This window comes from Dermabacter sp. HSID17554 (assembly GCF_003989295.1).
Lineage (GTDB): Bacteria > Actinomycetota > Actinomycetes > Actinomycetales > Dermabacteraceae > Dermabacter > Dermabacter vaginalis.
Genome location: NZ_RBLW01000001.1, coordinates 230,687 through 288,357, shown reverse-complemented (window position 1 = coordinate 288,357; position 57,671 = coordinate 230,687). Strand labels below are relative to the sequence as shown.

The following is a 57,671-nucleotide window of genomic DNA, read 5'->3' as shown; positions in this document are numbered from 1 at the left end:
GTGGATACCGACACGGGCCTTCGCGAGTACCCCGAGATCTTCGAGGAGTACTTCGGAACGGTCATCCCCGCGGGTGACAACAAGTTTGCGGCCCTCAACACCGCCGTATGGTCGGGCGGCTCGTTCGTGTACGTCCCTAAGGGCGTCCACGTGGAAATTCCGCTCCAGGCCTACTTCCGTATCAACACGGAGAACATGGGCCAGTTTGAGCGCACGCTCATCATCGCCGACGAAGGCTCGTACGTGCATTACGTCGAGGGCTGCACGGCTCCGATTTACAAGTCGGATTCGCTGCACTCGGCCGTCGTCGAGATCGTCGTGAAGAAGGATGCCCGCGTGCGTTACACGACCATCCAGAACTGGTCGAACAACGTCTACAACCTCGTCACGAAGCGCACGACCGTTGAAGAGGGCGGCACGATGGAATGGGTCGATGGCAACATCGGCTCGAAGGTCACCATGAAGTACCCCGCGGTGTGGCTCCAGGGTGAGCACGCGCGCGGCGAGACCCTCTCGATTGCGTTCGCGGGCGAAGGCCAGCACCAGGACACCGGCTCCAAGATGGTGCACATGGCCCCCCACACCTCGAGCTCGATCGTCTCGAAGTCGGTCTCGCGCGGTGGCGGTCGCTCGTCCTACCGCGGTCTCGTTCAGGTCAATGACGGCGCGCACCACGCGGCTTCCAACGTGCTGTGTGACGCCCTCCTCGTCGACCAGATTTCTCGCACCGATACCTACCCGTACGTCGACGTTCGCGTGGACGACGTGCAGATGGGCCACGAGGCCACCGTCTCCAAGGTGAGCGAAGAGCAGCTGTTCTACCTCATGAGCCGCGGTCTCGAGGAGACCGAGGCCATGGCCATGATCGTGCGCGGCTTCATCGAGCCGATTGCGCGTGAGCTCCCCATGGAGTACGCGCTCGAGCTCAACCGCCTCATTGAACTGCAGATGGAAGGAGCCGTGGGTTAATGACCACGACGGATCATTCGAAAGCACAGCTCGAATCCGAAGGCGTCGCTCTTCCCGGTGAGCGCAGCGGCCTCCTCTCGCGCGCGACCCGTCACGCCGCATTCGGAATCGACAACCACGAGATTCCGACAGGCCGTGAGGAAGAGTGGCGCTTTGCAAGCCTCCGCCAGCTCGCCCCGCTTTTCGAGGCGCGCGAGACTCACGTGGAAGAAAGCGTCGTGAGCTACGAGGTCGAGGCCCCAGAGGGCATCGTCGTCGACTCGCTCGGGAAAAAGGAAGCCCCCCGCCACACGGCGATCCTCCCCGAGGACCGGATCGCCGCGGCAGCCGCCGAGCTCACCGCGAACGCGCTCTACCTCAAGGCTCCCTCGAACGCCGAGATCAGTGAGCCGGCGCGCGTCGAGATCGGGGGACACGATGCCTCGGTTGCGAGCCACGGCGAGATCGTGTTGCACACCGAAGCAAACGCCCGCGCGACCTACGTCGTCAACCACACGGGCTCGGCGCTCTATGCCCAGAATGTCGAGATGATTCTCGACGAGGGCTCCGAGATGACCGTGATCGCCATCCAGGACTGGACCGATGACGCCGTACACGTTTCGACCCACGTCGCCAAGATCGGCAAGGACGCGCGCCTCAAGCACATCGTCGTGACGCTCGGCGGCAAGGCGGTGCGCGTCAACTCGACCGCGACCTTCGCGGGCCCCGGCGGCGAAGTTGAACAGGACGGCCTGTACTTTTCCGACGAAGGCCAGCACCTCGAACACCGCCTTTTTGTGGATCACGCCGCGCCAAACTGCACCTCGAACGTGCTCTATAAGGGCGCACTCCAGGGCCGCGGCGCGCGCAGTGTCTGGGTGGGCGATGTGCTCATCCGCAAGGAGGCCGAAGGCACCGAGACCTACGAAATGAACCGCAACCTTGTGCTCACCGAAGGGGCGCGCGCCGATTCGGTGCCGAACCTCGAGATCGAGACTGGCGAAATTGAAGGCGCAGGACACGCCGCCGCGACGGGTCGATTCGACGATGAGCAGTTGTTCTACCTCATGGCACGCGGCATCTCCGAAATCGAGGCTCGCCGTCTCGTTGTGCGCGGTTTCTTCCAGGAGCTCATCCAGAGGATCGAGGTTCCTGAGGTGCGTGAGTACCTCACGGAGCAGATCGAGGTCGAGCTGCAGCGGAGCATGAACTAAATGTCCATGACACACACGGTTGCACACCTCGAAGACCTTGCCCCTGGAACGGTCATGGGCATAGAGGTCGAAGGGGTCGAGATTGCTCTGGCGCGCGATACAGATGGAACTGTCCACGCGCTTGGCGATCTGTGCACCCACCGCAGTGTCAACCTCTCCGATGGCGACGTCGAAGACGGCGCCCTTGAGTGCTGGAAGCACGGCAGTCAGTTCGACCTTCGCACCGGCGTGCCGCGCCAGCTTCCCGCACATGTTGCAACACCCGTTTATCCCGTCACGATCGACCAGGCGAGCGGCGCGATCAGCGTCTCGCTCGACCCCATCGAACTTTCCTGACTCGAAAGGAACATCATGTCCGTTCTTGAAATCAAGGACCTCCACGCAACCGTGGAAACTCCCGAAGGTACGAAAGAGATCCTGAAGGGCGTGAACCTCACGCTCCGCTCGGGGGAGACCCACGCCATCATGGGGCCGAACGGCTCCGGTAAGTCCACGCTCGCGTACTCACTCGCGGGTCACCCGAAGTACGAGATCACCTCCGGCGAGGTTCTCCTCGACGGGGAAGACGTTCTTGAGATGAGCGTTGACGAACGCGCGAAGGCCGGGCTTTTCCTCGCGATGCAGTACCCGGTCGAGGTTCCCGGCGTGACCGTCTCAAACTTCCTGCGCACCGCGAAGACCGCCGTTGCCGGCGAGGCTCCGAAGCTTCGCGAGTGGGTCAAGGATGTGAACTCCGCAATGGAGAAGCTTCGCATAGACCCGCAGTTCGCGCAGCGTAACGTGAACGAAGGCTTCTCGGGCGGCGAGAAGAAGCGCCACGAGATTCTCCAGATGGAGCTCCTTCGCCCGAAGATCGCGATCCTTGACGAGACCGACTCCGGCCTCGACGTCGACGCGCTTCGCGTCGTCTCGGAAGGCGTGAACCGCGTCAAGGAGGAGAGCGACCTCGGCGTCATGCTCATCACGCACTACACGCGTATCCTCAAGTACATCAAGCCCGATTTCGTGCACGTGTTCGTGAACGGCCGCGTCGCGGAAGAGGGCGGCCCCGAGCTCGCTGAGCGTCTCGAGGCCGAGGGCTACGACCGCTTCCTTACGGCCTGAGCGCCGCACGACTGCGACTACCTGAAAGGACGGCTTAGCAATGTCCGAATCCAAGGATGTGACCGCTGAGGACGTCACCGAAGCTCTCAAGGATGTCATCGATCCCGAACTCGGGATCAATGTTGTGGACCTTGGCCTCGTGTACGGGGTCACGGTCGAGAACGGTAACGCCGTGATCGACATGACGCTCACGAGCGCCGCATGCCCGCTTCAGGACGTGCTCGAGGACCAAACCTTCGCCGCACTCGACCCAATTACGGAGACGCACCGCATTAACTGGGTGTGGATGCCGCCGTGGGGCATGGAGCGCATCACCGAGGACGGCAAGGATCAGCTTCGCGCGATCGGTTTCAATATCTAAAAATGTTGCGGCAGCGCCGCGACTCAAAAGAAGGGTGGCCAGCTCGTGTGGAGCTGGCCACCCTTTCTGGGTGCGGGAGGCGTCGGAACCTACCGCGCTGGGCTTTCGGCGCGGGGTGCTGCGGCGAGGGCCTCATCTTCAGCTCGCTCGCGATCTCCCTTGCCCATCCAGTCTTTGCCGTCGATCATGCGGGCAACGAGCATCGAGGAAGAATTGTCGCCAACGGCGTTGATCGTCGTTGCGGGAGCATCGATGATGGTGCCGATGATCGAAATGACGGGCAGGGCCGTGGTGGGAAAGCCGTAGAGCGTGATGATCATGAGCTCACCAACGAATCCCCCCGAGGGGATACCGCTCATGACCATGCCGCTCAAGAGGGCGATGCCCACGGCGATGAGCATGTTCTCGACCGTGAAGAGATCTCGCTGGAAGAGCGTGAAGAGAAACGAAATTTTAAGGATCGCGGAAAGCACGGAGCCTTCCATGTGGATCGTCGCGCCGATAGGAATGATCGTTTCGCGAATATCGCGAGGAACGCCGGTGCGCTGCGCAGCCTTGAGGTTGGCCGGAAGGCAGGCAACGGAGGAACCGGTGCCGAGCGCGATGGCGGTGGGCTCGAGGATGTTGCTCCAAAAGCGCTTGATGCCCTTGGTCCCACCAGCGATGTAAGCGTATAGCGTGAAGGCCACGCAGAAATACACGATTGTGACGGGGAAGTAGATGACGAATGCGCGCACATACCCGCCCACGAGCTGCGGGCCGAGCTCACCGATGAGAGCGGCGAAATAGGCACCAAGGCCAATCGGCGCGTAGTACATCACGAGCGAGACGAGCTTCAAGAACACGGCACTCGCTGACTTGAGGAACTCGCGGAAAGGGTCACCAGCCTTGCCAATTCCGCTCGTCGCGAAGCCCACGAGCACGGCAAAGATGATGAGCGCGAGCATGTTGGAGGGGGAGAGGAGCTCACCGAATTCGCTCACGGTGAGGGTCTGCACGATCTGGTCGCCGATCGATTCCGGTTTTTCCATCGCGCCGGGATCCGTAAGCGTGATGTTGAGCGGCTCGCTTGAGCGGAACAGCCACAGCACGGTGAGCATGATGATGGCCGCGAGGATGCCGGTGGAGATAAACACGAGCATCATCGAACCCATGATTTTCCCGAGGCGCTTTGCTGATTCCATGGCGGCAACCGATGAGGCAATGGAGAAAAATACGAGCGGCACCACGAGCGTGAACATCATGTTCACGAACACCACCCCGAAGGGTTTCACCACGGCGGCATCGGGGCCGAAGACGAGTCCGGCGATTGCGCCGAGGATCACGCACGTGAGAATAATGAGGGGGAATCGATAATTTCGCAGCATGCGTGCATTATCCCAGCTTTGGCCCGCTACAAGCGGAATTGAGGGCGTGGTGGGCTGGGATGTTCCGCACAGCCCGCCCCCCGACCTTTGACGCGCGAGCCGAACGCTAACTTAGCATGGTGCGTGCATCGCGGCTTTCACGTCCGTGACTCTCGGCGACCTCCGTGTGCAGCAGTTCTCCGCGGTACGTCGAAAAGCCGGAGAGGAGCCCAGCGTGGCCCGCAATGCCGGCGATTCCACGGTTCGCGAGAGCACGGACATACGGGAGGCTCGCCCCTGCGAGGGCAACGCTCGCGGTACGGGCCACGGCGCCCGGCATATTCGCGACACAGTACACGGTGGCGTTTCCCACGCGGAAGGTTGGATCATCGTGGGTCGTGGGCGAAGAAACCTCGGTGCAGCCACCCTGGTCGATGGCAACGTCAATGACGATCGAGCCGGGGCGCATCGCCTCGATCGTTTCTCGTTTGAGGAGTTTCGGGGCCGCACGGCCAGGTAGGAGAACCGAGCCCACCACAACATCGGCATCGCGAGCGAAGGTATCGATCGCTTGCGCGTTGGAGAACCCCGTCGAAATACGTGTGCCGTGGATGCGGTCGAGATCGGCGAGGCGAGAGGAATTGATGTCGAGCACGGTCACGCTCGCGCCCATGCCTGCGGCCACAAGCGCGGCCTGTTCGCCGACGATCCCTCCTCCCACAACGAGGACCTTGGCTCTCGCCGTTCCGGGCGCACCACCCATGAGCACGCCGGTTCCGCCAAAGGGCGACATGAGTTGGTGTGCGGCGACCTGTGCGGCGAGCCGACCCGCGATGATGCTCATGGGGGCGAGCAGAGGCAGGGAGCCGTCGGATCCGCGCACCATTTCGTACGCAAGCGCCGGTGTTTTGGCCTCGAGCAGGGCATCCGTGAGTGGGCGCGAGGCCGCGAGGTGCAGGTACGTGAACAGGAGCTGATCCTCGCGGAGGAAGCCGTACTCGCTCTCGAGCGGTTCCTTCACCTTGAGGAGCAACTCGGCCTCTTCCCACACCTCCTTTGCCGTGGTCGCGATACGGGCGCCTGCTTGCTCGTAGTCCCGGTTCGTAAAGCCGGCGTTTACGCCCGCATCCTTTTCCACGATGACCTCGTGGCCTGAGCGGATCAATTCTTCAACGCCAGCGTGGTGCATGGACACGCGGTATTCGTTGTTCTTAATTTCCCTGACGATGCCGATCTTCATGGCGCTTCATCACCTGTTCCGCAGCGCGCCGTCGCGCCGCCAATTGTCTCCACCCATCGTGACGCACGAGGGCCCCTCGTTCAAGGGATACGAGGAAAGGTCTGAAGCTCCGGAGGGCGCGTGTGGAATCCGCTACCCGGTGAGGCAGAGTCCGACGGTTGCACGGCCTTCAGCGCACGCGCCTGATTAGACTTGTGCGCGGCCCACAACGGCCAAGCCCTACCACCATCTGTTTGCAAAGGACACCATGATCACGGTCCATGACCTCGAGATTCGCGTGGGTGCACGCATGCTGATGAGCGGCGTGAACTTTCAGGTGGCGAAAGGCGACCGTGTAGGTCTCGTGGGGCGCAACGGCGCGGGCAAGACGACGCTCACGCGTACCCTCGCGGGCGAACGTGAGGCTGCGGCTGGATCGATCGATATTCGCGGGCAGATCGGCTTCTTGCCTCAAGACACGACTGAGGGGGATCCAAAGCAAAAGGTGCTTGCGCGCATTCTCGAGGCCCGCAACCTCGCGCGCATTTTCGAAAAACTCGCGCAGAGTGAGCATGACATGGCCGACATGAGCCTCAGCGAACGCAAGCGTGAGAAGGCCATGGATCGTTACGTGCGGTTCAACAACGAGCTCGAGGCCCAGGGTGGTTATGCCGCCGAGGCGGAGGCCAAGCAACTCGCGGCCAACCTTGGGGTCGATAACCGGCTCCTCGAGGCGGAGCTTGGCACCCTCTCAGGCGGGCAGCGTCGCCGCGTTGAACTCGCGCGCATTCTGTTTTCACAAGCAGAGACACTCGTTCTTGATGAGCCCACGAACCATCTCGATGCCGATTCGATCGTGTGGCTTCGCGAGTTTCTCATGCAGTACCCGGGCGGCATGATCATCATTTCGCACGACATTCAGCTCGTCGAGCACGTGGTCAATAAGGTGTTCTACCTTGATGCAAACCGCCAGGTCATCGACGTGTACAACATGGGCTGGAAGAATTATCTGCGTCAGCGTGAGGACGACGAGAAGCGCCGTAAGCGCGAACGTGCGAACGCCGAGAAGAAAGCCGCGACCCTCCAGGCGCAAGGCGAGAAGATGCGCGCGAAAGCGACGAAGGCCGTTGCCGCTCAGCAGATGTTGCGTCGAGCTGAAAAACTCCTCGATTCCCTCGAGGAAGAACGCCAGGTTGAGCGAGTAGCGAAGCTCCGGTTCCCGAAGCCTGCTCCGAGCGGAAAGACGCCACTGAGCGCCGAAGGGCTTTCGAAGAGCTACGGGAGCCTCGAGATTTTCACCGACGTGAACCTCGCGATCGATCGTGGCTCGCGCGTTGTTGTCCTCGGCCTCAACGGTGCGGGGAAAACCACGCTTTTGCGTCTGCTCGCGGGCGTCGAAACACCAGACACGGGTGAGGTAGTCGCCGGGCACGGGCTGAAGCTCGGTTATTTCGCGCAGGAGCACGACACACTCGAGCTTGAGCGCACCGTTCTCGACAATATGCAGCGCGCCGCGGGCGATCTTCCCGAGGTTGAGGTCCGGAAGATCCTCGGCTCCTTCCTCTTTCAGGGAGATGACGTGCATAAGCCCGCCGGGGTGCTTTCCGGTGGTGAAAAGACCCGCCTCGCACTCGCGACCCTGGTGGTCTCGAGCGCGAACGTCTTGCTCCTCGACGAGCCCACGAACAACCTCGACCCCGCGAGCCGCGAAGAAATCCTCGGCGCTCTCAGTGCCTTCGAGGGAGCGATCGTGCTTGTGAGTCACGATCCCGGCGCTGTCGCCGCGCTCAACCCCGAGCGCGTGCTCATGATGCCCGATGCGGTCGAGGACCTCTGGAACGCCGAATACGAAGAACTGATCGCGCTCGCGTGAGAAGGATCAAGGGGAATCCGGCAACCGTCGGAAAATTCTGCGCCCGAAGGGCGCTAAAATTAAGGATTGTGTGCGCCCTCGAAGGGGCGCGTGCGCAACAGCAACCTCGAACGGAGAATCATGGCAAGCACTAACGACCTCAAGAACGGAATGGTTCTGAAGATCGACAACAACCTCTGGAGCGTTGTCGAATTCCAGCACGTCAAGCCCGGTAAGGGGCCGGCGTTCGTGCGCACCAAGCTTAAGAACGTTCTCTCCGGCAAGACCGTGGACAAGACCTTCAACGCGGGCGTCAAGGTTGAGACGGCGACGATCGACCGCCGCGACATGCAGTACTCGTACAAGGATGGCGACCTCTTCGTGTTCATGGACACGACGACCTGGGAGCAGGTCAACGTGACCGCCGAGGTCGTTGGTGAAGCCGCGGATTACATGCTCGAAGGGCAGGATGCGGTCGTCGCGTTCTACGAGGGCACCGTGCTTTTCGTTGAGCTTCCCGCCTCGGTTGTTCTTGAGATCACCCACACCGAGCCGGGCCTCCAGGGCGACCGCAGCTCGGGTGGGACGAAGCCCGCGACCCTTGAAACCGGACTCGAAATTCAGGTGCCGCTCTTCCTGGAGCAGAACACCAAGGTCAAGGTTGATACCCGCACGGGCGACTACCTCGGGCGCGCCTGAGATGCCGTTCGATCCGCTGGATCTGCCGCTCCCGGGGCGCGAGGGCGACGAGGTCGAACTCGTCAAGACCCTCCCGTCTCGGGCGGGGAAGTTTGGGGCCAAGACCAGGGCGCGTGTGCGCGCGATCGACGTGCTCTTTGAAGCCGACGCTCGCCAGGTCGGCGTCGAGGACCTCGCTGAGCAGCGCACGCTTACCTCGACTGCGCAGACGCCGCTGCCGGAAGCCGCAAAGCAATTGGCGCTCCTGTATGCCGCGCACGCCGCCGATGTCGACGACACGATCGCCTCTCATTCGGAAGCCTGGACGCTTGAACGCATGCCGGCTGTTGACCGTGCGATCCTGCGCATGGGGGCCGCTGAGATCCTTCACGGTGTCGGCGTTGATTCGCCCGTGCTGCTCAAGGAATACACGAGCGTTGCCTCCGAACTGTCCACCGAGGATTCGGCCTCGTTCGTCAACGCGCTTCTTCAACGCGTGGCCGACGCGAAGGATCTGCTCGGATAAGGAAGGGAGCCCTCCATGGCCGAGGATCTGCGCACGGAAGTGTTCAAGGCCGGCGATATTCGCCGCGCCCTCACTCGTATCGGCTATGAGATCGTCGAAGGCGAAAAAGGCGCCGATGATTTCGTGCTCATGGGAATCCACAGCCGTGGTGTGCCACTTGCTCGCCGCATTGCCGAGGCTATTGCGCGGGCCGGCAACACCGAACGCAATCCCGAGGACATCGTTGGAGAGCTTGACATTACGCGCTTTCGCGACGATCGCACATCGCACCCCGCGCGTGCCGAGCGCGATACTCGGCTCCCAGCCGGCGGTATCGAAGGGCGTACGGTCGTGCTCGTTGACGATGTTCTCTATTCGGGGCGTACCGTGCGTGCGGCACTCGATGCGTTGAGCGACCTCGGGCGTCCGGCTGCCGTGCGGCTCGCCATTCTCGTTGATCGTGGCCACCGGGAGCTCCCGATTCGCGCAGATTTCGTGGGAAAGAACCTCCCTACGTCGAGACGTGAGCGCGTAAGCGTGCTGCTCGAGGAAGTCGATGGCGTGGACTCCATCGTTCTTGAAAAACCAGTGATTGCCTGATTGGGGCGATGGCGGGCCCGAGAATTATCGGCGATTGGGCTGCTCAAGGTGGCATTTAGGTCATGGAATTGCAATAATTCAGCGTTCTTCAAGACTTTATCAACTTGGTGGGTAACTCTATACGTAGCTCCGAGCCGGGTGGTCTGCCAGTTAAGTGCAGTCCGCTAGGTGGGGGCACTCGAAGGTTTGCTGGGTGTTTCTTATGGAACCCCACGAGAATGGGTGAAAACCCACCGATAGATTGAAGAGGTAAACACGTGGCTCTCCCCACTTTGACCCCCGAAGCGCGCAAAGCCGCTCTCGAGAAGGCCGCACAGCTCCGCCAGGAGCGTGCACAGGTGAAGAACCGCCTCAAGAATTCGACCGGCAACCGCGGCGAGGAAATTGCGAAGCTTCTCGAAGAAGCAAAGACGAGCGAAGCCGTCGCGAGGCTCAAAGTTTCCGCGATGCTCGAATCGCTCCCGGGCATCGGCAAGGTGAAGGCCGCCCAGATCATGGAGGAGATCGGCATTTCCCCTTCTCGTAAGATGCGGGGCCTTGGCCGCCACCAGGCGGAAAAGCTCATCCAGCACTTCGCAGAGTGATGCCCTCCGATCCGGCCGGGGTGAAGCGCGCTCGGGTCGTTGTGGTAGCTGGCCCCACCGCCGTGGGTAAGGGGACCGTGACGCGTAGACTTCTCGAGCGCTACCCCGACGTGTACCTGTCGGTATCGGCAACCACGCGAAGTCCACGCCCCGGTGAAGCTGATGGGGTTCACTACTTCTTTTGGAGCCCTGAGAAGTTCGACGACGCGATCGAGCGGGGCGACATGCTCGAATGGGCGCTCGTGCACGGCCAAAATCGCTATGGCACCCCCAGAAGCGCGGTCGAAGAGGCGTGCGCCCAAGGGCGGCCCGTGATCCTCGAGATTGACCTTGATGGCGCCCGCCAAGTGCGCCGAACGATGCCCGATGCGCGCTTCGTGTTTCTCGCCCCACCGAGCTGGGACGTCCTCGTGGAGCGTCTCGTGGGACGCGGCACGGAAGCTCCGGAGGAGCAGCAGCGCCGACTCGAAACCGCACGTGTCGAAATGGCGGCGGAGAATGAATTCGACGTGACGATCGTGAACGACGACCTCGATGAGGCTGTCGATGCACTCGCCCGTGAGGCCGGGCTCGGCGTCGCGTGAATGACATCACCGCTTGCCGCTGCCGCTAGGGGCCTGTTTCGGGTAAACTGAGTCCTTGCGCGCTCGTCATGGACGAGTGCCGACATCTGACTTCACACTAGGAAGGGACGTTTCGTGCCTGGAACCGTAGCCCAGCCCGAAGGCATCACCAACCCACCGATCGATCGTCTGCTCGAGACCGTCGATTCGAAGTACGCCCTCGTGCTCTACTCGGCGAAGCGTGCGCGTCAGATCAACGCTTACTACTCGCAGGTCGAAGATGGCCTCCTCGAGCACGTCGGTCCGCTCGTGGACACTGAGCCTCAGGAGAAGCCGCTTTCGATCGCACTTCGCGAGATCGACGAAGGTCTGCTTGAGGCGAAGGAGATCGATGAAAACGCTCCGAAGCCTCCCGCGCGCGAACCTCTCACGCTCGGGGATGACGCCCCCGAGGTACCGATCGATTTTAACCTCTAAGCACGAGGTTTTGACGATGCCCGCATCGCCTTCCTCGATGCCGCCGCGTCCTCTTGAGGGCCTTGGCGTCATCGTAGGAGTGTGTGCGGGCATCGCTGCATATAAGGCGGCGCATGTGGTGCGCGCTCTCACCGAGCTCGGCGCCGACGTGCGCGTAGTTCCCACGAAAAATTCGCTCGAGTTTGTGGGGGCGGCCACGTGGGAAGCGCTCAGCCACAATCCCGTGCGCACCTCGGTTTTCGAGGATGTGGATTCGGTGGCGCACGTGAGGCTCGGCCAGGAGGCCGACGCTATTCTCGTCGTCCCTGCGACGGCGGATTTTATGGCGAGTGTGCGCATGGGCAGAGCGGATGACCTCCTCTCGGCGTCGCTTCTCGTCACGCGGGCCCCGGTGATTCTCGCTCCCGCGATGCATACCGAAATGTGGGAACACCCCGCGACTCGCGACAACGTTGATGTGCTCCGTTCTCGTGGTGTGCACGTGATCGAGCCCGCGAGTGGTCGCCTTACGGGTGCCGATACCGGTGTGGGGCGTCTTCCCGAGCCCGAGGCGATCGTGCAGTTCACCCAATCGGTTCTCGCGGCGGGGGAGCGTGAGCGCGATCTTGAAGGTTCGCACATCGTGATTACCGCCGGTGGTACGAGCGAGGCACTCGATCCGGTTCGAGTGCTCACCAATCGTTCGAGCGGCAAGCAAGGTGCTGCGCTCGCGCGTGCCGCGTGTGTGCGTGGGGCTCGTGTGACGCTTGTCCTCGCAGGTTCGAATATCGTGCCGCCCGCGGGGGTTGAGGTCGTGCGAGCCGTGAGCGCGGCGGACCTGGCCTCGGCCGTGCGCGAGCTCGAAGGAAAAGCTGACGCACTCATCATGGCCGCCGCCGTCTCCGACTTCACCCCGGAGACTTCAGGCAGCAAAATCAAGAAGCGTGAGGGCGAATCGGGGCTCACGCTGCACCTGACGGAAACCGAAGACATCCTGCGTGGCCTGACGGAGCGGCGAGTCCCAGGTCGCCGGCCGCGTGCAATCTGCGGCTTCGCAGCCGAGACCGGAGATGAGCACTCGAGCGCCCTCGCGCACGCGAAACGCAAGGCTCAAGCGAAAGGCGCGGACCTCCTTGCCTTTAACGACGTGAGTAAAAACGGTTTCGGATCCGATCACAACGAACTCACGTTTCTCGGCTCCAGCGGTGAGATTCTCGGCGCGGCGTCAGGGTCGAAAGACGAGGTCTCTCACGAGATGCTCGATCACGTTGCTGCGCTCCTCACTCGTGAGCACGGCTAGCCGTGTGGTGCGCCCTCATTCTCTCCACTAGATATCGTCGAAAAGGCAGTACATGACTCTCAGCGACCTGCGGTATTTCACCTCCGAATCCGTTACGGAGGGACACCCGGATAAAATTTGCGATCAAATTTCCGATGCGATTCTCGACGACATGATTGCCCAGGACGTTCAGTCACGCGTCGCGGTTGAGACGCTTGTGACGACGGGCCTCGTGCACGTCGCCGGTGAGGTGCGAACCGAGGGCTACAGCGACGTGAACTCGATTGTTCGTGAGGTCATTCGTTCGATCGGTTATGACTCTTCTGAGAAGGGCTTCGACGCAGATTCTTGCGGGATTGAAGTCTCGATCGGTGCGCAATCTGCCGATATCGCCCTGGGCGTGGATCACTCTGAAGAGTTTAAGGGCGGAAGCGTTGAGCAGGGTTTCCAGCTCGGGGCCGGTGACCAGGGGCTGATGTTCGGCTACGCGTGTACCGATACGAAGGACCTCATGCCGCTTCCCATCTATGCGGCCCACAAGCTCGCCCAGAACCTCTCGAACGCACGCCGCGACGGCGTGCTGCCGTACCTGCGCCCCGACGGAAAATCTCAGGTGACCATAGGTTATGACGATGATTTCGTCGCGCGCAGCGTCAACGCTGTCGTGGTCTCGAGCCAGCACGCGGAGGACGTCGATGTTTCCGGGCAACTCACCGAGGCCATCTCTCGCGTGGTGATCCAGCCTGTCCTCGACGAACTCGCGGAGTTGGGCCTCGCAATCGACGATGTCAAGCGCCACATCAATCCCACCGGTCGCTTCGTTGTGGGCGGGCCCAAAGGCGATGCGGGCCTCACGGGCCGTAAGATCATCGTCGATACCTACGGCGGTATGGCGCGCCACGGCGGCGGCGCTTTCTCGGGTAAGGACCCCTCGAAGGTCGACCGCAGCGCAGCGTACGCTCTTCGATGGGTGGCCAAGAACGTCGTCGCAGCGGGTCTCGCCGATCGCTGCGAGATCCAGGTGGCCTACGCGATCGGTCGAGCAGCCCCCGTGGGACTCTATGTGGAAACCTTCGGAACCGGGAAGGTGCCCGAACACCAGCTTGCACGCGCGATCGAAAAGGTCTTCGATCTTCGCCCTCAGGCGATCGTTGAGGAGCTCAATCTTTTGCGCCCGATCTACCGGAAGACCTCGGTTTTCGGTCACTTTGGCCGGCCTCTTCCCGAGTTCGAGTGGGAGAAGACGAACAGAGCCGAAGAACTTACGCGAGCGCTCTAGCTGGCTGAGCCCACGAAGTTTTCGGGGGCGACGAGGAAAGGAGAGCGCATGTCCAAGCGCGTTATTTACCCCGAAAAGGTGCGCGGCCTCGAGGGGGCAAAGCTCGGCGAAATATGGCCGGATCGCGAGACCTTTCTCGAGCTCGCTCGCTCGCAGCGCATCGTTCCCGTCGTGATTCGGCTCCTCGCCGATCAAGACACACCGATTTCCCTCTACCGGAAGCTCACGGCTCCCTCGGGCCCAGCGGGCAGTTTCTTGCTCGAATCTGCCGGCCAGGGCCAGGACTCGCGTTGGTCGATCATCGGAGTCAAGGCTCGTGCTTCCCTCACCGAAAAGGACGGCGAAGCACGTTGGTACGGGGACGTCCCCGCGAGTGTTCCCACCTCGGGCGATCCCCTTGAGGCGCTCAGGGCCACGGCAACGGCGTTTAAATCCGCGCGCTTCGACCACCTACCGCCGTTCACCGGCGGACTCGTGGGTTTTGTGAGCTACGACGCGGTGCGCAGGATCGAAAAGCTCCCGCATCAGCCCATTGACGAGATTGGCACGCCAGAACTATGCATGCTCCTCGCTGAGGACGTTGCCGTCTTTGACCACACCGATAGCACGGTCCTTCTCGTCGCGAACGCTCTCAACCTCAACGGCCACCAAAGCGGTGCGGAGGAGGCCTACGACGCGGCACTCGTACGGATCAAGGCGATGCGAGAAGCGCTTCGGGCGAGGATCGAGACGACCCCCGTCGTCTACTCGAGCGTGGAGTCGCCGTTGAGTACGGCGCGGACAAGCCAAACAGAATTCGAAAAATCGGTCGAAACTGCGATCGAGAACATTATCGATGGCGAAATTTTTCAAGTCGTCCCCTCGCAGCGTCACACGCAGGTCACGAACGCCGACCCCCTCGAGGTGTATCGCGTTCTTCGCAGGCTCAATCCCTCGCCGTATATGTTCCTCGTGCGAGCGCATGACGGCGATGGGAAGCCGATCGACATTGTGGGGGCGAGCCCGGAGACTCTCGTCACGGTGCGAGACCGTCAGGCAAGCACGCACCCGATCGCGGGCTCACGCCCGCGCGGAGTGGATGCCGAGGATGATGAGCGCCTCAAGAATGAGCTGCTGGCCGATCCCAAAGATCGCTCTGAACACCTCATGCTCGTGGATCTCGGCCGAAACGACCTGCACAAGGTGTGCCAAGCGGGAAGCGTGATTGTGCGCGACTTCATGAATGTCGTGAAGTACTCGCACGTCATGCACATGATTTCGTCGGTGACGGGCACGCTCAAGGACGGCATGACCGCTTTCGATGCGCTCACCGCGACCTTCCCCGCGGGCACACTCACGGGGGCGCCGAAACCGCGGGCGATGCAGATTATTGACGAACTCGAACCCGTCTCACGAGGGATCTACGGCGGCACCGTAGGCTACCTCGACTTCGCGGGTGATCTTGACATGGCCATCGCCATTCGCACGACAGTGATGAAGGACGGCCGCGCACACGTTCAAGCTGGCGGCGGCGTTGTCGCGGATTCATCCCCCACGATGGAGCACCGGGAGTCGCTTTCCAAAGCGGCGGCCGCCGAACGGGCCGTGGCGAGTGCCGAAACTCTCAGGAGTCAGTGATGGCACGGCAAACGTCGGCATCGACCGGTTTCCGCACCCCGCTCCTGCTCGTGCTTGTTGTGGCCGGGGGAGTGGCCGCTATACTCACGCAACCGACGTGGGTCGAGGGAGAAGCCGTGGGGCTCGCGGGCAACATTGCCGAACTCAGCATCGCGGGCGCGAAGGCGTCACCGCTCTCGCTTGCGTGCGCGCTCGTGGCTCTTGCAGCCGCGGGCGCCCTCAGCCTCTCTCGGCGCGGCTTGGCTCTCGCGTGCGCGTTTGTGTCTTTGCTTGCGGGGATCGGCATTGCAGTGAGCGGCGTACTGGTGTTGCTTGACCCGGCTCGTGCTGCCTCAAGTGCCGCACTCGAGGCCACGGGAAGTGTGAATGCGCCCGTCGACGTATCGGCGTCATGGCCCGTAGTGGCAACGATTGTGTGCGGGGTGCTCGTGACGATTGCGGGCGGACTACTCGTGGCGCGCACGCGCGTGGCGGGTGGCGGCGGGGCAACCCGAACCCGCTATACCCGACACGCACCGACTGATGAGGCAGGAAGTGCGAAGCTGAGTGAGCGCACGGACGCAGAGGCCTGGGACATGCTAAGCCTTGGTGAGGATCCGAGCGATGCGCGTTTTGAGAGATGAGTGGGCGCGCAATCCCCCGCGGAAACGTGGCACAATGATTCTCGCGGACTGACGCGAAAATTCGCCAAGAAGCCTCAGAGTCAATTTTTACCGGAGTTAAGAATGCCGAAGACCTATCTCGTTCCCCCCGCCCCGCCGCAGAATGAAGGCAAAACCGTTGCCGCATGGACCTTCTCGGCTCTCGTTCTGCTCGGTGCGATCCTCTTCGCGCTTGGTATGGTCACTGGCCAGAGCGTCCTTCTTCTCGTCGGAATTGGGGCGGTGGTGCTCGCCATCGTGGTCGGGTCCATTCTCCGCACCGCGGGATTCGGTCAAAAGGTCAAGCGCTAACCCGAATTTTTACCGCCCTGCGCGAAGGAGAGTCTTTTCGTGCAGGGCATTTTGCTACCAACGACGGGTTCGAGCACTCGAGGAGGGTCCCACGTGAGCATTCTGGACGAGATCATCACGGGGGTGCGTGAGGATCTTGAGCGGCGTAAGTCCGACGTCTGCCCAGCCGATATTGAGCACCTCGCGCGCGAGGCGGCTCCCGCGATCGATGTGGTCGAACGTCTACGCTCGCATGCGACACTTGGGCTTTTCGCCGAAGTGAAGCGCTCGTCCCCGTCAAAAGGTGCGCTCGCCGACATTCCTCACCCCGCGCTGCTCGCTGAAGCTTATGAAAGTGGTGGGGCGACGGCGATTAGTGTTCTCACGGAGGAGCGCCGCTTTGCCGGATCCCTCGCGGACCTTGACGCAGTGCGCTCACGCGTGGAGATTCCCGTGCTGCGCAAGGACTTCATGGTCGAGGATTACCAGATCTTCGAGGCGCGCGCCCACGGGGCAGACATCGTGTTGCTGATTGTCGCGGCCCTGAGCGACCTCCAGCTTCAGCATCTTTACGCCCTTGCACGCTCCCTCGACATGCGTGTGCTCGTCGAAGCGCATACGCCGGAGGAAGTCGACCGGGCGCTCGCAAGTGAGGCCGAACTTATCGGGGTGAACGCTCGCAACCTTAAGACTCTTGAGGTTGATCTGGACTACGCGTGCTCTCTGCTGGGCGAAATCCCCGAGGAGCGCCTCGCCGTGGGAGAATCGGCGGTCGCAACGCTCGCCGACGTGGAAGCCTATGCCCGCGCGGGCGCAGACGCGGTCCTCGTGGGAGAAGCGCTCGTGCGCCACGCAGAGCCCACCAAAGCCGCGCGCGACTTTCGTAGTGTCAAGCGACAAGGACGCGCACGAAGTTGACACGTGCGGAGGAGAATAGGAGGAGTGACATTGACCGACACTTTTACCCCTGAGGACGGACCGTTTTTCGGTGAGTTCGGCGGGAGGTTTCTCCCCGAGGCCCTCATTCCCGCGCTCGATGAACTCACGAAGGCGTGGCACGCGTCCGACGATGATCCGGCCTTCACTCGTGAGCTCGACAGACTTCATCGCGAGTACACGGGGCGACCGTCGCTCCTCACTGAGGTCCCGCGCTTTTCCGCCCTCGCGGGCGGTGCGCGGATTTTCCTCAAGCGTGAAGATCTCAACCACACGGGCAGTCACAAAATCAACAATGTGCTCGCGCAGGCCCTTCTCGCCAAGCGCATGGGCAAGACCCGCGTGATCGCCGAAACAGGTGCTGGCCAGCACGGCGTCGCTACCGCCACGGCCGCAGCGCTCCTCGGTCTCGCATGCCGCATTTACATGGGCGAAGTCGACACGGAACGCCAGGCCCTCAATGTTGCCCGCATGAGACTTCTCGGCGCGGAAGTGATCCCCGTGACCCACGGTTCACGAACCCTCAAGGATGCGATCAACGAAGCCTTCCGCGATTGGGTCACGAATGTTCACACAACGCACTACCTTCTTGGAACGGTCACGGGGCCGCATCCGTACCCCACGATGGTGCGGCAGTTCCACTCGATGATCGGGCGCGAGGCACGCGAACAGGTCATCGCCCAGGCGGGTTGCCTTCCCGACGCGATCGTCGCGTGCGTGGGCGGAGGCTCGAACGCGATGGGGCTCTTCCACGCGTTCCTCGAAGATTCTTCGGTGCGGATCGTTGGCTGTGAGGCCGGAGGGTCGGGCATCGAGTCGGGCAAGCATTCCGCGACGATCGGGGCAGGCACCCCCGGTGTCTTACACGGGGCACGCTCATACGTGATGCAAGATGAAGATGGCCAAACCATCGAATCCCACTCCGTGAGTGCAGGCCTCGACTACCCGAGCGTTGGCCCAGAGCATGCTTACCTCGCCGACACGGGCCGTGCGGAATACCGCGCAATTACCGATACCGACGCCATGGAAGCCTTCGCCTTGCTCTCCATGACGGAAGGCATCATGCCCGCGCTTGAATCCGCGCACGCCCTTGCCGGAGCTCTCGCCCTCGGCCGTGAACTCGGCAAAGACGCGGTGATCGTCGCGAACCTTTCGGGCCGCGGCGATAAGGATGTCACGACGGCATCAACCTGGTTCGGACTCATCGGGGACGAGAAGCAGGCAGATCTTGAAGAGATCAAAGATCGGATTCGCGCGGTGCTTGCGAGCGAGGAAGAGAACTGACATGAGACATCTTTCAGCAGAGGTTATTGACCGTGCCAAGGGGGAGGGGCGCGCTGCACTCGTCGCATATATTCCCGTGGGCTTCCCAAGCTTTGCGGGGAGTGTGGAGGCAGTACGCGCCCTCGTAGGCGCGGGAGTCGACGCAATCGAGTTCGGGATCCCCTACACGGATCCCGTGATGGATGGCCCAGTGATCCAAGAGGCCGCGGATCTCGCGCTTTCCCAAGGCACGCGCCCCGCCGATGTGATGCGGGCACTCGACGCCCTGAGCGACCTCGATGCGGCGCTCCTCGTCATGAGCTACTACAATCCGATCCTCAAATACGGGCCCGACGCCTTTGCACGCGACCTCGCTGCTGCAGGTGGCGCCGGTGTGATCACCCCGGATCTCACGCCCGACTCGGGCCGAGAGTGGATCGAAGCGTCGCGCACGCACGATGTCGAACGGATCTTCCTCGCCGCGCCGAGCTCTCCCGAAGAACGGTTGCGGCTCGTGACTGAATCAAGCACTGGTTTTGTGTACGCCGCGTCCACCATGGGGGTCACGGGGCCTCGCGCACACGTGGGCGATGCCGCGAAGACTCTCGTCGAGCGCACGCGCGCCGTGGGCGCCGAGCGGGTGTGCGTGGGGCTCGGTGTTTCGAACGGCGCGCAGGCCGCGGAAGTGGCAGCCTATGCCGATGGGGTCATCGTGGGGAGCGCCTTTGTGAGAAGACTCCTCGAAGCACAGACACCGTCGGAAGGGCTCCGCGCCCTTGAAACGCTCGCAACAGAATTGCGCAACGGAATTGAGGAGGCACGCGCATGATTTCCGCGACGATCCCTAGCCCGCCTGTCAGCTCGTTCAGCATCGGCCCTATCACCATTCACTTCTACGCGCTCTTTATCCTCACCGGTATCGCCATCGCGTACGCGTGGTCGCTCAAGCGCTGGAGCGAGCGTGGCGGTGACCGCGACGATTTCTTTGACATCGCTTTCGTGACGATCATCGCGGGAATTATTGGTGCGCGGATGTATCACGTGGGTGTGAATATCCCGGACTATTTTGGCCCTGGGAAAGATCCGCTCAGCGCGCTGCGCATGTGGGAGGGCGGCCTTGGAATCTGGGGCGCGGTCGCGGTCGGCGGCCTCGCGGCGTTCTTTATGACCTGGCGCAAAGGTGTGCAGTTCCTCGCACTTGCCGACTCGATCGCCCCGACTCTCTTCGTTGCGCAGGCGATTGGTCGTCTTGGAAACTGGGCGAACCAGGAGCTTCACGGCGAACCGAGCACTTTGCCCTGGGCCCTCGACATTACGTGCGAAACCAACGGCAGAACGATCCTCGGGTGCGTTCCCGGCACCTATCAACCGACCTTCCTCTACGAAGCGCTCTGGAATCTCGCGGCGTGCGTGATCGTTCTGTTCCTCGCGAAACGGTTCAAAGTTGCGGGCGGCCGCATCTTCGTGATGTACATCATCGCCTATTCTGCCGGTCGCACACTCATGGAAACCATGCGAACAGAACCTTCGACGATGGTGTTTGGGCTCCGCATCCACATGGTGATCTACATCGTGACGGGGCTCATCGCGATCGGCGTGTTCCTGTGGCTCACCAGGCGAGCGAAGACCAAGGGAGAAGCACACGGGGCGTACGAGAGTATTAACGGCGAACCGCTCGCGCAGCGCGAAGCCGGCCACACCGGTCATGAGGAAGCAAAAGCCCCGGAGCAGGGAGAAAATCTTAGAAACCCCACGAAATAAGGGACAAACTGGGAGTGGCGCCGATTACTTAATTGTAGGGTGATAGGTGGATCTCGGCGATGCGACCCGCGCCCTTCGTGCGCTCGCTCCCGAGCACACGGTGCGCGTGGGTCCCGCCTCTCATAGCTACAGATGGGTAGACATGCGTAAAGCAAAAATTGTGTGCACATTGGGACCTGCAACGAACTCGTACGAGCAGATCCGCACGCTTATCGAGTCGGGCATGAACGTTGCCCGTATGAACCTCAGCCACGGCACCTACGCGGACCACGAAGCTGTGTACGCCAACATTCGTAAGGCTTCCGAGGACCTCGGTAAAAACGTTGCTGTTCTCGTGGACCTTCAAGGCCCCAAGATCCGCCTTGGCAAGTTCGAGGATGGCCCCCACGACCTCGCTGTCGGCGATATTTTCACGATCACGACCGACGACATTCTTGGCACGAAAGACCGTGTGAGCACGACCTTCAAGGGACTGCCTGGTGACTGCCGCCCCGGCGATACTCTCCTCATCGACGACGGCAAGGTCGGCGTCCGCGTTGTCGAGGTGACTGACACCGACGTCAAGACCGTCGTCGAGGTGCCCGGTCCCGTCTCGAACAATAAGGGCATCAACCTTCCCGGCGTCGCCGTGTCTGTCCCCGCCATGAGCGAAAAGGACATCGCGGACCTCCGCTGGGGTCTTCACCTTGGCGCAGACCTCATTGCACTGAGCTTCGTGCGCGATGCTCACGACATCGAAGATGTCCACCGGGTCATGGATGAAGAAGGCATTCGCCTTCCCGTGGTCGCTAAGATTGAGAAGCCGCAGGCCGTGCGTGCTTTGCGCGGTATCGTCGGCGCTTTCGACGGCATCATGGTGGCCCGCGGCGACCTCGGTGTGGAGCTTCCTCTCGAGCAGGTCCCGCTCGTGCAGAAGCGCACCATCGAACTCGCTCGACGCAACGCGAAGCCCGTCATCGTGGCGACCCAGGTGCTCGAGTCGATGATTACGAACCCGCGCCCGACCCGCGCCGAGGCTTCGGACTGCGCGAACGCCATCCTCGATGGTGCCGACGCGGTCATGCTCTCGGGCGAAACTTCCGTCGGCGCGTTCCCGTTCGAGGCCGTGCGCACGATGGCGCGCATCGTCACGAACACCGAAGAAAACGGTGCGGACCGCATCTCTGAGCTCGGCACCATCCCGCACACTCGCGGCGGTGCGATCACTCGTGCTGCAGCCGAGATTGGCGACCAGCTCTCGGCGCAGTATCTCGTGACGTTCACCGAGTCGGGCGACACCGCTCGCCGTCTTTCGCGTCTGCGTCCCACCATTCCTCTTCTTGCGCTGACCCCGTACGAGAAGGTCCAGCACCAGCTTTCGCTTAGCTGGGGTATCGAAGCGCACCACGTGGAAATGCAGACCGATACCGATCAGATGGTGAAGGTCGTCGACGAACTTCTGCGTGAGAAGAAGGGCCTGCAGCCCGGCGACCTCGTGATCATCGCGGCTGGTTCGCCTCCGGGTGTTCACGGCTCGACCAACACGCTGCGCGTGCACCGCATCGGTGACCTTGACGGTACCGAGGCCGCACGCGTCGAGGCTGATCGCATCGCGAAGGGCAAGGCGATTCCCGAGGCCTGATCCTCGAACAGTCGCATATGAAAAGGGTGGGGAGCGTGAGCTCCCCACCCTTGTGGTGTACCGGGTACGGGACTCGAACCCGTACGTCCGAAGACAACGCATTTTGAGTGCGCCGCGTCTACCAATTCCGCCAACCCGGCCCTGTGCGCTTATTAAGGCACGCCCTATAGAATAACCAACGAGTTCGCGCTTGCCTAACTGGCGCTGGCTGCGCGTCGTCTCATACACGTGAGTAATATCGTGGGAAGCGACTGCCGATTCCGCTCAGGGGGCGAGTGTGCTGCACTATGGAGGTGGAGCGCGCTCGCTGCACAACGATAAAAACAGGCGAAAGATTGGATGCCATGAACGAAAACGAAGCTGTGGAAAAGATCGCCGAGAACGAACAGGATTCCGGTCTCGTGGCGCGCACGGCTGTTGTGGCTGAGGACGAAAGCCTCATTCGCATGGATATTGTCGAGACCCTCACTGAAGCGGGCTACGAGGTCGTCGCCGCTGTGGGCGATGGTGCGAGCGCTGTGGAGAAAGTGCGCGAGCTTCGCCCCGACATCGTCGTGATGGACGTAAAAATGCCGCAGATGGACGGCGTGTCCGCGGCTGAGGCTATCGGCAAGGAGCACCTTGCTCCCGTCGTGATGCTGACGGCGTTCTCGCAAAAGGAACTCGTGGAGCGTGCGCGAGATGCCGGCGCCATGGCGTTCGTGGTCAAGCCTTTCACCCCTAACGATCTGCTTCCCGCCATTGAGATTGCGCTTTCGCGCTATCAGCAGATCACGTCGCTTAATGAGGAGATTCGCGATCTTGAGGAGCGCTTTGAGACTCGTAAGCGCGTGGATCGCGCGAAGGGGCTTTTGCAGACCAACATGAATCTGAGCGAGCCGGATGCTTTCCGCTGGATCCAGAAGACGTCGATGGACCGCCGTCTGACGATGCGCGAGGTTGCCGATGCGGTGATCGACCAGCTCGGCCCTCATAAGGACTAACGCGCAGAAATCTCTTTTCGCGGCGGGAAGAGACGCGCGGTTCCGAGGACGGTACTCACGAGAGTGCCGTCCTCGCGTCGTATCTCGGCGAGATAGCTCGCGTGGGTGCGGCCCAGGTGATGTGCGTGGGCCGTCACGTGAACGAGGCCTTCGCGCGCGGGCGCGTGGTGGGTTGCGCTGAAGGAGGTTCCGACGGCTGCTGCGCCTTCACCGTGGAGACTTTCCGCATGGAGCTGTGCGGCGAGTGATATGGCGGTTTCGGCGAGCGCGATCGTGGCGCCACCGTGCAGCAGACCGTGGGGCTGCCGATTTGGCGCAATGGGCATGCTGAGGTGTGCTTCCCTCGCGGTCAGTGAGAGCACGTCCATTCCCATGCGCTCGCACAGTGTTCCCTTGAGCTCCTCGCGTAGGCGTGTGAGAGTATCCTGTGTCGCGGTTGTTGCGCGTGCGTTCGTGTCCATTCGCCTAGCGTGACACACTTGACGCATGAGCGAGATCGAAAACGCCCCTGAGAGGCGCATCGTTGTGATCGATGGCCATGCGATGGCCTTCCGCGCGTTCTTTGCCCTGCCACCCGAGTCCTTCGTGAACAGCGCTGGGCAGGCGACGAACTCGGTGTACGGTTTCTGCCGCATGATCTTCAACATCGTGAAGAACGAGAAGCCCACGCACATGGCGGTCGCGTTCGATCTGCCGGGCGGCACCTTCCGTGATCGTATCTATAGCGAATACAAGGGTGGCCGTGAGGCCACGCCCGAGGCGTTCAAGGGGCAGGTCGCCCTTATTCAGCAGGTGCTTGAGGCTATGGGCATCGCGCATTTTAGCGTCGAGGACTACGAGGCCGATGACATCGTCGCCACCATCGCCACGTATGCGAAGGACGCGGGGGTACAGCCTCTGCTTGTCACGAGTGATCGCGATGCGATCCAGCTCGTTGATGAGAGGATCACGCTTTTGCAGCCGGTGAAGGGCGTCACGGAGCTTCGCCGCATGACCCCCGAGGCTGTCGAAGAGAAGTACCTCGTTCCGCCGAAGCTGTACCCGGATCTCGCGGCTCTGGTGGGGGAGAGCGCCGATAATCTTCCCGGCGTTCCCGGCGTGGGGCCGAAAACTGCCGCGAAATGGCTTGGGCTTTACGGCTCACTCGACGGCATTCTTGAGCACCGTGACGAGATCAAAGGCAAAGCGGGGCAGTCGCTTCGCGATCACGTCGAGGATGTGGTGCGCAATCGCCGCATGAACGAGGCCGTTCGTGACCTGGATCTGCCGAAGGATTTCGACGCTTATCTTCTCGGTCGCGGCGATCAGGTCGCCATCAACGCGCGCTTTGATGAACTCGCCTTTGGACCGGGCATCCGTCGGGATATTCCCGCGGGGCTTTTGCCCGCCGATGCCGCGGAGGATGCCGATATCCAGCCGATCGTTGCGAACCCCACCCTTCCCGTGATTCAACCGGAAGCGGGGCAGCTTGGCGCGCTTCTTGCGGAGCATGCCGCTTTGGGAGGCGCCCTTGAGGCCGACGGCACCTGGGCGATGGGCGAAGCGGAGTTTCGCGGCCTGGTGATTGCCACCGGCAGCGCAAGCCTTGACATCAGCGCCTCGCGCATGAATGAGCAGGATCGCCGTGAGCTCGAGCGATGGCTGCAAAACTCGGTCATCCCGAAATGGACGCTCGACTCCAAGGAGCTCACGCATATTCTTGGCGGTGCGGGCTTCGTTATTCGCGGGCTCGACGTTGATCTCTCTCTCGCGGAGTTCCTGTGCAGGCCCGGGCAGCGCCCCGCAGATGTGGCCGGCCTCGCGATGCGCCATCTCCACGAGGAATTCCCGAAACTCGACAAGAAGCCCACCGCCAAGGCGCTACACGAGGATCTTTTGGGACGTGCGAGGGCGGAGTACCGTCTGACCCCCCTCCTCGTGAAGGACATGGATGCGCATGAGACCCGCGCAATTCACGACGACCTCGAACTGCCGCTTGCGCGTGTGCTGACGCAGATGGAGGAATCGGGCATCGCCGTTGACGCTACCGAGCTTGACCGGCTCGATGCGGCGCATGCCGAACGACAGTCTGAGGTTGCCGCTCGCGCTTTCGCGGAAATCGGTGGCGAGGAAATTAGCCTCGGTTCACCGAAGCAGCTTCAATCCGTGCTGTTTGACCGGCTCGGGATGCCTCCGACCCGCAAAACCAAGACGGGCCATTCGACTGACGCCGAATCCCTCACCGACCTTTACGCGAAGACTGGGCACCCTTTCCTTCAGGCGCTTCTCGAGCACCGCGACGTTACGAAATTGCGCCAGATTATCGAAACGCTGCGCAAATCCGTGACGGAGGAAGGGCGTATCCACACGACCCTTTCGCAGAACGTCGCGGCAACGGGGCGCCTTGCCTCGTCTCACCCGAACTTGCAGAACATTCCGGCGCGCACCGAGGCCGGCCGTCAGATCCGCGGAGCCTTCCACGCGAGCGAAGGCTTCGAGTCGCTGCTCACGGCCGACTATTCCCAGATCGAGATGCGCATCATGGCGCACCTGTCTGGCGACGAGGGGCTCATCCAAGCCTTCCGTGACGGCGAGGACCTCCACAGCTTCGTCGCCTCGCAAGTGTTCGGCACCCCGGTCGATCAGGTGACGAGCGAAGAGCGTTCGAAGACGAAGGCGATCAGCTATGGCCTCGCCTATGGGCTTTCCGCTTTCGGTCTTTCCCGCCAGCTGCACATCTCCCAGGCCGAAGCAAAAGCCCTGCGCGAACAGTATTTTGAGCGCTTTGGCGGGGTGCAGCACTATCTCCACGAAAGTGTGGAGAAGGCGCGTTCACTCGGTTACACCGAAACACTCCTCGGGCGTCGGCGCTACCTTCCCGAACTCACGAGCGATAGCCGCCAGCGGCGAGAAAATGCCGAGCGCGTTGCGCTCAACTCGCCGATTCAGGGCAGTGCCGCCGACATCATCAAGCTCGCGATGCTGCGCGTTGACCATGCGCTGAAGAAGACCGGCGCCGCCTCGCGTCTCGTGCTCCAGGTTCACGACGAACTCATCGTCGATGTCGCCCCCGGTGAAATCGACCTCGTGAGTGACATCGTGCGCGAAGGCATGGAAGGTGCCTACGAGCTTTCCGTGCCCATGGACGTTTCGGTGGGCGTTGGTCACTCCTGGCTGGAGGCCGCGCACTAGCCCCCATCTCCCTTGCTGGATTGCATAGGGGTTGTGGGGGTTTGCGCCCGAAGCGTCCGCCGCCGTCCCTCTACCCGGCCTCGATCAAGCAATGACCAGGCCGAATGTTCCGCCGGCATTCACTCGCTCGCGTGCCGCATCGTTGCGATGCAAATCGACGTAGCCCAAGGTCGACACAACTGTTCGCGAAAAATCCTGCTTCTTTTCTGCGGTAGGTATTGCACGCTTGCGAGCAGTCTGGTTCGCTGTACCGAGTGGGTCGGTCCCAGATCGACGGGTGTGACAGGCGGGAGAACACATGAAGCGGAACTCGCGATGGCGCATGCTGTCGACTGTAGGCGCCCTTGCCATTGCCTCAGCTGCGCTCACCGCATGCAACGAAGACGCGACGCCGGTTATCGGCCCGACTCCTGTCGCACATACGGCACCGGCAACCAGCGGGAGCGATGCGGGCGGAGCAGGCGTCGGAACTGGCGAGGCGCCCGGGCGCTCCGATGGGCTTCCTCCCCACAATGCTGCACTGACGAAACCGGATGGCGAAGTGTTCGAGGCACGCCATTTCGCAACTGATGAGGGCGCTAAGGCCACGGCCAGATATGTCATTGCGGCCATCTATTACGGATACGCGATCGGCGACACGGCCCCCTACGAGAGCGTCGTTTCGCTCGGGGCGTGCGAGGCTTGCGGGGAAACGCTCGCCGAAATGGATCGGTGGCGCGAGAGTCAGCATTTCGCGAGTGTCGTGGGTGTTACCGCCGGGGAGATCAGTACTGAAACCACGAAAGACGGTTACGTCTTGGTCCGGTATAAATTCACTATCGAGGATCTCCACCCCGGCTCCTACGGAGACACCGCGGAAAATCAGCCGACGGAGCAGCACACGGTCAACATGAAGCTGGATTTCAGCGACGGGGAGTGGCTTGTGCTGCACTTCGATTGGCTCGACTGAAATTCCTCCTTCCCCCGCCCTCGAATTGCATAGGGGTTGTGGGGGTTTTGAATGGCAGGTGATTCACTCGACGCCCACACTCGCGGTGCCGTACCATCAACCCGTCCGTTTGGATCGAATCACGGCAACGAGCCACGCTAGATCATCGTTGCGAGAATCAAGAAAACGTCGTGGGCGCCCCATAAAACAGCGTTCGATGTTGAATTAGTCACCTCGCGGCGTAGAGGGCGCTTATGAGTGGGGATTTCGTTGACCCTCGCGTATGCAGACCGCTAGGCTAGATCAGGTGTGTGTGCGCTATGCCCACACGTGTTTCTGTACCAACTACTACCTGTCCCGACGGAGCCATTTACTACATGACCACGAACAACGCACCTCAGATCGCCATCAACGATATCGGTAGCGAAGAGGAACTCCTCGCCGCGATCGATTCGACCATCAAGTACTTCAACGATGGCGACATCGTCGAGGGCACCGTCGTCAAGGTTGACCGGGACGAGGTTCTTCTTGACATCGGCTACAAGACCGAAGGTGTCATTCCTTCCCGCGAACTCTCGATCAAGCACGATGTCGACCCCGATGAGGTTGTCGAGGTTGGCGACGAGGTCGAGGCACTCGTTCTCCAGAAGGAGGACAAGGAAGGTCGCCTGATCCTCTCGAAGAAGCGCGCGCAGTACGAGCGTGCGTGGGGCTCGATCGAGGACATCAAGGAAAACGAGGGTGTCGTCACCGGTACCGTCATCGAGGTTGTCAAGGGCGGCCTCATCGTTGACATCGGCCTTCGTGGCTTCCTCCCCGCTTCGCTCGTTGAGATGCGCCGCGTGCGCGACCTCCAGCCGTACATCGGCCAGGAGCTCGAAGCGAAGATCATTGAGCTCGACAAGAACCGCAACAACGTCGTGCTTTCGCGTCGCGCCTACCTCGAAGAGACCCAGGCATCGGTTCGCACCGACTTCCTCCAGACCCTGCAGAAGGGTCAGGTCCGCGAGGGCCACGTGTCCTCGATCGTCAACTTCGGTGCGTTCGTGGACCTCGGCGGCGTCGACGGTCTCGTCCACGTCTCCGAGCTTTCCTGGAAGCACATCGACCACCCGAGCGAGGTTGTCGAGGTTGGCCAGCCCGTCAAGGTTGAGGTTCTCTCGGTCGAGATGGATCGCGAGCGCGTGTCGCTCTCGCTCAAGGCCACCCAGGAAGACCCGTGGCAGCTCTTTGCCCGCACCCATGCCATCGGCCAGGTTGTGCCGGGCAAGGTGACGAAGCTCGTTCCCTTCGGCGCGTTCGTTCGTGTCGAGGACGGCATCGAGGGCCTCGTGCACATCTCCGAGCTCGCCCAGCGCCACGTTGACCTCCCCGAGCAGGTTGTGAGCGTTGACCAGGAGGTCTTCGTCAAGGTCATCGACATCGACCTCGAACGCCGCCGCATTTCGCTCTCGCTCAAGCAGGCCAACGAAGGCGTCGATCCCGAAGGTGACGACTCGACCTTCGATCCTGCTCTCTACGGCATGGCCGCGGAGTACGACGAAAACGGCGAATACAAGTACCCCGAGGGCTTCGATCCCGAGACCAACGAGTGGCTCGAGGGCTACGAGGCGCAGCGCGAGGCCTGGGAGGCCGACTACGCCCGTGCTTACGAGCGCTGGACCCAGCACAAGGCTCAGGTTGCCGAGGCTGCGAAGGCCGACGCCGAAGCTCAGGCAGCCGCTCCGGCGGCTAGCGAGGCCGCACCGACCTCGTTCCAGTCGTCCTCGAGCGACGAGGGCACCCTCGCTTCCGACGAGGCCCTCGCGGCGCTTCGCGAGAAGCTCACGGGCAACAACTGAACAAAGTGATCGCTTAGCGATCTCACGAAAGCGCTCCTCGTTTTGCGGGGGGCGCTTTCGCCTTTAACCTGAATGGCGTCGGCAACGGGCGCTCGCATCACGCCCACCTCATACCAGAAAGGCCACCAGTGCTGAATTGGATGACCGCGGGGGAGTCACACGGCCCCTCGCTCGTGGCAATAATTGACGGTTTCCCGGCTGGAGTTGAGGTCACGCACGAAACGCTGCGCTCCGCCCTTGCGCGGCGCCGCCTCGGCTATGGGCGCGGTGCACGGCAGAAGTTCGAGCAGGATGAGATCCGCATCCTCTCGGGCGTGCGTCACGGCGTGACCCTCGGTTCTCCCATCGCGGTAGAAATTAAGAACACCGAGTGGCCGAAATGGGAGAAGGTCATGAGCGCTGATCCCGTGTCACGCGAGGATCTCCTGATCGATGCCGGCACGGGCGATGAGCGCGAAATTGCACGCAACAAACCTCTGACGCGTCCGCGCCCCGGTCACGCGGATCTTGCCGGCATGGCTAAATACGGTCACGAGGATGCGCGAAACGTGCTAGAGCGTGCGAGCGCGCGAGAGACCGCCGCACGCGTTGCTATCGGTGCCTTGTGCGAGGCGCTTCTCGCGCAAGCCGCTGGCATCACGCTTGTGTCCCATACGCTGCAGGTGGGTGGTGCCCGGGTTCCAGAAGGCGCTGCGCTTCCGACCCCCGCTGACGCCCCCGCGCTTGACGACGATCCTTTGCGTTGCTTCCACGCTGCATCGTCAAAAGCCATGGTCGCTGAGGTGGATGCCGCGAAGGGGGACGCTGACACCCTCGGTGGCATCGTTGAAGTGCTCGCGTACGACGTTCCCGTGGGCCTCGGCTCACACACGCAGTGGAATCGCAAGCTCGACGGTCGCCTCGCCCAGGCTGTCATGAGCATCCAGGCGATGAAGGGCGTAGAAATCGGGGAGGGCTTCGCTAACGCGGGGCGACGTGGAAGCCTCGCCCACGACGAAATCCTTTCCGGTGGGCATGGCCCGGCAGGCACACGCCGCGCCTCGAACCGGGCGGGCGGTACCGAGGGCGGAATTTCGAACGGCGAGATTATCTCTGTGCGCGGCGCCCTCAAGCCCATCTCTACGGTGCCAAGGGCCCTGCGAACGATCGATACGGTAACGGGCGCTGAAGCGACCGCAAACCACCAGCGCTCCGACGTGTGTGCGGTGGCCCCTGCCGCGGTGATTGCGGAAGCGATGGTGGCGATCACGCTCGCTGAGGCACTACTCGAAAAGGTTGGCGGCGATAGTGTCGGCGAGATTGCGCCTCGCGTCGAGGACATTCGCACATGCGCCGAAACTTCCGGCGCGGGTGCGGCATGAGTGCTCCGCACACGGGTGCGCGGCTAACGCGGCTTCGTGCGCCCGAGCTGAACGATCAGGGCCCTAGGCTTGTGCTCGTGGGCCCCATGGGCGCGGGGAAAAGCACGGTGGGGCGGCTCGTTGCGGAAACTCTTGACGTCGCTTTTCGGGATTCTGATGCCGAGATTGAGCGTGAAGCAGGCCGTGCGATTCCCGAAATCTTTGCGACCGATGGAGAGCGACATTTCCGTGCCCTGGAAGAGCGCGTGATCGCGCGTCTTCTCACCTCCCATAGCGGTGTACTGGCCCTTGGTGGCGGGGCAGTGATGTCATCCGCGACCCGCGAGCGCCTGCGCGATGTCACCGTTGTGTACCTTGCGCTTGATTCCGCTCATGCCCCCGAGCGCATCGGTAGCGGTGGTGGCCGGCCCGTTCTCGCGGGGGGTGACCCTCACGCGCGCTGGGTGTCGGTGAGCCGCGCCCGTGAACCGTTCTTCACCGAGGTTGCCACCTGGGTTCTTGATACGAATGGCGCTGCTCCCAAGGACCTCGCGTCGGTGCTTGTGCGTGAACTTTGCAAGCGTTCAACACTCCTTGAGAGCGAAGGGACAGCACATGACGAGTCATGACGGTACGACCGCCACGGTGATCAAAGTGGGGGAGGGAACGCACTCCTATAGCGTGACGGTCGGCCGCGGCCTTGACAGCACGATCCTCACCGCGATCCCTGAACGCGTCCTTCGCGTGCTCATCGTTCACCAAGAACCGGTGGCGGGCAGAGCGCGTGCTCTCGCCAGGGCACTTGAGTCCGACGGTCGCAAGGCTTTCACCGTGGAAATTCCGGACGCGGAGCAGGCCAAGGGAGTCGAAACTCTCTCGGAGCTTTGGCGTATTCTCGGGACGCAGGACTTCACGCGAAGCGATCTCCTCATCGGGGTGGGTGGCGGCGCCGCGACTGATCTAGCGGGGTTCGCGGCGGCGACGTGGCTTCGGGGAATCGACGTCATTCACGTGCCAACGACGGTGGCGGGAATGGTCGATGCCGCGGTGGGAGGCAAGACCGGCATCAACACCGCGGAGGGGAAAAACCTCGTGGGGGCGTTCCACACGCCGCGCGCGGTGATCGCGGATCTTGAGGCACTCGACGGCTTGCCCGGGCACGATGTGTCAGCGGGCCTCGCGGAAGTCGCGAAGGCGGGTTTCATTGCCGATGAACGTATTCTCGAGATCATCGAGGCCGATCCGCGTCGTGTTCTCGACACGCGTGCGTCAGAGTTTACCGAAATCATGACCCGGGCGATCCGTCTCAAGGCCGATGTCGTGAGCGAGGACCTTACCGAGAAGGGCCGCCGCGAGATTCTCAACTATGGGCACACCCTGGCTCACGCGATCGAACGCCACGAACAGTACACGTGGCGTCACGGTGACGCGGTCGCCGTCGGAATGGTGTTTGCGGCCGAGCTCGCCCACCGAGCCGGTTATTTGAGCTCAGACGTGCTCTCTCGCCATCGTTCGGTTCTCACGTCGCTCGACCTGCCCACGTGCTACCGAAAGGGGCAGTTTGCCGAACTCCGGGAGGCGATGGCGCGCGATAAAAAGGCGCGCGGGGCCACGCTACGTTTCGTGATCCTCGAGGACACGGAGAAGCCCGTCCGCCTCGAAGGGCCAAGTGAGGACTTGCTCGAGGAGTGCTACGACGCGATTAGCGCGTGAAATCGCCCGGAAGATGTGGTGGGCGCGGATCTGCGCTCGCGCTTATGGCTCGACCTCGGGAGGATTTTCGAGGATGTCTCGAGCAAGGTCATCGTTTTCGAGGTTGACCACGGGAATCGCGCCCGTCTCGATTGCTACGCGGCGGCGCTCAGCCTTCCGCACGCGCCGAGCAAAAGCACGAAGCTGGCTCGGGCTCATGGTCACAGTCAGGTCGGGAGTTTTCGTGGGGAGGCTCCACTGCTTCCACTGCGCGAAGATCGCAAGAAGTGTGCCGCACCCGGCGGCGATGAGCACTGTCCAGGCGGGAAGATCAAAGTAGTAGACGAGCCACGTGAGTACCGACGTGAGAAGAGCGGCAGTCGCATAGAGGGGACCGCCGCCGAACACAACCGGGATGCGCCCCACGGCCATGTCGCGGATGACGCCACCGCCAATACCAGTCGTGACGCCCAACATCACCGCGGGCAGCGGGGAGAGGCCAACGAGCATCGATTTTGCGGTGCCGATCGCTGCCCAGAGGCCGAGCGCGATACAGTCGAGCACGGTTGTCGTATGACGCCACATGGGACCTTCGGATGACGCAACGTAGGCGATTGCCGATCCCGCGAGACTGACCGTAAGGTACAGGGGGTTCGCGAAGGCCGCGGGAATGCCGTAGTTGAGAATGAGGTCGCGGATGATGCCGCCTCCGAGGCCCGAGATCACTCCGAGAACGGCGTACCCCACAGCATCGAACTGGAGGCGGCGTGCAAGAGAGCCGCCGACGATACCCATCACAAACACGCCGATGAGGTCGATTGCAATGAGCAGCTGATTCGTGAGGAGAAAGTGATCGGGCGTGGTGTTCACTCCTCTAATCTATTGGAGCGGGCGCGAAGTCCAGAAGCAGGCTGTTGCTCAACTCTCCCAAGGCTAGGAGTGAATTCACATGACGCACGTTTCCGTTCCCGACGCTCCCCCCGGAGTGCACCGCATCGGCCTCACGGGGGGCATCGGTTCGGGCAAGTCCACCGTCGGAAAAATCTGGGCCCGAGAAGGGCACCACGTGATCGATTTAGACGCCCTTTCGCGCGCTGTTCTCGACCAACCGGGGGACGGGCTCGAGGAGGCGATTGCCTACTTCGGTGAGGAATACCGTGACTCGGCTACGGGAACGGCTGACCGTGCGGCACTCGCCGCCCTCGTGTTCAACGATTCCCGTGCACGCGCCGAACTCGAAGAGATCGTTCATCGCCACTTGTGGGCCGAGGTAGCAAGGCTCGAAAAGGACTTGGCGGAGACGATGGCCGCAGGGGCATCGCTCCTTGTCGTCCACGATTCGCCTTTGCTGTTCGAACTTGGACACGACGCTCATTATGAGGCGATTGTTGTGGTACTTACCCCCGAAGGGGAGCGCATTGACCGGGTCGTCCGCGAGCGCGGCAAGACCCGCGAGTACGTTGAGGGGGTGATTCGGGCGCAAGTGAGTGATAAGGAACGCCAGGCCCGAGGCGATGTGTTCATCGACAATGCGGGGGCACCCGAGGGCCTCGAGACGCGTGCCGACGCTGCCCTCGCCTCGGCGCGCAGACTCATTCGTGACCGGCTCCACGCTCTCGAGTAAGGAGCGGGCGCTAGGCTTAAGCCATGCGTCCCGTGACCGAACTGACCCGTGCGCTCAAGCCCTTTGAAGTTGTATCCGAGTACAAGCCCGCCGGCGATCAGCCGAAGGCCATTGAGGAACTTGCCGCTCGCATCAATGCCGGTGAACAAGATGTGGTACTCCTCGGCGCGACCGGCACCGGTAAGAGCGCGACTGCGGCGTGGCTGATCGAAAAGCTTCAACGCCCGACCCTCGTGATGGCGCACAACAAAACCCTCGCGGCGCAGCTCGCGAGCGAGTTTCGCGAGCTTCTCCCGAACAACGCGGTCGAGTACTTCGTGAGTTACTACGACTACTACCAGCCCGAGGCGTACGTTCCTCAGTCGGATACCTACATCGAGAAGGACTCCTCGATTAACGCCGAGGTCGAGCGTCTGCGCCACAGCGCGACGAACTCGCTTCTGACCCGACGCGACGTGGTCGTCGTGAGCTCGGTGAGCTGCATTTACGGCCTCGGTACTCCGCAAGAGTACGTGGACCGCATGGTGCTTTTGAAGGTTGGCCAGCAGATTGAGCGCGACGATCTTCTTCGCCAATTTATCGACATGCAGTACGACCGCAATGACGTAGCGTTCGTGCGCGGCACTTTCCGCGTGCGCGGCGATACGGTCGAGATTATCCCCATGTACGAAGAGCTCGCGATTCGCATCGAATTTTTCGGCGATGAGATCGATGCGCTCTACACGCTCCATCCCGTGACCGGTGAGGTGATCCGGGAAGAAGAGCGAATCCATATCTTCCCTGCGTCCCACTACGTTGCGGGTCCCGAACGCCTTCACCGCGCGATCAAGGACATCGAGGCTGAACTTGCCGGGCGTCTTGAAGAGCTTGAGAGTGAGAACAAGCTGCTCGAGGCACAGCGTCTTCGGATGCGCACGACGCACGACATTGAGATGCTCCGCCAAACAGGCACGACGAACGGCGTCGAGAACTACTCGCGTCATTTCGATGGTCGTGGGCCCGGCACGCCGCCGAACACGCTCCTTGACTACTTCCCCGAAGATTTTGTGCTCATCATCGACGAATCGCACGTCACCGTGCCGCAGATTGGTGCGATGTTCGAGGGGGACCGTTCCCGCAAACGCACGTTGGTCGATTTCGGCTTTCGTTTGCCCTCGGCGCTCGACAACAGGCCACTGCGCTTTGATGAGTTCATCGAACGTACGGGACAGACCGTGTACCTCTCGGCGACGCCCGCCCAGTACGAACTTGAACGCTCGAACGGCTACGTCGAGCAGATCATTCGCCCCACGGGGCTCGTGGATCCCGAAGTGATCGTCAAACCCGTGCGAGGGCAAATCGATGATCTTCGTGCGGAGATTGAAAAACGAGTCGACAAGAACGAACGTGTCCTCGTCACGACTCTCACGAAACGCATGGCCGAGGATCTCACCGACTTCCTGCTGGAAAACGGCGTGCGCGTGCAATACCTGCACTCCGATGTCGACACGCTTCGAAGGGTTGAGCTGCTGCGTGAGCTCCGCCAGGGTGAATTCGACGTGCTCGTGGGAATCAACCTGCTGCGTGAGGGCTTGGACCTACCCGAAGTCTCGCTCGTCGCGATCCTCGATGCCGATAAGGAAGGCTTCCTCCGTTCGCGCACGTCTCTTATCCAGACCATTGGCCGTGCTGCGCGAAACGTGTCCGGTCAGGTACACATGTATGCCGATACGATCACCGATTCGATGCGAGAGGCGATCGACGAGACGAACCGTCGCCGCGAGATCCAGATCGCGTACAACCAGGAGAACGGGATCGATCCGCAGCCTTTGCGCAAGAAAATTGCGGATGTCACAGACATGCTCGCGCGTGAGGATATCGACACCGAATCGCTGCTGGCGACTGACTACCGCAAGGGCAAGGAGCGAATGAAGGGCTCGAGCTCGCCCGAGCGTGGAGGCACGACGGGTAATCGTGCCCTTGACCTGGGGGATAACCCTGAAAAAGCGTTGCGCGAGATGATCGAGGAGCTGACCGCGAACATGCATGCGGCGGCCGAGAACCTCCAGTTCGAGGTAGCCGCGCGTATTCGTGACGAAGTGACGGAGCTCAAAAAGGAATTGCGGCAGTTCACGGGTGCTTAGATCGCGATGAACGCATAACCGAGTAGCATTGCCGGATCACTCCGTGCAGCGCCGCTCGGTTATTTTGTTTTCGATCGCTTGCAAGGAGACACCGCCATGCGTATTCACACCGACGCCTTCGCCGAGGGCGAGGCCATTCCCGTTCGCTTTGCCGAGAACGCTGCACACGGGAAAAACATTCACCCCGATCTCTCATGGTCGGAGGCACCGGAGGGCACGCAATCTTTCGCGCTCACCGTATTCGATCCAGACGCTCCGACCGGCTCGGGATTCTGGCACTGGATCGCTTTCGATATTCCCGCGAGCGTCGCGAGCATCGGGGAAGGTGAAGACCTTCCAGGCAGCGCGCGCGAGTGGGTGAACGATTACGGATATGAGGGCTACGGTGGCCCATGCCCGCCCGAGGGTCGCGTGCACCGCTACATCCACACCGTGCACGCGCTTTCATGCGAAAAGCTTGACGTGCCCGCGCAGGCGACTCAGGCCCAGGCACGCTTTGCGATCTTTGCGAATCAGATCGATTCGGTGAGCCTCACGGGCCGTTTCCAGCTCGCCCCCGAGGCTGCCTGAGAACTCTCGCTACCAGCCGCGCTCGCGCCACTCGTCAAGATGGGGGCGCTCGGCACCGATCGTCGTGTCCTCACCGTGGCCCGGGTATACCCAGGCTTCGTCGGGCAGCACTTGGAAGAGTCGCGTGTCAACGTCGTTGATGAGCGACGTGAAGCGCTCCGAATCCCCCTGTGTCGCGCCGACACCCCCGGGAAAGAGGGAGTCTCCGGTGAACACGTGGGTACCGTCGGCCTGCCCCCAATAGATGACGGCGATGGAACCCGGCGTGTGGCCTCGAAGGCTGACGATCTCGAGGTCGTTCACGCCCGCCCTGATCGTGTCGCCGTTCGAGAGCGGCACATCGGTGGGGGTGGGGATCTCCGGAGCGTCTTTCGCCCCGGCAAAGGTTTTTGCCTGAGTCGCCGCGCGGATCTGGGCCAGGGCGCCCACATGGTCGTGGTGGGAGTGGGTCGTGAGGATCGAATCGAGGCGTGAGGTGGGGGAGCCCTCCCGAATGAGGCGCATGAGGCGCGGGGCGTCGGCAGCTGCATCGATGAGCAATTGCGCGCCGGAAACTCTGCACGTGAGCAGGTAGGCATTATTGTCGAGCGGGCCGACGGAGGCCTTGCGAATCACAAGTGAACCGAGGGTGCGCACGTCGCTTTCTCCGCCGACCGTCACGCTTCCCGTGTACTGCTTTCTGAGGGTGCTCATGCTCACCATGCTACGGCGGCGCCCTTCGCTTTTCAGAACCGACTCCTAGAATTGTGAGGGTGAGTGAAGCATTGATTGTGCGCGGTGCGCGCGAACATAACCTCAAGAACATCGACCTCGAGATCCCCCGCAATGCGCTCGTGGTCTTTTCGGGACTTTCGGGATCGGGGAAATCCTCCCTCGCGTTTGACACCATCTTCGCTGAGGGGCAGCGCCGATACGTCGAATCGCTTTCGAGCTATGCGCGGCAGTTCCTCGGGCAGATGGACAAACCGAAAGTGGAGTTCATTGAGGGGCTTTCGCCCGCCGTGTCGATCGACCAGAAATCGACCAACCGCAACCCCCGCTCCACGGTCGGCACAATCACGGAGATTCACGACTACTTGCGCCTCCTTTTTGCGCGCACGGGGATCCAGCACTGCCCGAAGTGCGGCGCGGAAATTTCCTCGCAGAGCGCGGAACAGATGGTTGACGCCCTCCTTGCGTACCCTGAAGGAACGCGCTTCCAGTTGCTCGCACCAGTGGTGAAGGGGCGTAAGGGCGAGCACTCCGACCTTTTGAGCTCACTTCAGTCGCAGGGTTTTTCTCGCGCGCGCATCGACGGCGAGGTCACGCGCCTTTCGAGCGAGATTTCGCTCGCGAAAACGAAGAAGCACACGATTGAGGTCATCGTTGATCGCCTCGCCGTCAAGGACGGCTCACGGACGCGCCTCACCGATTCGGTGGAAACTGCGACCCGACTTTCGGGCGGTGTGGTGGTCGCCGACTTCGTCGATGAAGAGGAAGGCTCACCCGAGCGTATTCGTCGGTTCTCCGAGAAGCGGGCCTGCCCCAATGAACATCCGCTTGAACTCGAAGAAATCGAACCTCGATCCTTTTCGTTTAACGCTCCTTACGGCGCGTGCCCGGAGTGCGCGGGCATTGGGACGAGGCTCGAGATTGACCCCGAACTTGTGGTTCCCGATGAATCGGCGACACTTGCGGAAGGGGCAATTGCGCCGTGGACGCTCGGCAGCGCCGACCACCACCAGCAGGTGATGAGCGCACTCGCCGGCGAGCTTGGATTTTCCATGGATACGCCGTGGAAGGATCTTTCTCGCGAAGCGAGGGACGCTCTGCTCAACGGCCATCACTTCAAAGTTCACGTGCGTTACCGCAATCGCTTCGGGCGTGAACGCCGATACTCGACGGGCTTCGAGGGCGTCATGCACTACCTCAAGCGGAGGCACGAGGACACGGAATCCGATTGGGCTCGCGAGCGTTATGAGCAGTTCATGAGGAATGCTCCCTGCCCCGTGTGCCAGGGCCGCAGGCTGAGGCCTGAGGTTCTCGCCATTACCGTTGGGGGAAAGTCAATTGCGGAATTCTCTGATCTCCCCATTGGCGAAGCAAAGAAGTTTCTCGAGGGGGTCGAATTCTCCGAGCGCGATCTGACGATCGCCGAGGAGATCCTCCGCGAGATTCACGCACGCCTCGGGTTCCTCGTGGACGTGGGCCTCAACTATCTTAACCTCTCGCGCGCTGCGGGAACCCTTTCCGGCGGCGAAGCCCAGCGTATCCGTCTTGCGACCCAAATCGGATCGGGGCTTGTGGGCGTGCTGTACGTTCTCGACGAGCCGTCGATCGGTTTGCACCAGCGTGATAACCAGCGTCTCATCCACACCCTCGTGAGGCTGCGCGATCTTGGCAATACTCTCATCGTGGTGGAACACGACGAGGATACTCTTCGCACAGCCGACTGGATCGTGGACATCGGCCCCAAAGCAGGCGAATACGGTGGCGAAGTGGTGTACTCGGGGGCCTACGAAGGGCTCCTTGAGGAACCGCGATCGATCACCGGTCAGTACCTGAGCGGTGAGCGTGCGATCGAGGTGCCGAAGGAACGACGCAAGGTGGATCGCGGTCGCGTGCTCAAAGTGGTGAACGCGCGAGAAAACAATCTCCAGGGCGTCAACGTCACCGTCCCACTCGGTCTTTTCACCGCGGTCACGGGCGTCTCCGGTTCGGGGAAGTCCACGCTCGTCAACGACATCCTCTACCGTGTGCTCGCCAAAAACCTCAATCGTGCACGCGTCGTTCCTGGCCGTCACACGCGAGTGGAGGGGCTTGAGAACCTCGACAAGGTCGTGCACGTCGACCAATCGCCGATTGGTCGCACGCCCCGATCGAACCCCGCCACGTATACGGGCGTGTGGGATCGCATTCGAACGCTCTTTGCGCAGACGGCAGAGGCGAAGGTTCGCGGTTATAAGGCGGGGCGCTTCTCCTTTAACGTCAAGGGAGGGCGCTGCGAAAACTGCGCCGGCGACGGCACGATCAAGATTGAAATGAACTTCCTTCCGGACGTCTATGTGAAGTGCGAAGTGTGTCACGGGGCCCGCTACAACTCCGAGACCCTCCAGGTGCATTTCAAGGGCAAGAACGTCGCTGAGGTGCTCGACATGCCCATCGCCGAAGCCGTCGAGTTCTTCGAAGCGGTTCCTGCCATCCATCGTCAGCTTGCGACCCTCGTGGAAGTGGGGCTCGGCTACGTGCGACTCGGGCAGTCCGCCACCACGCTCTCGGGTGGTGAGGCGCAGCGCGTGAAGCTCGCGGCGGAACTTCATAAGCGCTCGAAGGGCCGCACGATTTACGTGCTTGACGAGCCGACTACAGGTCTCCATTTCGAGGACATCAAGAAGCTTCTTGCGGTGCTCCAGGGACTTGTGGACAAGGGGAACTCCGTGGTCGTCATCGAGCACAATCTCGACGTCATCAAGAGCGCCGACTACCTCATCGACCTCGGCCCAGAAGGCGGTAGCGGTGGTGGTCGCGTGATCGCCACGGGTACGCCCGAGCAAGTCGCCGAGGTCGAGGAGTCCTTCACCGGGCAGTTCCTCAGGGATCTTTTGTAATGGCTGACCCGGCGACGTACCGTCCGGCGCCGGGGTCTATTCCGACGGATCCCGGCGTTTATCGATTCCTCGATCCCGATTCGAGGGTCATCTACGTGGGGAAGGCCAAGAACCTTCGCCAGCGTCTGAGCAATTACTTTCAGGACCTCACGCATCTTCATCCGCGCACCCAAAAGATGGTGACGACCGCGAGCCAGGTGCAGTGGACGGTCGTGACTAGCGATGTCGAGGCGCTCACGCTCGAGTACACGTGGATCAAAGAATTCGACCCGCGCTTTAACGTCAAGTTCCGCGACGATAAGTCCTACCCGTTCCTCGTCGTGACGATGGGCAACAAGGTTCCACGGGCGATGATCACGCGCAAAGAACGCCACAAATCCGATCGCTCGTTCGGACCGTACGCTCACGTGTGGGCCATCCGCGAAACGCTCGATCTTCTCTTGCGAGTATTTCCCGTGAGAACGTGCACTCAGGGCGTCTATAACCGCGCGGAACGCTCGGGTCGCCCGTGCCTTCTCGGTTTCATCGGGAAGTGCGCGGCGCCGTGCGTGGGCAACGTGAGCCTTGACGAGCATCGCGAACTTGCCGAGAACCTCGTCGCCTTTATGGACGGCAATACGGGCGCTTTCGTGAGGGATCGACGCGCCAAGATGAAAGCCGCGGCGGCCGAGATGGACTACGAGGCCGCAGCCCGGTACCGCGACGATCTCGCCGCCCTGGAAAAGGTCATGGAGAAAAACTCGGTCGTGCTGTCGGACGCGACCGATGCGGATCTTGTTGCTCTCGAACTCGATGAGCTTGAAGCCAGCGTGCAGGTGTTCCACGTGCGTGGGGGGCGTATTCGCGGCCAGCGCGGGTGGGTTGCCGAGCTGCTCGATGATTCGGGTCCCGCGGAGCTTATGGAGCGCGCTCTCACCCAGTTGTATCAAGGCACCGACACGAAGCCTCCTCACGAGATTCTCGTGACACACATGCCTTTGCGTCCGGACGAGATTCGAGAGCTTCTCGGCAGACAAAGCATCGACATTCGCGTACCGGTGCGCGGCGAAAAGAAAGCTCTTCTCGAGACGGTGAGCGCTAATGCGAAGGAAGCGATGAGGCTTGACAAGCTCCGCCGCACGGGGGACCTCACTGCGCGTTCCAAAGCGCTCGAAGAACTTGGTGAAGCGCTCGGTATGGACGACGCCCCGCTGCGCATCGAATGCTTCGATATCTCCCACTCGCAAGGGACGAACGTCGTGGGATCGATGGTCGTGTTCGAGGACGGCCTCCCGCGCAAGAGCGAATACCGACGGTTCTCAATCTCGGGCGACGCTGCAAGGGACGATACCGCAAGCATCGAAGATGTGATTCGGCGCCGGCTTCGCCACCACCTCGAGCACAAAGAAGCTCGCGCGAGCGGCGAGGCTGTTGACCCCTCCGCAACGCGCTTCGCGTACCCGCCTAATCTCATGATCGTGGACGGCGGTCTCCCACAGGTCAATGCTGCGAAGCGCGTCATGGAGGAGATGGGCATCAGCGACATTGCCCTCATTGGCATCGCGAAGCGCCTCGAAGAGGTGTGGGTGCCCGATGACGACTACCCCCTCATTCTCCCGCGAACTTCCGAGGCACTCTTTTTGATCCAACGCCTTCGCGACGAAGCACACCGATTCGCGATCACCTTCCACCGATCAAAGCGAGGACGCTCCATGCACGAGAGCGTGCTTGACGAAATTCCGGGACTCGGACCGAGCCGACGCAGGGCCCTCCTCGACCGGTTCACCACGGTCGACGCCATTCGTAAGGCCCGCGTCGAGGATCTCGAGAGTGTTCCCGGGATTGGCCCTTCACTCGCGGCAACGATCCACTCCGCACTACAATCCGAAGAGCGGGCCCCTGCGGTAAACATGACGACGGGAGAAATTCTTGAGTGATCACACGATAGACCTGAGCAACGCCGAGGCTCAGCAGGCGTCGGACCAAAGCGGTGTGTCTCCGGAAATTGTCATCATTACGGGACTGGCCGGAGCGGGGCGTGAAACCGCCGCACACGCTCTTGAGGACATGGGCTGGTACGTCGTCTACAACATTGCTCCCCAGTTGATTCGCACGCTCTTCGATCTTCAGTCGCAGGCTGTAGGTCGCGCCAATCGCTTTGCGGTCGTGACCGATCCTCGTTCGGGCCCGTTCTTCAACGACCTCCCCGAGGTCATTCAGGACCTGCGCGAGCAAGAAGTCCGCACGCGCCTCGTTTTCTTGAGTGCCGACCAAAATACCCTCGTGCGCCGCTTCGACTCGGTGCGCCGCCCCCACCCTCTTCAGGGAGAGGAGGGAGTGCTCGAAGGAATCCGCCGTGAGCGTGAGCAGCTTGCCCCGCTTCGCCGCATGGCTGACATCGTCATCGACACGTCGCCTCTCAACGTCCATCAGCTCTCGATGCGCATGCGCAAAGAGTTTGGCGAAGGTGACGACCACACCGTTACCGTTAACGTTCTTAGCTTCGGCTTCAAGTACGGAATTCCCATTGAATCGGATTACGTTGCCGACGTGCGCTTCCTCCCGAACCCGTACTGGGTTCCGGAGCTTCGCGACAAGCGCGGCATCGACAAAGAGGTCGCGGATTACGTTCTCGAACAGGCCAACGCGCAAGAGTTCATCGCCCGCTACGTCGACATGCTCATTCCTGTTCTCCGCGGGTATCGTGAGGAAAACAAACAATTTGCGGCTGTCGCGATCGGATGCACCGGTGGAAAACATCGCTCCGTCGCAGTCGCGGAAACCGTTGGGGATGAACTTCGCAAGCTCGGTTACCCCGTGCGCGTGCGCCACCGCGACCTCGGCCGGGAGTAATGACCGTGAGTGCGAATGTTCCGAGGCGTACCTCCTCGCTCATGCCCACGCCTCTTCGCAGCCGCACACGTGGGCCCAAAGTCGTGGCCTTCGGTGGTGGGCACGGTCTTTCGGCAAGCCTCAATGCGCTTCGACACCTCACGCGCGACCTCACCGCTGTCGTCACGGTCGCCGATAACGGAGGCTCTTCGGGCAGGCTCCGAGCTGAAATGCCGATCCTTCCGCCCGGGGATCTCCGCATGGCGCTGTCCGCCCTGTGTGAAGATTCGGAATGGGGAGTGACATGGCGCGATGTCGTACAGCATCGCTTCACCTCCGAGGGCGACATGGATGGCCACTCGCTCGGCAACTTCCTCATCGTTGCCCTTTGGCAGCTCCTGGACGACCCTATCGCCGCGCTCGACTACGTGGGCGAGCTCCTCGGCACCTCTGGGCGCGTGCTGCCCATGGCGCTCGAGCCTCTCGACATTGAAGCTCTCGTGTCGTTCCCGGGGGAGGGGACGCGGATAATCCGTGGACAGGCGGATGTTGCCGCGACCACCGGCCACGTTGAAACCTTGCGCGTGATCCCGCCGGAGCCCGCCATCGCTCGCGAGGTCCTTGATTCCATCGATGAGGCCGATTGGCTCGTGATCGGCCCCGGAAGTTGGTACACCTCGGTTCTTCCGCACGTGAAAATCCCCGAATTGCGCGAGGCGATCGAGCATACGAAAGCACGGAAAATTCTCACGATGAATCTTGCGGCGGGGCGCTCGGAAACCGTCGGACTCACCGGGGTTGACCTCCTGAACATCGTGTGTGATGCGGCGCCAGGCCTCGCGTTCGACGCCCTCATTGCCGACCCTTCCGCCGAACGAGACGGCGGGAAAGCACTGACGAGTGCCGCTCACGAACGTGGAATTGACGTTCTCATGCGCATGGTGTCGACCGGCGATGGAACCCCCACTCACGATCCACTTCGACTCGCGACCGCGTATCGCGACGTGTTTAATGGCGTTTTCACCCACCCACGGAAGGACTGAAATGGCCCTGACTGCCGATGTCAAGGAGGAGCTCTCCCATCTCGACGTGACGCGCGTAAGTGCGCGTAAAGCGGAGGTGGCAACCCTTTTGCGCTTTGCCGGTGGGCTTCATCTCGTGGGTGGTCGCGTGTCAATTGAAGCCGAACTCGACCAGTCGGCGAGCGCGCGCAGGCTCAAAACCTACGTGGCTGATCTTTACGGTCACGCAAGTGAGGTGACCGTACTCGCGGCATCGGGTATCCGACGCTCGACTCGCTACATCGTGCGCGTTCTTTCTGATGGGGCGATGTTTGCGAAACAAACCGGCCTTCTTGACGCGCGTTCACGGCCCGTTCGGGGGCTTCCGCCGCTCGTCGTTGGTGGTAGCGCTGAGGACCAGGCTGCCGCGTGGCGCGGGGCCTTCCTCGCCCACGGAAGCCTCACCGAACCCGGCCGAAGCGCGGCGCTTGAACTCACGTGCCCTGGCTCCGAAGTCGCTCTCGCCATGGTGGGTTCGGCACGTCGGCTGGGGATCCAGGCAAAATCGAAGGAAGTCCGCGGCACCGATCGGGTGGTGATTCGCGACGGCGAGGCCATCGGTCAGATGCTCACGCTCATGGGAGCGGAGAAAACCGCGGCACTGTGGAACGATAAGCGCTCGAAGCGCGAGGTGCGCGCCACCGCAAATCGGCTCGCGAACTTTGACGACGCTAATCTGCGTCGCTCCGCCCGAGCCGCCGTGGCCGCTGGTGCGCGGGTCGAGAGGGCGCTTGAGATTCTGGGAGACGACATTCCCGATCACTTGCGCGCTGCGGGCCAATTGCGGATCGAGCATCGCCAGGCGAGCCTCGAGGAGTTGGGGCAACTTGCCGACCCACCCATGACGAAGGACGCGGTGGCGGGGAGGATTCGACGGCTTCTCGCCCTTGCCGACAAGACCGCCGAAGAGCGCGGTATTCCGGGAACTGAGGCCAACATTAGTCCCGAATTGTTAGATGGGGAATAAAAAATCGCTTTTGAGCCCGGTTTTTCGTCCAGGTTCCTGTGAGCCTCGCATCACAACGTTGATAGGGTTAAGGCAACCCGCACATGCGGGATCCATGCGTACAACGAGGTGCGCGAAGCCCAGTCCCACACGGCGGAAGCGCCGCCGTGCACCAAGGAGGAACTGTGACCGTAAAGGTTGGTATTAACGGATTCGGTCGTATCGGCCGTAACTTCGCGCGCGCTGCTTTTGAGCAGGGTGCGGACATCGAGATCGTTGCCGTCAACGACCTCACCGACACCAAGACCCTTTCGCACCTCGTGAAGTACGACTCGATCCTCGGCCGCTTCAACGGCGACGTTGAGTCCACCGAGGATTCGATCACCATCGACGGCAAGTCGATCAAGGTGTTCTCGGAAAAGGATCCGGCAGCGATCGACTGGGCGTCGGTTGGCGCTGAGGTCGTCGTGGAGTCGACCGGTCTCTTCACCGACGCTGAGAAGGCCAAGGCACACCTCGGTGACACCGTCAAGAAGGTCATCATCTCGGCTCCCGGCAAGAACGTTGACGCCACCTTCGTGGTCGGCGTGAACGAAGGCGACTACGACGCTGACAACCACCACGTGGTCTCGAACGCGTCGTGCACGACCAACTGCCTCGCGCCTCTCGCGAAGGTTCTCAACGATGAATTCGGCATCGTCAAGGGCCTCATGACCACGGTTCACGCCTACACGGGTGACCAGCGCATCCTCGACGCGCCCCACAAGGATCTGCGCCGCGCCCGCGCCGCAGCCCTCAACATCATTCCGACCAAGACCGGCGCTGCTGCTGCCGTTGCTCTCGTGCTCCCCGAGCTCAAGGGCAAGTTCGATGGCTACGCACTCCGCGTTCCCACGCCGACCGGCTCGGTTGTTGACCTCACCTTCGAGGCTGAGCGCGAGGTTTCCGTCGAGAAGATCAACGCTGCCGTGAAGAAGGCGGCTGAAGGCCCGCTCAAGGGCGTTCTTGCTTACACCGAGGACCCGATCGTGTCGAAGGACATCGAGACCGATCCCCACAGCTCGATCTTCGATGCTGGCTGCACCAAGGTCATCGGCAACCAGGTTAAGGTTGTGTCGTGGTACGACAACGAGTGGGGCTACTCGAACCGCCTCGTTGACCTGACCGTCCTTATGGGCGAGAAGCTCTGATTCTCCCCAGCGCTCACTCTTGAGTACCTCGATGAAGGGTCCGCGTCACGGCACGGCTGTGGGCGCGGGCCCTTCGTCCACCCGGGGCATCATGCCCCACACGGGGCGTGCAATCGCCGCCCCGCCCCTTTTCATGAGGATGTGACCCATGCTTAAGACCATCGATTCGCTCGGCAACCTCGCCGGCAAGCGCGTTCTCGTGCGCGCTGATCTCAACGTTCCACTCGACGGCACGACCATCACGGACGATGGCCGTATCCGTGCCTCGTTGCCGACGATCAATGCGCTGCGCGAGAAGGGCGCGCGTGTCATCGTGACCGCTCACCTTGGCCGTCCGAAAGGTGCGCCGGATCCCAAGTTTTCCCTGAAGCCCGCTGTGGATCGCCTGAGCGAGCTCCTTGACGCTCCCGTGGCGTTCGCTACCGACACCGTTGGCGACAGCGCTAAGCAGACCGTCGAGAACCTTGGCGATGGCGATGTTGCCGTGCTCGAAAATGTTCGCTTCAACGCTGGCGAAACGAGCAAGGATCAAGCTGAGCGCGAAGCCTTCGCTAAGGAGCTTGCCTCGCTCGCTGACGCCTTCGTTTCGGACGGCTTTGGTGTCGTCCACCGCAAGCAGGCTTCGGTGTACGACGTCGCTCAGCTTCTGCCCGCTGCCGCCGGTTCCCTCGTGGAGAAGGAAGTGGAATCGCTGCGCAAGGTCACCGATGAACCGGCCCGCCCGTTCGTCGTGATCCTTGGCGGTTCGAAGGTTTCGGACAAGCTCGGTGTGATCGATAACCTCCTCGGCAAGGCTGACCGCCTTCTGATCGGTGGCGGAATGAGCTACACTTTCCAGAAGGCCCTCGGCCACGAGGTTGGTAAGTCGCTTCTTGAAGAGGACCAGGTGGAGACCGTGAAGGGCTACCTCAAGCGCGCCGAGGAATCGGGCGTTGAGATCGTCCTTCCGGTCGACAACGTCGTGTCGGAGAACTTCGGGCCGGATGGCCCCGCGGACGTCGTTCCCTCGAACGAGATCCCTGCCGAAAAGGAAGGCCTCGACATCGGCCCGAAGACCCGCGAACTGTTCGCCTCGAAGCTGGGCGATGCCGGCACGGTCTTCTGGAACGGCCCCATGGGCGTGTTTGAGTTCGAGCTTTATGCCGACGGCACGAAGGCTATCGCCGAGGCGCTCGCCGAGTGCCCGGGCTACACGGTTGTGGGCGGCGGCGATTCCGCTTCCGCGATTCGCAACCTTGGCTTCGACGAAGCACGCTATTCCCACATTTCCACCGGCGGCGGGGCCAGCCTCGAGCTCATCGAGGGTAAGGAACTGCCGGGTATCGCCATTCTTGAGGAGAAGTGATTATGACTCGTACACCGCTCATTGCAGGCAATTGGAAGATGAACCTGACCTACATTGAGGCACAGGCGCTGCTTGAGGATCTCGTGGAGAACCTCAAGGAGGCCGGCCACAAGGCCGATGCCGTGGAGGTCGCGGTTCTTCCCCCGTTCGTGGACATCCGCACCGTGCAGACCGTTCTCGATGGCTCGAATTCCGGCATCGCTTTCGGAGGCCAGGATATTTCCGAGCACGAGTCGGGCGCTTACACGGGCGAGGTCTCGGGCAAGATGCTCAAGGCTCTCGGCGCGACCTACGCCGCTGTTGGCCACTCGGAGCGTCGTCAGTACCACGGTGAGACCGAGCAGGTGACCAACGCTAAGGTCAAGGCCGCCCTCGCGAATGAGCTTTCGCCCATCCTGTGCGTTGGCGAACCGCTCGAAGAGCGCAAGGCTGGCAAGCATGTCGAGTACACCCTTGCTCAGGTCGAGGGCGGTCTCGAAGGCCTCTCGGCAGAGGAGGTCAAGAAGGTCGTCATCGCGTACGAACCAGTGTGGGCAATCGGCACCGGCGAGGTCGCGACGAGTGAAGACGCGCAGGAAGTGTGTCACGAGATTCGCGACCTTCTCCAGACGAAGTTCGGCGACGAGGTGGCAGAAACCGTGCGAGTGCTTTACGGCGGTTCGGTGAAGTCCTCGTCGATCGTGGACCTCATGCAGCAGGCCGATGTGGACGGTGCCCTCGTGGGCGGCGCTTCGCTTAAGGCCGACGAGTTCGCGAGGATCGCCACCTACAACGTGGCTGCTTGATTTCCCTCACGAACGAAGTAGTGTGCTACGCGGCTCGGCCATAGGCTGGGCCGCGTAGCGTATTGTTAACGTCGTTGCCCGTTTTTCAATCGAAGGATTCGCCCGGTCATGGAAATTCTGAAGATCGCACTCTTCATTCTTCTTGCGATCACGAGCCTCCTGCTCATGATGTTCATCCTCATGCACAAGGGGCGCGGCGGCGGCCTTTCCGACATGTTCGGTGGCGGCATCTCGACCGGCGCGGGTTCCTCGGGCGTTGCCGAGCGCAACCTTAACATCATCACGACCATCGTTGGCGTGGTGTGGCTCGGTTGTGCGATCGGCATCGCCGTGCTCGAACGCTTAGGGTAATCGCCCCTCGGGCGCGCTACCGCTCAAGGAGAGCAGCGAGGGCACGGGCGCTTGGCTGCCCGGGGGCGGATTCGGGTCCGACGGTGGCAAAGCAGGCGTCGGAACCAAAAACTCCGCCGGCAAGCCGGCTCACCCTGCCAAGGCGCCCCATGGCAATCGCCATGAGCGCATGCTCAAGTCTGTTTCTTGCCTCGAGGCCAGCACCGAGGAGCGCGAGGACATCCTCGGGGGTATGAGGCATGACGGCGAGCTTGGCGACGGCACGATCGGCAGGCGCGAGAGTCGCCATGTATTCGAGCATGGCGAGCATTTCTTCACGCGTAGGAGTGGCATCGAAGAAATGACGCGAGAGAACGACGGGGAGGCCCGACTTTTCAGCCGCGTCGAGAACGGCGCTGATGGCGGCGGGGTGACGCGCCACTTCCACGTCGATGGCATGCGCGAGGCCGGAGCTCGTAATCGAGCAGAGCAGCTCGGCGTACACGTCGTCGGAAACACCCCACTCACCGCCCTCGCCTGCGGTCCGTATCGTGGCGAGGAGAGGCAGTGAGGAAGCGACCTCACTAACGCCCTGAAGTGCGGCGTAGGCACGTTCTTTGGCAGTAGCTGGGGAAGCTTGGGAAGCGGCTAGGACGTGGTCGAGGCGCACCTCGAGAATGTCCACGGGAGCATCGATCCCCGCGTGAGCCTCGGCCTTAAGCTCATCGAGCGTTGCCCCCAAGACGGGCGCGATGATCGCCGTCTCGTGCTCCGCGCCAAGCGGAACATTACCGATCATCACGCCCGTTGTCATGGGATCTCCATCTATGTTTCCCCGCATTCGACGAGTGCGGGGCCGATGATTGCTCAGAGGAAGTGCGCGGCTTCCTTATCAAGGAACCACGTTGTTGATTCGGTACCGCGCACCGCGGAGGCAGGGCACTGTGCCGCATCGATCTTCGTATGCGCGGTCTTCACGGCCTGGGCCTTATCGAAGCCCGCCACGAGGAATGACACGTGGCGCGAGCTGTTGAGAACCGGCCAGGAAAGCGAAATGCGTTCCGAAGGAGGCTTCGGGGACTGACGCACGGGAACCGCGTAGGCCGAGGTTGCGCGTGCATCGGGGTGCTCCGGGAAAAGCGAAGCCACGTGGCCGTCGGGTCCGACACCGAGAAGGAGCACATCGAAATACGCTTCGCCCTGGGTAGTAAAAGCGGAGTCACCACCTTGAATGGTCAGCTGTTGGCCGTACCACGCGGCAGCCTCGTCGAGGTTCATGCCCGCATCGGAGCCGGGAATCGTGTGGACGTTGTACACGGGGATTCCCGCGCCGGTCGTCAGGGCCGATATCACGGGGCGATCGTTTCGATCCGAGGACTTCGCCGCGACGAACCGTTCATCCCCCCACCACACGTGGAGCTTTGACGTATCCACGTCGGCGAACTCGAGAGAAATGGCGATGCGCTCGGCTGTTGCCGTTCCCGCACGACCGCCGGTGAGTACGAGATGCGCGATTCCGCGTTCCTCAATCGCGGTGGCGATGCGCGCAACAGCGTCCTTTGCCACGGCCTTCACCACGGCATCCATATCGGCCGTGAAAACGTCGGTCGGTTCGGGCTTGCCAACGGCGAAACTGCCCGGATCGCCCGTGAGGGGGAACGCTTTTTTGAGAACGTCGCCGTAGACGTCATCGGGATCGAGGCGCCGCAATTCCTCGCTCAGGAGGTCGTACATCGTGCGCTTCGGCATCGTCACGAACTGGTCGTCATTATTACCGGGAAGACTCATCGTGATGCCTTCCTCGCTTGAGCGCATGAGGCGAATATCGCCGTCCGCGCGATGAAGCGTCACCGCACTCAAGCCATGATCGGCCTCAACCGCCTTGAACTCCACGGGCACATCGTCTCCGAGCGAGTTTTGCAGCCATGCTTGCATGAGCAGCGAAGACGGATTGTTCTCGATCCCCTCGACCGTGATTGCGGTGGGCGTAGGTGCGGGAGGATAGTCGTACGCGGTAGCAACGAGACCGCGCCAGTTGGTGATGCGCGACCACGAGAGATCGGAATCTCCGGACTTGTAGCCGCGAGCCAAGCGCAAAAGCGAAGATTTCGGGTTCTCACACTGGTAAACGTCGGTAATGCGACGCTGGGCGATCGCCCCGAGCGGGTCCTGGGACGGTGAAGCTGGAGGCGTGTACGGCCACCACGTGACAATCGGCGCATCCGGGAGGAGGAGCGGTGTGATGAGCGTGTCGAGCCCCGCGTTCACGCGCCCGTGCGCCCGGAGAATAATGACCTCTCCCGCACCCGCGTCGGTGCCAACGCGAATCTCCGCATCAAGGGCATCGCGCGTCGAGCCATGTTCGGTCACGATCACGATGATGCGGGCAGGGTGCTCCTGGCTCGCACGAACGGCTGCTTTGATCGGGTCATCGAGCGAACCTGTGTGGGTCACGATCACGAGGGTCGCGACGCGATTGAGGGAGATGAGCCCCTCCTCCTCGCGCAAATCGCGAAGCCTCGCGCTGATTTGCGAAGCGGTGGTGTTCTCAAGGGTGGAAATCATGGACGCCTCCAAGTGCGGCCGTCGCGGGCCATCATGTCGTGTGCGGTCTGCGGCCCCCACGTGCCGGAGCGGTACGGGGCTGGCGGCATGTGTTCATCCCAGAATTCAAGGATGGGGTCGAGAATCTGCCACGAAAGTTCGACCTCTTTTTGCCGCGGGAAGAGCGGGGGAGCGCCACGCAGAACATCGAGAATCAGACGCTCGTACGCCTCAGGTGACTCTTCCGTGAATGTCGAGCCGTACGCGAAGTCCATATTGACGTCGCGCACTTCCATTTGCGTGCCCGGCACCTTCGAGCCGAAACGCATCGTCACGCCCTCGTCTGGCTGGACGCGAATCACGACCGCGTTCTGGCCGAGATCGACCGTGTCGGTATCGCGGAACGGCAAGAACGGAACCTGCTTGTAGACGATCGCGATCTCTGTGACGCGGCGGCCAAGGCGCTTGCCTGCGCGGAGATAGAACGGCACGCCAGCCCATCGGCGCGTGTTGACCATGAGCTTAATCGCGGCAAAGGTCTCGGTCGTCGAATCCGGGGAAATGCCGTCTTCCTCGAGGTACCCGTTGACCTGCTCGCCGCCCTGCCAGCCACCCACGTATTGGCCACGCGCGGTACCTTCAGCGAGATCTTCTGGCAGCTCAATAGCGGCGAGAACCTTCTCCTTCTCATTGCGAAGCTCGGCTGCATCGAACGTAATGGGCTCTTCCATCGCCGTGAGAGCGAGGAGCTGAAGCAAGTGGTTCTGGATGACGTCGCGAGCCGTGCCGATGCCGTCGTAGTACCCCGCGCGGGTGCCGATGCCGATGTCTTCGGCCATCGTAATTTGTACGTGATCGACATAGCGCGAGTTCCACACCGGTTCGAACATTTGGTTCGCGAACCGGAACGCCAGGAGGTTTTGCACCGTCTCCTTGCCGAGGTAGTGGTCGATGCGGAAGATTTCCTCGGGCTTAAAGACTTTTTCAACGATGTCGTTGAGTTCGCGTGCGCTATCGAGATCATGCCCGAAGGGTTTTTCAATCACGACGCGGCGCCACGAGTTTTCCGAGGGCGTGTTAAGCCCGGACTGTGCGAGCTGCTCGGCCACCTGGGGGAAGGCACTCGGCGGAATGGAGAGATAGAAGGCATGGTTTCCGCCCGTTCCCCGCGATTCGTCGAGCTCACTCACCACACGTGTGAGTTCTTCGAACGCTTCGGTGTCATCGAAGGCACCCGTGACGAAACGCAGCCCGCCCCGGAGCTGTTCAAAGGCATGCTCGTTAAACGGGGTACGCGCGTACTTTTCGACGCTTTCACGCATGTACGTCGCGAAGTCGTCGTGGCTCCACTCGCGTCTGCCGAAGCCCACGAGACCGAAGGCCGGGGGGAGGAGACCGCGGTTGTGGAGGTCATAGATGGCGGGGAGCAGTTTTTTGCGGGCAAGATCCCCCGTCACACCGAACATCACGACCGAGCACGGTCCAGCGATGAGGGGGAGGCGACGGTCGCGCGTGTCGCGCAAGGGGTTGCCGGGTGCAGCTTCGTTCTGCCTCACTGTGGTCCTTTGTGTAGGGATATGTGTGTGTCGCACCCGTGCCCGCGCACCCAAGAAAGGGCACGCGGGCACGAGGCTTCAAGGTTTACTTGGTGGACGCAGCGGCGTCCCGGACTGCCGAGAGGAGTTCCTCCCACGCGGTCTCGAACTTTTCGACGCCCTCGCGCTCGAGAACCGCGAAGACATCGTCGAGATCGACGCCAACGGAGCTGATCTTCTCGAGCGTGGTGCGCGCGGCTGCAAAGTCGCTCTCAGTCAGCGAACCTTCGACCCGAGCGTGGTCGGCGACCGCCTCGAGGGTCTTTCCCGGGACCGTATTCACGACCGGGTTAGCGACGAGTCGGTCGACGTACATCGTGTCCGGGTAGGCCTCGTTCTTGACGCCCGTGGACGCCCACAGTGCCCGCTGCGGATTCGCGCCCTTCGCCTTGAGCGCCGAAAAACGCTCGGAATTCACGTACTCGAGGTATTCGGCAAATGCCGCTTGCGCGTTGGCAAGGCCAGCCTTGCCACGAAGCTCGAGGGCATCGCCGCCGATGGCTTCGAGCCGCTTATCGACTTCGCTGTCCACACGGGACACGAAGAAAGAGGCAACCGAGTGGATGCGCGAGAGGTCTACGCCGTTCTCGGCGGCCTTTTCAAGGCCCGCGAGGTAGGCGTCGATCACCTGGCGGTAGCGCTTGAGCGAGAAGATCAGCGTGACGTTGACGCTGATGCCCTCGGCGATCGTGCGCGTAATGGCCGGGAGGCCTTCGTCAGTCGCGGGGATCTTGATCATGACGTTCTCGCGGTCCACGAGGGAGTGAAGCGCCTTAGCCTGGTCGACGGTCTTCTCTTCCTCGTGAGCGAGTCGGGGGTCGACCTCGATGGACACGCGCCCGTCGAAGCCATTCGATTTCTCATAGGTCGGCTTGAACACGTCGCACGCACTGCGCACATCCGCGGTCGTGAGCTCGGTGATGATGTCGTCGACATCGAGGCCGCGCGAGGCGGCGTCAGCGATGGCGGCGTCGTAGTCCGACTTTCCGGCGATAGCCGCTTGAAAGATCGCGGGATTCGTGGTGACGCCCACGATGTTGCGCTCGCTCATGAGCTTTTCGAGGTTTCCGCTCTCAATGAGGGAGCGGGAGAGATCGTCGAGCCACAGCGAGACGCCGAGGTCGCTCAGCTTCTGGGTCAATTCGGTCATGGCAAAACCTTTCTCTATGAGGTTGCTTGCGCGATATTCCGATGGACTGTTCTTACTTGCGAGCTGCGGCGAGGGACTCCTTCGCCTTCGCCGCAACGTTTTCGGCGGTAAAGCCGTACTTCTCGAACAGGAGCGCACCCGAGGCGGACTCGCCGTAGTGCTCGAGCGAAACCGCGCGGCCAGCCTCGCCAAGGAAGCGGTACCAGGGCATCGCGATACCCGCCTCGACGCTTACGCGCGCCTTGACCGAGCTCGGGAGAACCGATTCGCGGTACTCCTCGCTTTGCTCGTCGAACCACTCCACGCACGGCATCGACACGAGTCGCGTGGGGATGCCCTCTTCCTCGAGGAGTTTCTGTGCGCCGGCAGCATGTTGTACCTCGGAGCCGGTGGCAATGAGAATCACCTCGGGCTCGCCATTCGAGGCGTCCTTCATGACGTAGGCGCCCTTGTCGAGGTTTTCCGCGCCCGCGTACTCGTCGCGATCGAACGTGGGAACACCCTGGCGCGTGAGGATGAGGCCCGCAGGGCCTTCGTCACGCTTAAGGATCGACTTCCATGCCTGAGCGGTTTCGTTTGCATCAGCGGGGCGCACGACCGAGAGGTTCGGGATCGCGCGGTACGCCGCGAGGTGCTCGACGGGCTGGTGGGTCGGGCCGTCTTCACCAAGGCCGATCGAGTCGTGGGTCCAGACGTAGATCGCCGGGGTCTTGCACAGCGAGGCAAGACGCACAGAGCCACGCATGTAGTCGGCGAACTGGAAGAAGGTGCCGCCGTAGGGGCGTGTAAGGCCGTAAAGCGAGATGCCGCTCAGGATTGCCCCCATCGCGTGCTCACGAATGCCGAAGTGGAGCGTGCGACCGTAGGGGTTTCCCGCAAAGTCCTTGGTCTGGTTGGCCTCCGGGATGAACGACGGTTCACCCTTCATGGTCGTGTTGTTGGAGCCAGCGAGATCAGCGGAGCCGCCCCACAGCTCGGGCATGACGGGAGCAAGCGCACCGAGAACCTTGCCCGAGGCTGCACGGGTCGCGAGACCCTTCTCGTCAGCTTCGAAGACGGGAAGCGCGGCATCGAGATCTTCTGGAAGCTCACGGGCGCTCAAGCGGTCGTAGAGCGCGGCCGCATCGGGATGCGCGGTTCGCCACTCATCGAGCTTTTCCTCCCACTCGCGGTGCTTCTCGGCACCGCGTTCAATGAGCTTACGCGCATGGGCGAGCGCGTCCTCGTCAATTTCGAAGGTCTTCTCGGTATCGAAGCCGAGGATGTCCTTGAGGCCCGAAATCGGCTGATCGCCAAGGGCCGAACCGTGAGCGGCGTGGTCACCCGACTTGCCGGGCGTGGGCCAAGCGATCACGGTGCGAAGCTGAATGAAGGTCGGTTTATCGGTGACCTTCTGGCCCGCGAGGATCGCGTCCTTGAGGTCCTTGAGGTTCTCGACGTAGTCCGTGCCGCCGTTCGTCCAGTCAACGGTGCGCACGTCCCAGCCGAGCGCCTGATAGCGCGCGGCCGTGTCCTCGGTGAACGCGATGTTCGTGTCGCCCTCGATCGAGATTTCGTTGTCGTCCCAGATCACGATGAGGTTGCCGAGCTGCTGGGTGCCCGCGATCGAGCTAGCTTCATTGCTCACACCCTCTTGCAGGTCGCCGTCGGACGCCAGCACATAGGTGAACGTGTCAAACGGGCTCTGGCCGGCCGGGGCTGTGGGGTCGAGGAGGCCGCGCACGCGACGCTGTGCCATCGCGAAGCCAACGGAGGAGGCGATTCCCTGGCCGAGCGGGCCGGTCGTCATCTCCACCCCGGCGGTGTGGAAATTCTCGGGATGGCCCGGGGTTTTCGAACCTTCGGTGCGGAGGGCCTGAAGATCCTCGAGCTCGAGGCCAAAGCCTCCGAGGAAAAGCTGAAGGTACTGGGTGAGGCTCGTGTGCCCGCACGAAAGGATGAATCGATCGCGGCCGAACCAATCCGGATCCTTCGGGTCGTGGTTCATGATGTCCTGGTAGAGGAGGTACGCGGCGGGGGAGAGGCTCACCGCGGTTCCCGGGTGCCCGTTGCCAACCTTCTGTACCGCGTCCGCGGCGAGGATCCGTGCGTTATCGATCGCTCGCTTGTCGAGATCGCTCCAGCCTTCGGGGGCTACGAAATTGCTACTCACGAAAGTTCTTTCCCTTCCATCGGTTGATCCGTCTCGAGCGCCGATGGCGAATCGCCTTGCCGGCGCGAGGGGGCCAAAATCGTGTCGATAGTATCGTGCAAGTTTGGGCGAAAGGTGACTGCTGTCTCAGGAAATGCAGAAAGTCGGGGTGCGTTGGCGGGATGGGCACGGGAGCCCTCGGGAGCTGTGGGTCCGACGCTTGCCCCAGAACCGTCGGATTCGTATTTCTAGTGGCGTGACTTACCCGGGAGTTCCTGGCCCCAGATACTCCCGCCGACTATTGTGGAGGGACGTTAGGCCCCTTGCCCCACCCACCGAACCTTCTCCCACCCAATCGAGGAACGCGAGTGAATCAAAGCCCTGGCACGTCAACCCTTTCCCACGAGGCGAAGGCACAGCGTGGAAAGCCGCAGGAACCTTCGCTTCGCCGCACCTTGCTTGCCTACGTTGCGCTGACCAAGCCCCGCATCATCGAGCTTCTGCTTATCACCACCATCCCCACGATGTTTCTTGCGGCGGGAGGTTTCCCCTCATGGCTCCTCATTGTGAACACCATGGTGGGCGGTTACCTCGCGGCAGGCGGCGCGAATGTGCTCAACATGTATCTCGATCGCGACATCGATGCGAAGATGAAGCGCACGAAAAATCGGCCGCTTGTGACCGGTGAGGTTTCGCCGCGCGCGGCGCTCACGTTCGGGCTCGTCCTGTGTGCTGTTTCGGTGGCATACCTGTGGGCCTTTGTGAACGCGCCGTCGGCCCTTCTCGCTCTCGGCGCGATCCTTCTGTACGTCGTTTTTTACACGATGATCCTCAAGCGCCGCACGAGTCAAAACATTGTGTGGGGTGGAATCGCCGGCTGCATGCCCGTTCTTATCGGGTGGTCCGCCGTCACGGGAAGCGTGTCGTGGACGGCGTTCTTCCTGTTCCTCGTGATCTTCTTCTGGACCCCGCCGCACTACTGGCCCCTCGCGGAACGCTTCACCCATGATTATGCGCGAGCCGAGGTACCGATGCTCCCCGTCGTGAGCTCACGCAAGAACGTGGCGAATCAGATGGTGTTCCATACGCTCATGATGCTCGCGAGTTCTTTCGCGATCATTCCGCTTGCTCCCACGGGCATCGTGTACACCGTGAGTTCGATCGTGTTCGGCGGGTGGTTCCTGTACCTCGTGGTGCGGTACGCAGTTCGTGTGCGCCGCGGTGCAGAAGGAAAACAGCTCAACCCCATGGGCGTTTTCCACGCGTCGATTACCTACCTCACGCTCGTGTTCGTCGCTCTCGCGATCGATCCCTTCGTGGCGCTCTAGCGAGAACGCATGCCCGAGCGCGCCGGAAGCGGTTCGCGACTCGCAGAATCCTTCCTCACTCACATCCGCATCGAACGCGGCTTGAGCCCCAACACGGTCGCGGCTTATCGCCGCGATCTTCATCGCTACCTCGCCTACCTTCACTCTCGTGGCATCAATGTGCGCGATGTTGATACGCCCACGATTGCGGGATACGTGGGCTCCTTGCGCGAGGGAACCGCCGAAAGGGCTCCCCTTGCGGCCTCATCCGCCGCGCGATCGCTCGCGTCCATCCGTGCTTTTCATCGTTTTCTCGACGAGGAGGGTGAAGCGCGTACCGGTGACCCGTCGGCCCTGGTGCGAGAAGCCTCCCGTCCGTTGCGTTTGCCGGACGCCCTCAGTATTGCTGAGGTCTCCGCGCTTATTGAGGCGGCGTCGGGTCCCTTCACCGGCCCCTTCGCGACAGAACGCGCCCTGCGTAATCGCGCTCTCGTGGAGC

General features: G+C 61.9%; 53 protein-coding genes and 1 tRNA gene (2 of these 54 running past the window's edge). 43 read left to right on the top strand and 11 right to left on the bottom strand.

All coding sequences use genetic code 11. The features are described from left to right. The 5 genes in view from sufB to D8M36_RS01350 are tightly spaced (at most 40 nt apart) and all read left to right on the top strand, a layout consistent with a single transcriptional unit that may run on beyond the window. Positions 1–969, top strand: the 3' portion of a protein-coding gene (gene sufB / locus D8M36_RS01370) for a Fe-S cluster assembly protein SufB (RefSeq protein ID WP_126846120.1). Its footprint begins 459 nt before the window's first position; only the last 969 of its 1,428 coding nucleotides appear in the window; its start codon lies off the left edge, out of view; the stop codon is at positions 967–969. Next, positions 969–2,162 carry a Fe-S cluster assembly protein SufD gene (gene sufD, locus D8M36_RS01365; protein ID WP_126846118.1) on the top strand — a complete coding sequence of 398 codons (1,194 nt, stop codon included), beginning with the start codon at positions 969–971 and terminating at the stop codon, positions 2,160–2,162. Before sufB ends, sufD begins: the two co-directional genes overlap by 1 nt. Further along, the gene (locus tag D8M36_RS01360; protein ID WP_065247883.1) at positions 2,163–2,498 is read left to right on the top strand and encodes a Rieske (2Fe-2S) protein; all 336 of its coding nucleotides are present in this window, start codon (positions 2,163–2,165) and stop codon (positions 2,496–2,498) included. It begins immediately after the preceding gene. 15 nt (positions 2,499–2,513) lie between these two features. Continuing rightward, entirely contained in the window at positions 2,514–3,266 is a 753-nt protein-coding gene (gene sufC, locus D8M36_RS01355; protein WP_126846116.1) for a Fe-S cluster assembly ATPase SufC, read from the top strand. A gap of 40 nt (positions 3,267–3,306) precedes the next feature. After that, positions 3,307–3,627 (top strand): metal-sulfur cluster assembly factor, encoded by a 321-nt coding sequence (locus D8M36_RS01350; RefSeq protein WP_055088062.1) that lies wholly within the window; start codon positions 3,307–3,309, stop codon positions 3,625–3,627. An 89-nt stretch (positions 3,628–3,716) separates the two neighbouring features. Here D8M36_RS01350 and D8M36_RS01345 read toward each other — a convergent pair whose 3' ends face one another. Both D8M36_RS01345 and ald read right to left on the bottom strand, forming a co-directional pair. Beyond that, on the bottom strand, positions 3,717–4,994 hold the full coding sequence (locus D8M36_RS01345) for a dicarboxylate/amino acid:cation symporter (protein ID WP_126846114.1): 1,278 nt from the start codon (positions 4,992–4,994) through the stop codon (positions 3,717–3,719). Between the two features lie 106 nt (positions 4,995–5,100). Continuing rightward, positions 5,101–6,213 carry an alanine dehydrogenase gene (gene ald, locus D8M36_RS01340; RefSeq protein WP_126846112.1) on the bottom strand — a complete coding sequence of 371 codons (1,113 nt, stop codon included), beginning with the start codon at positions 6,211–6,213 and terminating at the stop codon, positions 5,101–5,103. A gap of 247 nt (positions 6,214–6,460) precedes the next feature. Here ald and D8M36_RS01335 point away from each other — a divergent pair, with 247 nt between their 5' ends. The 17 genes from D8M36_RS01335 (at position 6,461) to pyk (ending at position 22,118) form a co-directional block, all read left to right on the top strand. After that, positions 6,461–8,065: an ABC-F family ATP-binding cassette domain-containing protein gene (locus D8M36_RS01335; protein ID WP_126846110.1), complete on the top strand. Its 1,605-nt coding sequence runs from the start codon at positions 6,461–6,463 to the stop codon at positions 8,063–8,065. A 120-nt stretch (positions 8,066–8,185) separates the two neighbouring features. After that, positions 8,186–8,743, top strand: a complete 558-nt coding sequence (efp, locus tag D8M36_RS01330) for an elongation factor P (RefSeq protein ID WP_065248752.1) — start codon at positions 8,186–8,188, stop codon at positions 8,741–8,743. Between the two features lies 1 nt (position 8,744). Beyond that, positions 8,745–9,248 carry a transcription antitermination factor NusB gene (gene nusB / locus D8M36_RS01325; protein WP_126846108.1) on the top strand — a complete coding sequence of 168 codons (504 nt, stop codon included), beginning with the start codon at positions 8,745–8,747 and terminating at the stop codon, positions 9,246–9,248. 15 nt (positions 9,249–9,263) lie between these two features. Then, entirely contained in the window at positions 9,264–9,827 is a 564-nt protein-coding gene (gene pyrR / locus D8M36_RS01320; protein ID WP_126846106.1) for a bifunctional pyr operon transcriptional regulator/uracil phosphoribosyltransferase PyrR, read from the top strand. A 257-nt stretch (positions 9,828–10,084) separates the two neighbouring features. Beyond that, entirely contained in the window at positions 10,085–10,411 is a 327-nt protein-coding gene (gene mihF, locus D8M36_RS01315) for an integration host factor, actinobacterial type (RefSeq protein ID WP_065247876.1), read from the top strand. Further along, positions 10,411–10,995 carry a guanylate kinase gene (gene gmk / locus D8M36_RS01310; protein ID WP_126846104.1) on the top strand — a complete coding sequence of 195 codons (585 nt, stop codon included), beginning with the start codon at positions 10,411–10,413 and terminating at the stop codon, positions 10,993–10,995. Before mihF ends, gmk begins: the two co-directional genes overlap by 1 nt. Before the next feature lie 114 nt (positions 10,996–11,109). Continuing rightward, positions 11,110–11,451, top strand: a complete 342-nt coding sequence (gene rpoZ / locus D8M36_RS01305; protein WP_055088047.1) for a DNA-directed RNA polymerase subunit omega — start codon at positions 11,110–11,112, stop codon at positions 11,449–11,451. Positions 11,452–11,467: 16 nt separating this feature from the next. Next, positions 11,468–12,730 (top strand): bifunctional phosphopantothenoylcysteine decarboxylase/phosphopantothenate--cysteine ligase CoaBC, encoded by a 1,263-nt coding sequence (coaBC, locus tag D8M36_RS01300; RefSeq protein ID WP_126846102.1) that lies wholly within the window; start codon positions 11,468–11,470, stop codon positions 12,728–12,730. Between the two features lie 52 nt (positions 12,731–12,782). Continuing rightward, entirely contained in the window at positions 12,783–13,988 is a 1,206-nt protein-coding gene (metK, locus tag D8M36_RS01295; RefSeq protein ID WP_065247873.1) for a methionine adenosyltransferase, read from the top strand. Between the two features lie 48 nt (positions 13,989–14,036). Next, positions 14,037–15,605, top strand: a complete 1,569-nt coding sequence (locus D8M36_RS01290; protein WP_126846100.1) for an anthranilate synthase component I — start codon at positions 14,037–14,039, stop codon at positions 15,603–15,605. Beyond that, entirely contained in the window at positions 15,605–16,228 is a 624-nt protein-coding gene (locus tag D8M36_RS01285; RefSeq protein ID WP_126846098.1) for a Trp biosynthesis-associated membrane protein, read from the top strand. Before D8M36_RS01290 ends, D8M36_RS01285 begins: the two co-directional genes overlap by 1 nt. Before the next feature lie 102 nt (positions 16,229–16,330). Next, entirely contained in the window at positions 16,331–16,558 is a 228-nt protein-coding gene (locus D8M36_RS01280; protein WP_126846096.1) for an HGxxPAAW family protein, read from the top strand. A 93-nt stretch (positions 16,559–16,651) separates the two neighbouring features. Then, positions 16,652–17,455: an indole-3-glycerol phosphate synthase TrpC gene (trpC, locus tag D8M36_RS01275; RefSeq protein WP_126846094.1), complete on the top strand. Its 804-nt coding sequence runs from the start codon at positions 16,652–16,654 to the stop codon at positions 17,453–17,455. Positions 17,456–17,485: 30 nt separating this feature from the next. Further along, positions 17,486–18,757 carry a tryptophan synthase subunit beta gene (trpB, locus tag D8M36_RS01270; RefSeq protein WP_153246491.1) on the top strand — a complete coding sequence of 424 codons (1,272 nt, stop codon included), beginning with the start codon at positions 17,486–17,488 and terminating at the stop codon, positions 18,755–18,757. Between the two features lies 1 nt (position 18,758). Then, entirely contained in the window at positions 18,759–19,565 is an 807-nt protein-coding gene (gene trpA, locus D8M36_RS01265; protein ID WP_126846090.1) for a tryptophan synthase subunit alpha, read from the top strand. After that, positions 19,562–20,497 (top strand): prolipoprotein diacylglyceryl transferase, encoded by a 936-nt coding sequence (lgt, locus tag D8M36_RS01260; RefSeq protein WP_126846088.1) that lies wholly within the window; start codon positions 19,562–19,564, stop codon positions 20,495–20,497. The genes trpA and lgt overlap by 4 nt, the downstream gene beginning before the upstream one ends. Positions 20,498–20,639: 142 nt before the next feature. Continuing rightward, positions 20,640–22,118 carry a pyruvate kinase gene (gene pyk, locus D8M36_RS01255; protein WP_074297015.1) on the top strand — a complete coding sequence of 493 codons (1,479 nt, stop codon included), beginning with the start codon at positions 20,640–20,642 and terminating at the stop codon, positions 22,116–22,118. A 58-nt stretch (positions 22,119–22,176) separates the two neighbouring features. Here the strand turns inward: pyk and D8M36_RS01250 are convergent. Continuing rightward, positions 22,177–22,258, bottom strand: a tRNA-Leu gene (locus tag D8M36_RS01250). A 204-nt stretch (positions 22,259–22,462) separates the two neighbouring features. Here D8M36_RS01250 and D8M36_RS01245 point away from each other — a divergent pair. Continuing rightward, positions 22,463–23,101, top strand: coding sequence for an ANTAR domain-containing response regulator (locus D8M36_RS01245; RefSeq protein ID WP_065247866.1), 639 nt, complete (start codon positions 22,463–22,465; stop codon positions 23,099–23,101). Here D8M36_RS01245 and D8M36_RS01240 read toward each other — a convergent pair. Next, positions 23,098–23,562, bottom strand: a complete 465-nt coding sequence (locus tag D8M36_RS01240) for a PaaI family thioesterase (RefSeq protein WP_238638335.1) — start codon at positions 23,560–23,562, stop codon at positions 23,098–23,100. The genes D8M36_RS01245 and D8M36_RS01240 overlap by 4 nt on opposite strands. 25 nt (positions 23,563–23,587) lie before the next feature. Here D8M36_RS01240 and polA point away from each other — a divergent pair, with 25 nt between their 5' ends. The 6 genes from polA (at position 23,588) to aroB (ending at position 32,094) form a co-directional block, all read left to right on the top strand. Then, positions 23,588–26,272 (top strand): DNA polymerase I, encoded by a 2,685-nt coding sequence (gene polA / locus D8M36_RS01235; protein WP_126846084.1) that lies wholly within the window; start codon positions 23,588–23,590, stop codon positions 26,270–26,272. A 322-nt stretch (positions 26,273–26,594) separates the two neighbouring features. After that, on the top strand, positions 26,595–27,221 hold the full coding sequence (locus D8M36_RS01230; protein WP_126846082.1) for a DUF6318 family protein: 627 nt from the start codon (positions 26,595–26,597) through the stop codon (positions 27,219–27,221). 356 nt (positions 27,222–27,577) lie between these two features. Continuing rightward, positions 27,578–29,041, top strand: coding sequence for a 30S ribosomal protein S1 (gene rpsA, locus D8M36_RS01225; protein ID WP_061211984.1), 1,464 nt, complete (start codon positions 27,578–27,580; stop codon positions 29,039–29,041). A 128-nt stretch (positions 29,042–29,169) separates the two neighbouring features. Beyond that, positions 29,170–30,402, top strand: a complete 1,233-nt coding sequence (aroC, locus tag D8M36_RS01220; protein WP_126846080.1) for a chorismate synthase — start codon at positions 29,170–29,172, stop codon at positions 30,400–30,402. Then, positions 30,399–31,010, top strand: coding sequence for a shikimate kinase (locus D8M36_RS01215; protein ID WP_126846078.1), 612 nt, complete (start codon positions 30,399–30,401; stop codon positions 31,008–31,010). The genes aroC and D8M36_RS01215 overlap by 4 nt, the downstream gene beginning before the upstream one ends. Beyond that, positions 30,997–32,094, top strand: coding sequence for a 3-dehydroquinate synthase (aroB, locus tag D8M36_RS01210; protein WP_126846076.1), 1,098 nt, complete (start codon positions 30,997–30,999; stop codon positions 32,092–32,094). The genes D8M36_RS01215 and aroB overlap by 14 nt, the downstream gene beginning before the upstream one ends. Before the next feature lie 42 nt (positions 32,095–32,136). Here the strand turns inward: aroB and D8M36_RS01205 are convergent, their stop codons facing one another. Next, positions 32,137–32,943 carry a trimeric intracellular cation channel family protein gene (locus D8M36_RS01205; RefSeq protein ID WP_074296686.1) on the bottom strand — a complete coding sequence of 269 codons (807 nt, stop codon included), beginning with the start codon at positions 32,941–32,943 and terminating at the stop codon, positions 32,137–32,139. Between the two features lie 79 nt (positions 32,944–33,022). On the opposite strand from D8M36_RS01205, the gene coaE reads away from it, so the two are divergent. The 3 genes from coaE (at position 33,023) to D8M36_RS01190 (ending at position 36,390) form a co-directional block, all read left to right on the top strand. Further along, positions 33,023–33,697 (top strand): dephospho-CoA kinase, encoded by a 675-nt coding sequence (gene coaE, locus D8M36_RS01200; RefSeq protein WP_126846074.1) that lies wholly within the window; start codon positions 33,023–33,025, stop codon positions 33,695–33,697. A gap of 23 nt (positions 33,698–33,720) precedes the next feature. After that, positions 33,721–35,820, top strand: a complete 2,100-nt coding sequence (gene uvrB / locus D8M36_RS01195) for an excinuclease ABC subunit UvrB (RefSeq protein ID WP_126846072.1) — start codon at positions 33,721–33,723, stop codon at positions 35,818–35,820. Positions 35,821–35,916: 96 nt separating this feature from the next. Then, positions 35,917–36,390 (top strand): YbhB/YbcL family Raf kinase inhibitor-like protein, encoded by a 474-nt coding sequence (locus tag D8M36_RS01190; RefSeq protein ID WP_126846070.1) that lies wholly within the window; start codon positions 35,917–35,919, stop codon positions 36,388–36,390. 9 nt (positions 36,391–36,399) lie between these two features. Here D8M36_RS01190 and D8M36_RS01185 read toward each other — a convergent pair whose 3' ends face one another. Then, positions 36,400–37,092 carry an MBL fold metallo-hydrolase gene (locus tag D8M36_RS01185; RefSeq protein ID WP_126846068.1) on the bottom strand — a complete coding sequence of 231 codons (693 nt, stop codon included), beginning with the start codon at positions 37,090–37,092 and terminating at the stop codon, positions 36,400–36,402. A 50-nt stretch (positions 37,093–37,142) separates the two neighbouring features. Here D8M36_RS01185 and uvrA point away from each other — a divergent pair, with 50 nt between their 5' ends. From uvrA to secG, 9 genes are all read left to right on the top strand, one after another. Further along, positions 37,143–39,977 carry an excinuclease ABC subunit UvrA gene (uvrA, locus tag D8M36_RS01180; RefSeq protein WP_126846066.1) on the top strand — a complete coding sequence of 945 codons (2,835 nt, stop codon included), beginning with the start codon at positions 37,143–37,145 and terminating at the stop codon, positions 39,975–39,977. Then, positions 39,977–41,893 (top strand): excinuclease ABC subunit UvrC, encoded by a 1,917-nt coding sequence (gene uvrC, locus D8M36_RS01175; protein ID WP_126846064.1) that lies wholly within the window; start codon positions 39,977–39,979, stop codon positions 41,891–41,893. The genes uvrA and uvrC overlap by 1 nt, the downstream gene beginning before the upstream one ends. Before the next feature lie 13 nt (positions 41,894–41,906). After that, the gene (rapZ, locus tag D8M36_RS01170; RefSeq protein ID WP_126846625.1) at positions 41,907–42,809 is read left to right on the top strand and encodes an RNase adapter RapZ; all 903 of its coding nucleotides are present in this window, start codon (positions 41,907–41,909) and stop codon (positions 42,807–42,809) included. Continuing rightward, complete coding sequence (locus D8M36_RS01165; RefSeq protein WP_126846062.1) at positions 42,809–43,831, top strand: gluconeogenesis factor YvcK family protein; 1,023 nt, start codon at positions 42,809–42,811, stop codon at positions 43,829–43,831. The genes rapZ and D8M36_RS01165 overlap by 1 nt, the downstream gene beginning before the upstream one ends. A 1-nt stretch (position 43,832) precedes the next feature. Next, complete coding sequence (whiA, locus tag D8M36_RS01160; protein WP_065247853.1) at positions 43,833–44,816, top strand: DNA-binding protein WhiA; 984 nt, start codon at positions 43,833–43,835, stop codon at positions 44,814–44,816. A gap of 164 nt (positions 44,817–44,980) precedes the next feature. Beyond that, the gene (gap, locus tag D8M36_RS01155; protein WP_074296698.1) at positions 44,981–45,985 is read left to right on the top strand and encodes a type I glyceraldehyde-3-phosphate dehydrogenase; all 1,005 of its coding nucleotides are present in this window, start codon (positions 44,981–44,983) and stop codon (positions 45,983–45,985) included. 148 nt (positions 45,986–46,133) lie between these two features. Then, positions 46,134–47,330 carry a phosphoglycerate kinase gene (locus D8M36_RS01150; RefSeq protein ID WP_074296700.1) on the top strand — a complete coding sequence of 399 codons (1,197 nt, stop codon included), beginning with the start codon at positions 46,134–46,136 and terminating at the stop codon, positions 47,328–47,330. A 2-nt stretch (positions 47,331–47,332) separates the two neighbouring features. Then, positions 47,333–48,115, top strand: coding sequence for a triose-phosphate isomerase (gene tpiA, locus D8M36_RS01145; protein ID WP_126846060.1), 783 nt, complete (start codon positions 47,333–47,335; stop codon positions 48,113–48,115). Between the two features lie 108 nt (positions 48,116–48,223). After that, positions 48,224–48,466, top strand: a complete 243-nt coding sequence (gene secG, locus D8M36_RS01140; protein WP_065247849.1) for a preprotein translocase subunit SecG — start codon at positions 48,224–48,226, stop codon at positions 48,464–48,466. A gap of 16 nt (positions 48,467–48,482) precedes the next feature. Here the strand turns inward: secG and aroD are convergent, their stop codons facing one another. The 5 genes from aroD to tkt all read right to left on the bottom strand — a co-directional run bounded on the left by aroD (position 48,483) and on the right by tkt (position 55,886). Then, positions 48,483–49,259 carry a type I 3-dehydroquinate dehydratase gene (aroD, locus tag D8M36_RS01135; protein ID WP_161970176.1) on the bottom strand — a complete coding sequence of 259 codons (777 nt, stop codon included), beginning with the start codon at positions 49,257–49,259 and terminating at the stop codon, positions 48,483–48,485. 53 nt (positions 49,260–49,312) lie between these two features. Then, on the bottom strand, positions 49,313–51,010 hold the full coding sequence (gene pgl / locus D8M36_RS01130) for a 6-phosphogluconolactonase (RefSeq protein WP_126846056.1): 1,698 nt from the start codon (positions 51,008–51,010) through the stop codon (positions 49,313–49,315). Further along, positions 51,007–52,545, bottom strand: coding sequence for a glucose-6-phosphate dehydrogenase (gene zwf, locus D8M36_RS01125; protein ID WP_126846054.1), 1,539 nt, complete (start codon positions 52,543–52,545; stop codon positions 51,007–51,009). Before zwf ends, pgl begins: the two co-directional genes overlap by 4 nt. Positions 52,546–52,630: 85 nt before the next feature. After that, positions 52,631–53,734 (bottom strand): transaldolase, encoded by a 1,104-nt coding sequence (gene tal / locus D8M36_RS01120; protein ID WP_126846052.1) that lies wholly within the window; start codon positions 53,732–53,734, stop codon positions 52,631–52,633. Positions 53,735–53,786: 52 nt separating this feature from the next. After that, a complete protein-coding gene (tkt, locus tag D8M36_RS01115) occupies positions 53,787–55,886 on the bottom strand; it encodes a transketolase (protein ID WP_126846051.1) in 2,100 nt (699 codons plus the stop codon). Positions 55,887–56,233: 347 nt separating this feature from the next. Here tkt and D8M36_RS01110 point away from each other — a divergent pair, with 347 nt between their 5' ends. Further along, complete coding sequence (locus tag D8M36_RS01110; protein ID WP_126846049.1) at positions 56,234–57,193, top strand: heme o synthase; 960 nt, start codon at positions 56,234–56,236, stop codon at positions 57,191–57,193. A gap of 9 nt (positions 57,194–57,202) precedes the next feature. Beyond that, positions 57,203–57,671 carry the beginning of a site-specific tyrosine recombinase XerD gene (locus tag D8M36_RS01105; protein WP_126846047.1) on the top strand. The gene runs 479 nt beyond the window's last position, so the window shows 469 of its 948 coding nt (coding positions 1–469); it begins with the start codon at positions 57,203–57,205; its stop codon lies beyond the right edge, outside the window.

Bases quoted from the DNA above. Each gene is read 5' to 3' on its own strand.
- sufD (WP_126846118.1), top strand. From the start codon at position 969: ATGACCACGACGGATCATTCGAAAGCACAGCTCGAATCCGAAGGCGTC.
- D8M36_RS01360 (WP_065247883.1), top strand. From the start codon at position 2,163: ATGTCCATGACACACACGGTTGCACACCTCGAAGACCTTGCCCCTGGA.
- sufC (WP_126846116.1), top strand. From the start codon at position 2,514: ATGTCCGTTCTTGAAATCAAGGACCTCCACGCAACCGTGGAAACTCCC.
- D8M36_RS01350 (WP_055088062.1), top strand. From the start codon at position 3,307: ATGTCCGAATCCAAGGATGTGACCGCTGAGGACGTCACCGAAGCTCTC.
- D8M36_RS01345 (WP_126846114.1), bottom strand. From the start codon at position 4,994: ATGCTGCGAAATTATCGATTCCCCCTCATTATTCTCACGTGCGTGATC.
- ald (WP_126846112.1), bottom strand. From the start codon at position 6,213: ATGAAGATCGGCATCGTCAGGGAAATTAAGAACAACGAATACCGCGTG.
- D8M36_RS01335 (WP_126846110.1), top strand. From the start codon at position 6,461: ATGATCACGGTCCATGACCTCGAGATTCGCGTGGGTGCACGCATGCTG.
- efp (WP_065248752.1), top strand. From the start codon at position 8,186: ATGGCAAGCACTAACGACCTCAAGAACGGAATGGTTCTGAAGATCGAC.
- nusB (WP_126846108.1), top strand. From the start codon at position 8,745: ATGCCGTTCGATCCGCTGGATCTGCCGCTCCCGGGGCGCGAGGGCGAC.
- pyrR (WP_126846106.1), top strand. From the start codon at position 9,264: ATGGCCGAGGATCTGCGCACGGAAGTGTTCAAGGCCGGCGATATTCGC.
- gmk (WP_126846104.1), top strand. From the start codon at position 10,411: ATGCCCTCCGATCCGGCCGGGGTGAAGCGCGCTCGGGTCGTTGTGGTA.
- coaBC (WP_126846102.1), top strand. From the start codon at position 11,468: ATGCCCGCATCGCCTTCCTCGATGCCGCCGCGTCCTCTTGAGGGCCTT.
- metK (WP_065247873.1), top strand. From the start codon at position 12,783: ATGACTCTCAGCGACCTGCGGTATTTCACCTCCGAATCCGTTACGGAG.
- D8M36_RS01290 (WP_126846100.1), top strand. From the start codon at position 14,037: ATGTCCAAGCGCGTTATTTACCCCGAAAAGGTGCGCGGCCTCGAGGGG.
- D8M36_RS01285 (WP_126846098.1), top strand. From the start codon at position 15,605: ATGGCACGGCAAACGTCGGCATCGACCGGTTTCCGCACCCCGCTCCTG.
- D8M36_RS01280 (WP_126846096.1), top strand. From the start codon at position 16,331: ATGCCGAAGACCTATCTCGTTCCCCCCGCCCCGCCGCAGAATGAAGGC.
- trpA (WP_126846090.1), top strand. From the start codon at position 18,759: ATGAGACATCTTTCAGCAGAGGTTATTGACCGTGCCAAGGGGGAGGGG.
- lgt (WP_126846088.1), top strand. From the start codon at position 19,562: ATGATTTCCGCGACGATCCCTAGCCCGCCTGTCAGCTCGTTCAGCATC.
- pyk (WP_074297015.1), top strand. From the start codon at position 20,640: ATGCGTAAAGCAAAAATTGTGTGCACATTGGGACCTGCAACGAACTCG.
- D8M36_RS01245 (WP_065247866.1), top strand. From the start codon at position 22,463: ATGAACGAAAACGAAGCTGTGGAAAAGATCGCCGAGAACGAACAGGAT.
- D8M36_RS01240 (WP_238638335.1), bottom strand. From the start codon at position 23,562: ATGGACACGAACGCACGCGCAACAACCGCGACACAGGATACTCTCACA.
- polA (WP_126846084.1), top strand. From the start codon at position 23,588: ATGAGCGAGATCGAAAACGCCCCTGAGAGGCGCATCGTTGTGATCGAT.
- D8M36_RS01230 (WP_126846082.1), top strand. From the start codon at position 26,595: ATGCTGTCGACTGTAGGCGCCCTTGCCATTGCCTCAGCTGCGCTCACC.
- rpsA (WP_061211984.1), top strand. From the start codon at position 27,578: ATGACCACGAACAACGCACCTCAGATCGCCATCAACGATATCGGTAGC.
- D8M36_RS01215 (WP_126846078.1), top strand. From the start codon at position 30,399: ATGAGTGCTCCGCACACGGGTGCGCGGCTAACGCGGCTTCGTGCGCCC.
- aroB (WP_126846076.1), top strand. From the start codon at position 30,997: ATGACGAGTCATGACGGTACGACCGCCACGGTGATCAAAGTGGGGGAG.
- coaE (WP_126846074.1), top strand. From the start codon at position 33,023: ATGACGCACGTTTCCGTTCCCGACGCTCCCCCCGGAGTGCACCGCATC.
- uvrB (WP_126846072.1), top strand. From the start codon at position 33,721: ATGCGTCCCGTGACCGAACTGACCCGTGCGCTCAAGCCCTTTGAAGTT.
- D8M36_RS01190 (WP_126846070.1), top strand. From the start codon at position 35,917: ATGCGTATTCACACCGACGCCTTCGCCGAGGGCGAGGCCATTCCCGTT.
- D8M36_RS01185 (WP_126846068.1), bottom strand. From the start codon at position 37,092: ATGGTGAGCATGAGCACCCTCAGAAAGCAGTACACGGGAAGCGTGACG.
- uvrC (WP_126846064.1), top strand. From the start codon at position 39,977: ATGGCTGACCCGGCGACGTACCGTCCGGCGCCGGGGTCTATTCCGACG.
- D8M36_RS01165 (WP_126846062.1), top strand. From the start codon at position 42,809: ATGACCGTGAGTGCGAATGTTCCGAGGCGTACCTCCTCGCTCATGCCC.
- whiA (WP_065247853.1), top strand. From the start codon at position 43,833: ATGGCCCTGACTGCCGATGTCAAGGAGGAGCTCTCCCATCTCGACGTG.
- D8M36_RS01150 (WP_074296700.1), top strand. From the start codon at position 46,134: ATGCTTAAGACCATCGATTCGCTCGGCAACCTCGCCGGCAAGCGCGTT.
- tpiA (WP_126846060.1), top strand. From the start codon at position 47,333: ATGACTCGTACACCGCTCATTGCAGGCAATTGGAAGATGAACCTGACC.
- secG (WP_065247849.1), top strand. From the start codon at position 48,224: ATGGAAATTCTGAAGATCGCACTCTTCATTCTTCTTGCGATCACGAGC.
- aroD (WP_161970176.1), bottom strand. From the start codon at position 49,259: ATGACAACGGGCGTGATGATCGGTAATGTTCCGCTTGGCGCGGAGCAC.
- pgl (WP_126846056.1), bottom strand. From the start codon at position 51,010: ATGATTTCCACCCTTGAGAACACCACCGCTTCGCAAATCAGCGCGAGG.
- tal (WP_126846052.1), bottom strand. From the start codon at position 53,734: ATGACCGAATTGACCCAGAAGCTGAGCGACCTCGGCGTCTCGCTGTGG.